42 protein-coding genes (1 of these 42 only partly in view) are annotated in these 40,737 nt (G+C 42.7%); 24 read left to right on the top strand and 18 right to left on the bottom strand.

Features of this window, described 5'->3' with window-relative positions; genetic code table 11:
- Positions 1-594 (top strand): orotate phosphoribosyltransferase (pyrE, locus tag R8269_RS11195; protein ID WP_318222538.1); only part of this gene is annotated, 594 nt, incomplete at its 5' end.
- Positions 595-678: 84 nt separating this feature from the next.
- On the opposite strand, the gene R8269_RS11190 is transcribed toward pyrE, so the two are convergent.
- The 3 genes from R8269_RS11190 to coaBC form a co-directional block, all read right to left on the bottom strand.
- Positions 679-1,629 (bottom strand): Kdo(2)-lipid IV(A) acyltransferase, encoded by a 951-nt coding sequence (locus R8269_RS11190; protein WP_033905948.1) that lies wholly within the window; start codon positions 1,627-1,629, stop codon positions 679-681.
- Between the two features lie 6 nt (positions 1,630-1,635).
- Positions 1,636-2,226: a nucleoid occlusion factor SlmA gene (gene slmA / locus R8269_RS11185; RefSeq protein WP_005379386.1), complete on the bottom strand. Its 591-nt coding sequence runs from the start codon at positions 2,224-2,226 to the stop codon at positions 1,636-1,638.
- A gap of 171 nt (positions 2,227-2,397) precedes the next feature.
- Positions 2,398-3,597: a bifunctional phosphopantothenoylcysteine decarboxylase/phosphopantothenate--cysteine ligase CoaBC gene (gene coaBC, locus R8269_RS11180; protein WP_005384780.1), complete on the bottom strand. Its 1,200-nt coding sequence runs from the start codon at positions 3,595-3,597 to the stop codon at positions 2,398-2,400.
- Positions 3,598-3,790: 193 nt separating this feature from the next.
- On the opposite strand from coaBC, the gene R8269_RS11175 reads away from it, so the two are divergent.
- From R8269_RS11175 to R8269_RS11140, 8 genes are all read left to right on the top strand, one after another.
- On the top strand, positions 3,791-5,464 hold the full coding sequence (locus R8269_RS11175) for a methyl-accepting chemotaxis protein (protein ID WP_318222537.1): 1,674 nt from the start codon (positions 3,791-3,793) through the stop codon (positions 5,462-5,464).
- 114 nt (positions 5,465-5,578) lie between these two features.
- A complete protein-coding gene (gene radC / locus R8269_RS11170; RefSeq protein WP_017820707.1) occupies positions 5,579-6,253 on the top strand; it encodes a RadC family protein in 675 nt (224 codons plus the stop codon).
- A 302-nt stretch (positions 6,254-6,555) separates the two neighbouring features.
- The gene (rpmB, locus tag R8269_RS11165; protein WP_005384783.1) at positions 6,556-6,792 is read left to right on the top strand and encodes a 50S ribosomal protein L28; all 237 of its coding nucleotides are present in this window, start codon (positions 6,556-6,558) and stop codon (positions 6,790-6,792) included.
- A gap of 13 nt (positions 6,793-6,805) precedes the next feature.
- Positions 6,806-6,976 carry a 50S ribosomal protein L33 gene (rpmG, locus tag R8269_RS11160; RefSeq protein ID WP_004410866.1) on the top strand — a complete coding sequence of 57 codons (171 nt, stop codon included), beginning with the start codon at positions 6,806-6,808 and terminating at the stop codon, positions 6,974-6,976.
- Between the two features lie 276 nt (positions 6,977-7,252).
- Positions 7,253-7,729 carry a hypothetical protein gene (locus R8269_RS11155; protein ID WP_031777180.1) on the top strand — a complete coding sequence of 159 codons (477 nt, stop codon included), beginning with the start codon at positions 7,253-7,255 and terminating at the stop codon, positions 7,727-7,729.
- A gap of 102 nt (positions 7,730-7,831) precedes the next feature.
- Entirely contained in the window at positions 7,832-8,641 is an 810-nt protein-coding gene (gene mutM, locus R8269_RS11150; protein ID WP_042522608.1) for a bifunctional DNA-formamidopyrimidine glycosylase/DNA-(apurinic or apyrimidinic site) lyase, read from the top strand.
- Positions 8,642-8,727: 86 nt separating this feature from the next.
- Positions 8,728-9,210, top strand: a complete 483-nt coding sequence (coaD, locus tag R8269_RS11145; protein ID WP_005379411.1) for a pantetheine-phosphate adenylyltransferase — start codon at positions 8,728-8,730, stop codon at positions 9,208-9,210.
- Positions 9,197-10,132: a glycosyl transferase family 90 gene (locus R8269_RS11140; protein WP_149192296.1), complete on the top strand. Its 936-nt coding sequence runs from the start codon at positions 9,197-9,199 to the stop codon at positions 10,130-10,132. The genes coaD and R8269_RS11140 overlap by 14 nt, the downstream gene beginning before the upstream one ends.
- A 31-nt stretch (positions 10,133-10,163) precedes the next feature.
- On the opposite strand, the gene R8269_RS11135 is transcribed toward R8269_RS11140, so the two are convergent.
- Genes R8269_RS11135 through R8269_RS11125 form a run of 3 tightly spaced genes read right to left on the bottom strand, consistent with a single transcriptional unit; the run spans position 10,164 to position 12,807 of the window.
- Positions 10,164-10,952: a glycosyltransferase family 2 protein gene (locus R8269_RS11135; protein WP_017634986.1), complete on the bottom strand. Its 789-nt coding sequence runs from the start codon at positions 10,950-10,952 to the stop codon at positions 10,164-10,166.
- Complete coding sequence (locus R8269_RS11130) at positions 10,949-11,716, bottom strand: glycosyltransferase family 2 protein (RefSeq protein WP_047103887.1); 768 nt, start codon at positions 11,714-11,716, stop codon at positions 10,949-10,951. The genes R8269_RS11135 and R8269_RS11130 overlap by 4 nt, the downstream gene beginning before the upstream one ends.
- Before the next feature lie 35 nt (positions 11,717-11,751).
- Positions 11,752-12,807 carry a glycosyltransferase family 9 protein gene (locus R8269_RS11125; RefSeq protein WP_005379423.1) on the bottom strand — a complete coding sequence of 352 codons (1,056 nt, stop codon included), beginning with the start codon at positions 12,805-12,807 and terminating at the stop codon, positions 11,752-11,754.
- Positions 12,808-12,914: 107 nt separating this feature from the next.
- Here R8269_RS11125 and R8269_RS11120 point away from each other — a divergent pair, with 107 nt between their 5' ends.
- The 9 genes from R8269_RS11120 to R8269_RS11080 all read left to right on the top strand — a co-directional run bounded on the left by R8269_RS11120 (position 12,915) and on the right by R8269_RS11080 (position 19,942).
- Positions 12,915-13,322 (top strand): diacylglycerol kinase, encoded by a 408-nt coding sequence (locus tag R8269_RS11120; protein ID WP_005379424.1) that lies wholly within the window; start codon positions 12,915-12,917, stop codon positions 13,320-13,322.
- A gap of 11 nt (positions 13,323-13,333) precedes the next feature.
- Entirely contained in the window at positions 13,334-14,044 is a 711-nt protein-coding gene (locus R8269_RS11115) for a 3-deoxy-D-manno-octulosonic acid kinase (protein ID WP_005379425.1), read from the top strand.
- 144 nt (positions 14,045-14,188) lie between these two features.
- Positions 14,189-15,253 (top strand): dTDP-glucose 4,6-dehydratase, encoded by a 1,065-nt coding sequence (gene rfbB / locus R8269_RS11110; protein WP_149192298.1) that lies wholly within the window; start codon positions 14,189-14,191, stop codon positions 15,251-15,253.
- Entirely contained in the window at positions 15,253-16,119 is an 867-nt protein-coding gene (rfbA, locus tag R8269_RS11105; protein ID WP_025520720.1) for a glucose-1-phosphate thymidylyltransferase RfbA, read from the top strand. Before rfbB ends, rfbA begins: the two co-directional genes overlap by 1 nt.
- Positions 16,120-16,533: a sugar 3,4-ketoisomerase gene (locus tag R8269_RS11100; RefSeq protein ID WP_005489486.1), complete on the top strand. Its 414-nt coding sequence runs from the start codon at positions 16,120-16,122 to the stop codon at positions 16,531-16,533.
- The gene (locus R8269_RS11095) at positions 16,520-17,041 is read left to right on the top strand and encodes a GNAT family N-acetyltransferase (RefSeq protein WP_017634982.1); all 522 of its coding nucleotides are present in this window, start codon (positions 16,520-16,522) and stop codon (positions 17,039-17,041) included. The genes R8269_RS11100 and R8269_RS11095 overlap by 14 nt, the downstream gene beginning before the upstream one ends.
- A complete protein-coding gene (locus R8269_RS11090) occupies positions 17,041-18,150 on the top strand; it encodes a DegT/DnrJ/EryC1/StrS family aminotransferase (RefSeq protein ID WP_017634981.1) in 1,110 nt (369 codons plus the stop codon). Before R8269_RS11095 ends, R8269_RS11090 begins: the two co-directional genes overlap by 1 nt.
- Complete coding sequence (locus R8269_RS11085; RefSeq protein ID WP_017820715.1) at positions 18,150-19,082, top strand: glycosyltransferase family 2 protein; 933 nt, start codon at positions 18,150-18,152, stop codon at positions 19,080-19,082. The genes R8269_RS11090 and R8269_RS11085 overlap by 1 nt, the downstream gene beginning before the upstream one ends.
- Positions 19,079-19,942 carry a hypothetical protein gene (locus R8269_RS11080; protein ID WP_149192299.1) on the top strand — a complete coding sequence of 288 codons (864 nt, stop codon included), beginning with the start codon at positions 19,079-19,081 and terminating at the stop codon, positions 19,940-19,942. The genes R8269_RS11085 and R8269_RS11080 overlap by 4 nt, the downstream gene beginning before the upstream one ends.
- 48 nt (positions 19,943-19,990) lie before the next feature.
- On the opposite strand, the gene R8269_RS11075 is transcribed toward R8269_RS11080, so the two are convergent.
- The 12 genes from R8269_RS11075 to R8269_RS11020 all read right to left on the bottom strand — a co-directional run bounded on the left by R8269_RS11075 (position 19,991) and on the right by R8269_RS11020 (position 32,161).
- The gene (locus R8269_RS11075) at positions 19,991-20,671 is read right to left on the bottom strand and encodes a cytidylyltransferase domain-containing protein (protein ID WP_017634976.1); all 681 of its coding nucleotides are present in this window, start codon (positions 20,669-20,671) and stop codon (positions 19,991-19,993) included.
- A 2-nt stretch (positions 20,672-20,673) separates the two neighbouring features.
- Positions 20,674-21,309, bottom strand: a complete 636-nt coding sequence (locus R8269_RS11070; protein ID WP_054701124.1) for an HAD family hydrolase — start codon at positions 21,307-21,309, stop codon at positions 20,674-20,676.
- Positions 21,293-22,903 carry an aldolase catalytic domain-containing protein gene (locus tag R8269_RS11065; protein WP_017634974.1) on the bottom strand — a complete coding sequence of 537 codons (1,611 nt, stop codon included), beginning with the start codon at positions 22,901-22,903 and terminating at the stop codon, positions 21,293-21,295. Before R8269_RS11065 ends, R8269_RS11070 begins: the two co-directional genes overlap by 17 nt.
- Positions 22,904-23,006: 103 nt before the next feature.
- On the bottom strand, positions 23,007-24,281 hold the full coding sequence (gene waaA / locus R8269_RS11060; RefSeq protein WP_149192301.1) for a lipid IV(A) 3-deoxy-D-manno-octulosonic acid transferase: 1,275 nt from the start codon (positions 24,279-24,281) through the stop codon (positions 23,007-23,009).
- Entirely contained in the window at positions 24,275-25,330 is a 1,056-nt protein-coding gene (waaF, locus tag R8269_RS11055; RefSeq protein WP_149192302.1) for a lipopolysaccharide heptosyltransferase II, read from the bottom strand. Before waaF ends, waaA begins: the two co-directional genes overlap by 7 nt.
- Positions 25,327-26,049, bottom strand: a complete 723-nt coding sequence (locus R8269_RS11050) for a glycosyltransferase family 25 protein (RefSeq protein WP_318222536.1) — start codon at positions 26,047-26,049, stop codon at positions 25,327-25,329. The genes waaF and R8269_RS11050 overlap by 4 nt, the downstream gene beginning before the upstream one ends.
- Entirely contained in the window at positions 26,046-27,032 is a 987-nt protein-coding gene (gene lpxM / locus R8269_RS11045; RefSeq protein WP_017634970.1) for a lauroyl-Kdo(2)-lipid IV(A) myristoyltransferase, read from the bottom strand. Before lpxM ends, R8269_RS11050 begins: the two co-directional genes overlap by 4 nt.
- A gap of 127 nt (positions 27,033-27,159) precedes the next feature.
- Positions 27,160-28,101 carry an ADP-glyceromanno-heptose 6-epimerase gene (gene rfaD / locus R8269_RS11040; protein WP_005379462.1) on the bottom strand — a complete coding sequence of 314 codons (942 nt, stop codon included), beginning with the start codon at positions 28,099-28,101 and terminating at the stop codon, positions 27,160-27,162.
- Between the two features lie 147 nt (positions 28,102-28,248).
- Positions 28,249-30,441: a YjbH domain-containing protein gene (locus R8269_RS11035; RefSeq protein ID WP_005379463.1), complete on the bottom strand. Its 2,193-nt coding sequence runs from the start codon at positions 30,439-30,441 to the stop codon at positions 28,249-28,251.
- Positions 30,438-31,196 carry a capsule biosynthesis GfcC family protein gene (locus R8269_RS11030; RefSeq protein ID WP_025768327.1) on the bottom strand — a complete coding sequence of 253 codons (759 nt, stop codon included), beginning with the start codon at positions 31,194-31,196 and terminating at the stop codon, positions 30,438-30,440. The genes R8269_RS11035 and R8269_RS11030 overlap by 4 nt, the downstream gene beginning before the upstream one ends.
- Positions 31,193-31,873: a YjbF family lipoprotein gene (locus tag R8269_RS11025; RefSeq protein WP_005379466.1), complete on the bottom strand. Its 681-nt coding sequence runs from the start codon at positions 31,871-31,873 to the stop codon at positions 31,193-31,195. Before R8269_RS11025 ends, R8269_RS11030 begins: the two co-directional genes overlap by 4 nt.
- A 69-nt stretch (positions 31,874-31,942) precedes the next feature.
- Positions 31,943-32,161 (bottom strand): hypothetical protein, encoded by a 219-nt coding sequence (locus tag R8269_RS11020; RefSeq protein ID WP_005379468.1) that lies wholly within the window; start codon positions 32,159-32,161, stop codon positions 31,943-31,945.
- 405 nt (positions 32,162-32,566) lie between these two features.
- Between R8269_RS11020 and R8269_RS11015 the strand changes: the two genes are divergently transcribed.
- The 6 genes from R8269_RS11015 to R8269_RS10990 all read left to right on the top strand — a co-directional run.
- On the top strand, positions 32,567-33,085 hold the full coding sequence (locus R8269_RS11015; protein WP_017820722.1) for an outer membrane beta-barrel protein: 519 nt from the start codon (positions 32,567-32,569) through the stop codon (positions 33,083-33,085).
- A 64-nt stretch (positions 33,086-33,149) separates the two neighbouring features.
- Entirely contained in the window at positions 33,150-35,852 is a 2,703-nt protein-coding gene (locus R8269_RS11010) for an SLBB domain-containing protein (RefSeq protein WP_005379474.1), read from the top strand.
- A gap of 182 nt (positions 35,853-36,034) precedes the next feature.
- Positions 36,035-37,012 (top strand): Wzz/FepE/Etk N-terminal domain-containing protein, encoded by a 978-nt coding sequence (locus R8269_RS11005; protein ID WP_005379476.1) that lies wholly within the window; start codon positions 36,035-36,037, stop codon positions 37,010-37,012.
- A gap of 81 nt (positions 37,013-37,093) precedes the next feature.
- A complete protein-coding gene (locus R8269_RS11000) occupies positions 37,094-38,371 on the top strand; it encodes a lipopolysaccharide biosynthesis protein (protein WP_318222535.1) in 1,278 nt (425 codons plus the stop codon).
- Between the two features lie 54 nt (positions 38,372-38,425).
- Positions 38,426-39,442 (top strand): ATP-grasp domain-containing protein, encoded by a 1,017-nt coding sequence (locus R8269_RS10995; protein WP_005379479.1) that lies wholly within the window; start codon positions 38,426-38,428, stop codon positions 39,440-39,442.
- A gap of 111 nt (positions 39,443-39,553) precedes the next feature.
- Positions 39,554-40,737: the 5' portion of an asparagine synthase-related protein gene (locus R8269_RS10990; RefSeq protein WP_005379482.1), read on the top strand. Its footprint extends 262 nt past the window's final position; 1,184 of the gene's 1,446 nt are visible here — the first part of the coding sequence; the start codon lies at positions 39,554-39,556; its stop codon lies off the right edge, out of view.

Below are 40,737 nucleotides of genomic sequence, written 5' to 3'. Positions count from 1 at the left end.
GTTCTTAAGTTTGGTGAGTTTACTTTGAAATCTGGCCGTAAAAGCCCGTACTTCTTTAACGCTGGTCTTTTCAATACTGGTCGTGACCTAGCGCGTCTTGGTCGTTTTTACGCAGCAGCGCTTGCTGATTCTGGCATTGAGTTTGATGTGCTGTTTGGCCCGGCGTACAAAGGTATCCCAATCGCGACGACAACAGCAGTCGCGCTGGCGGATCATCATGACGTCGACACGCCTTACTGCTTCAACCGTAAAGAAGCGAAAGATCACGGCGAAGGCGGTAACCTTGTAGGCTCTGCGCTTGAAGGTCGTATCATGCTAGTAGATGACGTAATCACAGCAGGTACTGCGATTCGTGAATCGATGGAAATCATTCAAGCAAATGGCGCAGACCTTGCTGGTGTGTTGGTTGCGATTGACCGCCAAGAAAAAGGCAAAGGTGAGTTGTCTGCGATTCAAGAAGTGGAGCGTGACTTTGGTTGTGCAATCATCTCGATCGTTAGCTTGACTGACCTTGTGACTTTCCTTGAAGAGAAAGGCACAGACAAAGAGCATCTAGAAGCAGTCAAAGCATACCGCGCAGAATACGGCATTTAATTGGTTACTTTTTCTGAAAAAGTAAAAAGGGCAGATGGATATTCATCTGCCCTTTTTTGTTTTTGGATTCATCGCCTTGACCACTTACTTATAGCGAATGCCTTTCTCGACATGCTCATCTTGCATGGTTTTATAGCGTTTATGGAGCCACATCCATTGCTCTGGAGCGCGTAGAATGACTTCTTCCACATACTTGTTCATATAAGCGGCAGCGGCGACTTCGTCTTTTTGTGGATAGTCGGCTTCAATGCACTTATCAGCGATGATGTCGTATTTTCCTTCGTCATTGCGAAACCCTGAGCCTGGGATGATCGCACATTTTGAGGTATACGCCAGAATGCTCGTGCCTGTTGTTGTACACGCATCGTCTACGGCAAAGAAGGGCACAAATACTGATTTTTTGCGACCGTAATCGTGATCCGGTAAATAGAACAGACGCTCACCGCTGCGTAAAACACGAATCATCTTTTTTACATCTTTACGATCAATCAGTTTATTGCCGTTATGTGTCCGTCCCCAATACTGGATAAAGTTATAAGCAGGATTATTATGCGGACGAAACGCGCCGTACCCGGCCACGCCTAACACGGCGAAAGCACGCGCAGTGATCTCTAGATTAAGAGCATGGACACAACAAAGTAGGACGCCTTTACCTTCTTTGGCTTTTTCACGCAGTGCGCCGAGATCTTTCTCGACGATCAGGTTTTTAAAGCGCCAAGTCGGCCAGAACCAAGTGATTCCGGTTTCTATCAGTGCCATACCGGTATTTTTGAAGTTCTCTTCAACAATATGTTGAATCTCTTCAGGTGTTTTGTCTGGAAAGGCCAATTCTAAGTTACGCTGAGCAACGTGGACACGCTTTTTACCGTAGCGCATGCCAAGTTTGCCGAGTGAACGACCTAATGAAAGCAGCAGCCGATAAGGAAGAATATTGACGAGGATGGCCAACAGACCAAAACCAAGCCATACGCCCCAGTTACGAGGGTGAAGAAGTGAAAGAGAAAACTCGGGCTGCGTGTATTTGTCTTTACTCATAGTCTTTTACTTTATTTGTGCACTCAAAAGCGCCCAGTACTCGTCAAAGTTTGCAGTCGGCTGGTATTTAAAGTCGCTACGCACAAAGCGGTTTAGGCTCCCCTCAACTTGTCCCAGAATTTGCGCGGCTAGGATGCGCTCTTCGACAGGGAAAGACTTCCCTTCACGAATCTTACGTTCACGCAGGATTTGGCGCAATTGTGTTTCTATACGCTCAAAGAGTTGATTGATGCGTTCACGTAGACGTTCATTTTCAAACATTAGAGCATGACCCGACAAAATGCGTGTCAGACCTGGGTTACGTTCAGAGAACGCCAAAATAAGGTGCATCACCATACGAATACGCTCTAGTGTATCTTTTTCGTCGTCTAGAATACGGTTGATACGTGTCATCAAGGCTTCTTCAATGAACTCAATCAACCCTTCGAACATGCGCGCTTTACTTGGGAAATGACGATACAGCGCGGCTTCTGAAACGCCGACTTGCTTGGCCAGTTTTGCCGTAGTAATGCGTGAAGCGCCATCTGTTGATTCAAGCATTTCTGCCAATGCTTGTAAGATTTCTTCACGACGGTTGGATTTTTTACTGCCGGCCATTAGTTACTTCCTTTCAAAATACAAAGTTGAGCGGAGGGGATTATAAGACGCTATTTCGCCTCAAACTAGACCACTAAGGGTGGAATGGGAGATTTAACACCCTTAGTTGTCATTTTTGTACCAAATTTATGCCAGCTTTTGTAAAAAATTGGCAGGGTTTTCAAACGTTAGTTACATCAATTGATGCATTTTTTCGAGAATTTTAAAGCTCAATGCTTCTTTTGATTCCAAAGCGAGCGCAAGTTCACCTTCAGGCCAGTAAAGGGTAATTGCGTTGTCGTTGCTGTTAAATCCTTGCCCTGCAACCGAAACGTCGTTTGCACAGATCATATCGAGGTTTTTCTTTGTTAACTTGCCTCGAGCATAGGTCTCTACATCATTGGTTTCAGCCGCAAAACCGACGGTAAACGGACGCTTCTCCGTCATTGCTGCCACAGATGCAACAATATCAGGATTTTTAACCATATTAATGACCATTTCGTCGTTGTCTTCTGTCTTTTTCAACTTTTGAGACGCGATCGTTTGTGGGCGGTAGTCGGCAACGGCAGCGCAGCTAATAAAGGCATCATGCTGGTTTGCATGTGTCATAACGGCTTCGTGCATCTCTTGTGCACTGGAAACATTTATGCGCTCAACACCTACGGGCGTATTTAAACTGACAGGACCGCTCACGAGGGTGACTTTTGCTCCCATCTGCGCTGCGGCGCTCGCCAATGCATAGCCCATTTTCCCGGAGCTATGGTTCGTAATGTAACGCACTGGATCAATCGCTTCGCGAGTTGGTCCGGCGGTAATGAGTATCGACCTACCTTCTAGCAATTTTGGTTGAAAGAACTGTTCACATAAATGTACTAGCTGCATTGGTTCCAGCATTCTACCTGGTCCCACATCACCACAGGCTTGCTCTCCTGCCGCAGGGCCCCAGATGTGCATACCACGACGCGCTAACGTAGCGATGTTCTCTTGGGTTGCGATATTGCGATACATCTGTTGATTCATCGCAGGAGAAACAGCAACAGGGGAATCCGTCGCGAGCACGAGCGTAGTAAGTAAATCGTTCCCCATGCCTGCGGACATGCGTGCGATTAAGTCCGCGGTCGCGGGCGCTAATAGCACTAAATCTGCCCATTTGGCCAATTCAATATGGCCCATAGAGGCTTCCGCTGCTGGGTCTAGTAAACTGTCCGAGACAGGACGGCCCGAAACGGCTTGCATGGTTAAAGGGGTAATGAACTCTTTTGCGGCTTTCGTCATTACAACTTGAACTTGCGCTCCTCTCTCTATGAGGCGACGGGTTAGCTCCGCACATTTATACGCGGCAATACCGCCACTGATGCCGAGTAGAATTTTCTTTCCTGCTAGTGTTTGCATGTGAGATCTCCAATTTGATGACCGGATTTTAACACAATTCAAAGTCTGACCGCCCGAGCATATATAACGAGAAGATAATTCACATCAAACTCCAGAGTATTAATCTGACTGAGGAAGGGAAAATTCTCGCCTACCTCACAGACAAGTTGCGCGGAGTTTGCAAGTCTGAAAAGAAAAAGAGGTAGTGGAAACCATGGTGTTGAAAAGTCGAAACAAATTGCTGCTGATAACCCTAATTCCGCTGTTGTTGATCACTACGTTGATCTCAGTGGTGTATTACATCAACAGCAGTAAAAGTTTGGAAGCGGAGCTGGCAAGAGACAGGCAAGAGCTCATCGAAACGAAAAAGAAAGAGTTACAAGCCTATATGATGATGGGCGTGACGGCGATAAAACCGTTATACGACACGGATGTAAATGGAAGTAATAAAGAGGCAGCAAAAGAAATTCTGAAAGCCATGCGCTTTGAAAGCGATGGTTACTTTTTTGCCTACGACTCTCAAGGTGTGAATACGTTGCACGCCATCAAACCTGCATTAGAGGGTAAAAACCTTTACGACTTAAAAGATGAAAATGGGGTCGCAGTTATTGCGGGCTTGATTGACGCTTCTCAAAAAGGGGATGGGTTCCTCTATTTCTCGTGGCACAAACCGACCATTGACGCACAAGCGCCTAAGTTGGGCTATGCAGAATATCTATCGAAATGGGACTGGGTTTTAGGTACTGGCGTTTATATTGATGACATCGACCAGCAAGTTGCGATGCACAGAGAGTTAAAGACTCAAGAGCTAAAAGAGCATACATTATCTGCCGTGTTGATTTCCGCTATTGGATTGATCATTACCAGTGTTCTCACCAGTATCGTGGTGTCTAAAGGCATTCAGCCATTACAACATGTCGCGGCTTCATTAAAAGATGTTGCCGCAGGCGGCGGTGACTTAACGGCTCGTTTAAAAGTCGAAAGTCAGGATGAAGTCGGTGAAGTGGCGGCGGCGTTTAATGAGTTTATGGATAAGCTGCACCCACTGATGCAGGACATTCATCGCTCTGCGACGACAGTACAGACCGTTTCTCAAAGCCTGAACACTCAGACCAGCCAAGCGAGCGGTCAAATGCAGGAACACTGTTTAGAGACGGACAAAGTCGTGACGGCAGTGACGCAAATGAGCATGACTGCCAAAGAAGTAGCCAGCAATACCAATGCGACCGCGCAGGCAATTGACGATGCCAACAGTCAAGTCACCGCTGCTCAGCATGAGGTCGAGCAAGCAATAGAAGGCATTACCGAACTCGTGACGGAGATAGACAGCACGTCAGATGCAATTTCTGAGTTGAGTTTACAGACTGAAAAAATAACCAAAGTGCTGGATGTGATTGGCGAGATAGCCGAGCAAACGAATTTGTTGGCCCTAAATGCGGCGATTGAAGCGGCTAGAGCCGGTGAGCAAGGTCGAGGGTTTGCCGTCGTTGCGGATGAAGTGCGCTCGTTAGCCAGTCGTACACAAAATAGTACTCATGAAATTGGTGACATGCTTAAGCAGCTACAAAATGGTGTATCAAGAGCGGTCAGTACGATGTCGGTGAGCCAAAAAAGAGGTGTCAAAACGGCGGAAGAATCGGCGCTCATTCAGCAATCTCTTTCTGGTGTTTATAATTCTATCGGTACGATTCGAGATATGGGGATTCAAACCGCGTCTGCCGCCGAAGAACAAAGTGCGGTTGCAGAAGACATCAACCAAAACTTAGTGGCTATTCAACAGATCGTGAACAACATTAATGAGACGTTGCAGCATGCCGAGTCAATCAGCACGCAGCTATCACAGTCTGGAACGGAAATTCACGGCTTGGTTGGCAACTTTAAACTCTGATGAACTGTTAAGTTGCATGGAAAGCACTGATGGTACGAAGAAAGCGAAAGTCATACTCGACTTTCGCTTTTTGTTTTGTGGAATAGGGACACTTTCCATATAAAGAGACATCAGATGATACTGAAAGCTTTGCCAAATGAGTCCATGCCCAGAGAGAAGCTACTGCAACGAGGGCCGCAAGCTTTGACCGATGCCGAACTGCTGGCCATCTTCTTGCGCACAGGCACCCGCGGAATGAACGTGATTGAGCTTGCAGACTTCCTTATTCAAGACTTTGGTTCGCTCAGACAACTATTTTCAGCATCAGAAGAAGAGTTTTGTCGTCACAAAGGATTAGGGCAAGCCAAGTATGTTCAATTGCAAGCTGTACTAGAAATGACACAACGTTACTTGGCGGAGACGCTAAAGCGTGGTGATGCCTTAACCAGCCCCGACCAAACTAAGTTATATCTGTCTTCTATTTTAAGGGATCGGCAAAGAGAGGCTTTTTATATTCTTTTTCTCGATAACCAGCACCGAGTGATAAAAGATGAAATTTTATTTGAAGGAACGTTGGATGCAGCGTCGGTGTATCCGAGAGAAGTTGTTAAGCGTGCTCTGCATCATAACGCGGCGGCTTTGATTTTGGCGCACAATCATCCTTCAGGGGTTGCTGAGCCGAGCCAAGCTGACAGAAGGATTACAAGGCGTCTCATTGACGCATTAGCATTGGTGGATATTCGTATTTTGGACCATTTCGTCATCGGAGATGGGGAAAGTGTCTCTTTTGCTGAAAGAGGCTGGATATAACTGTGCGTTTTTTAGGTTGTTAGTTGCTAAAAATCTGCTATCATCCACGCCACTAAATTTTTAACTGAATTCAGCTTGGACTGCTAAAAAAATCTGCTGTCTAAAAAAAGATCACGAAAACCTGTAAAAAGGATCTGTTCGGGTCTTGAGCAATGCATATCAAGTTAGTATAATGCGCGACCTTTGATAGCCTTGTATGGATTTTCCATAGCGGTTCTTAACCTCTAACTTCTTTTCGAGAGATAGAGAGGTTCGGCCACCAAGGTTGATATCGAGCTGAAACGATTTTGGAGAAGACATTCATGTCACGAGTATGCCAAGTAACTGGTAAGCGTCCAGTAACGGGTAACAACCGTTCACACGCACGAAATGCTACTAAGCGTCGTTTTCTGCCGAACCTACAAACTCATCGTTTCTGGGTAGAGAGCGAAAAACGTTTTGTTAAACTACGTCTATCTGCTAAAGGTATGCGCATCATCGACAAGAAAGGTATTGATACTGTTCTTGCAGACATGCGTGCACGTGGCGAAAACGTTTAAGAGGAAATAAGCAATGGCAAAGAAAGGCGTTCGTGAGAAAATCCGTCTAGTATCTTCTGCAGGTACAGGCCACTTCTACACAACTGATAAGAACAAGCGTAACATGCCAGGCAAATTTGAGATCAAAAAGTTTGATCCAGTAGTTCGCCAGCACGTTATGTACAAAGAAGCAAAAATCAAATAATTGGTTTCAGTCTCTTTGATGAATTGAAAAACCCAACTTTCGAGTTGGGTTTTTTATTACCTGAATAAAAGTGCTGAAGATAAAGTGTTCAGTACGTCATCGGATTATAAAGTACTGCTGAAGTTATTTTACTGGTCCGACTCTATACTCGAATTTTTGATTGATCGCTCTCTGCCGCTTCGTTACCACTTCCCTACACACTTGCACACCGTTGTTCTAGTCAAGCTCAATACTCTTTGGTAGTTTACTCATAACGATAAGAGAGTAGAGATGGTTATGCGTGTGAGTCCGGCTCGTCGCCGCCGATGGAACAATATTCTTATTCTGGGCATTATCGCGTTTATAGTGATCTTAAATGCGCCGATGTGGATCAAAACTTACCTATTAACAGACCAAGCAGACCCTTACCCAAATGTACTTCGCTCCGACTATACGGTGGAGTCTTTGTACTATAGTGGCTGGGAGTTTGAACTGCATGATGGACGATGGCAATCCAACATCAAAGTTGATGCACCGATCAGTGAACTTGTATCACGCTGGCAATCATTGGAAGGGACCGAGCTCACCTCAGAACAGTACGATCATTTAAAACCTAACCTGACGGTACCTGAAACGGTAGAAGTTTGGTATCAGGATCTCGAAGAGCCGCAGCGGGTGACTTTCTTTCGTTTACCTGATTTTTGGCTATTTAAAACCTGGCAAGACAAATGGGTCGCTATCTCCGTCGATGAAAACTACCTTATGCCAGAGTAGAGCCTTTTTGCGCCTATACCCCTAATAAGCTTCCCTATTTATCGTTTTTCTTTTCGATTATGCTAGCAGCGAGAACTATTAGCCGGTGAATTGGAGAATCTAATGCCTGAGTTGCCAGAAGTTGAAGTGAGCCGTATGGGGATTAGCCCCCACATGGTTGGACAAACGATCCAGTCGTTTACTTTTCGAACGCCTAAATTGCGCTGGGATATTCCTACAGAGCTTAAAAAATTGGAAGGGCAGGTGATCCGTGCGATTAGCCGTCGTGCGAAATACTTACTGATCGAGACAAACACAGGTACAGCCATTGTTCACTTGGGCATGTCTGGGTCTTTACGTGTCCTAGATGCCGACTTTCCGCCAGCAAAGCACGATCATGTGGATCTCAAACTAAGCAGTGGAAAAATACTGCGTTATAACGATCCGCGTCGTTTTGGGGCATGGCTGTGGTGTGCTCCTGGCGAGTCACATGCTGTGCTAGCAAACATGGGGCCTGAGCCTTTAACTGAAGAGTTCAATGCGGAATATGTAGCGGAGAAAGCTAAAAATAAGCGTGTCGCCGTCAAGCAGTTCATCATGGACAACAAAGTCGTGGTTGGTGTTGGGAACATCTACGCGAATGAGTCGTTGTTTAAATCTCGAATTCACCCTTCAAGGCCCGCAGGTAAGTTGACTTCTCAAGAGTGGAGGTTACTTGTTGAAAATATCAAAATGACACTTGAGATTGCCATTACGCAAGGTGGGACTACTCTGAAAGATTTTGCGCAAGCCGATGGAAAGCCGGGTTACTTTGCACAAGAGTTATTGGTTTACGGAAAACCCGGAGAGCCATGCCCAGAGTGTGGCGAACGACTTCAAGAGCTAAAGATTGGCCAACGTAATACCTTCTTTTGTAGTGAGTGTCAGAAGTAAGTCGAGCTATTATCGAGCTTAAGTTGTTGTAATCTTGCGTTCGAGCCTCAATAATTCAATCAGTTTCGAATAACTTAGTAAATTATATGAAAGTCATTTATCCGGGCACTTTTGATCCAGTGACTAATGGTCACCTCAATCTAATAGAACGTACTCACGAAATGTTTGATGAGGTTGTGATTGGCGTAGCCGCAAGCCCATCGAAGAACACTATGTTTTCATTGGAAGAGCGCGTTGCACTGATGCAGGACGTTGTAGCGCATTTACCTGGTGTGACGGTAAAGGGGTTCTCCGGGTTATTAGTGGATTTCGCGAGAGATGAGAAAGCTAAGGTTCTTATTCGTGGTTTACGAACAACGGTAGACTTTGAATACGAGTTTGGACTGACCAACATGTACCGAAAGCTATTACCAGGAATCGAGAGCGTATTTTTAACTCCTGAAGAAGAGTTTGCGTTTTTGTCGTCGACTATCGTGAGAGAAGTAGCGATTCATGGCGGAAGTATCGAACAATTCGTTCCCAAGCCAGTAGCCATCGCGATTGGGGAAAAACTGAATGAAAGACAGTAAGTTCCCTTATTATTTCTCAAACGCTCTCTCGATACTTATCCCTCGCTTTGTATATCGAGCACAAGCCAAGCGTTTACTTTCGAATCTGACCGAAGCAGAGCAGCACCGCTGTCTTGAGCGAGTGAACTATTACAATAAGTGTGAAACGCCGTTTTCAGTCGATAGCCGAGAACAAAATTACTCGACCATCGATACATTCAAAAAAACGAAAGGCTGGACGTATTTTTTCGATCTTCGCCAAGTTGTACGCTATTTCCCTTCCAGTTTTGCGTTTAACTACATCAACGGCGATGTTACACACATCCCCAATGTACCGAGCTTTATAAAAAGCCGCCCTATTTTTGGTAACAACCAAAATTCAGTGGTGTTGAAACTTAATCAAGTTCGTCATTTTAAATTTATTGATGATCCTGTTCGCTATCAAGATAAAAAGGACATGGTAGCGTGGCGCGGCGTGGGTTTTCAGCCGCATCGTAAAAAGGTGATTCATGCGTTTTACAACCATCCGCAATGCAATATTGGCCAGACCCGCCCGGTAGAAGGGAAACCATGGGAAAAGGGCTTTATGAGTATTGAAGAGCAACTGCAGTATAAGTTTTTGCTCTGTATAGAAGGCAATGATGTGGCCACCAACCTTAAGTGGGCTATGTCGTCTAACTCCTTGGTTATTATGTCAAAGCCAAAATATGAGACTTGGTTTATGGAAGGTAAGTTAGAGGCAGGCGTCCACTATGTTGAAGTGAAGGATGACTATTCGGATTTGCCCGAAAAGATGGATTATTACCTAGCGAATGAGCAAGAAGCATTAGCGATCATTGAAAATGCGCACCAGTGGGTTGAGCAGTTCAAAGATAAACGTAAAGAGCGTTTGATCTCATTGATGGTTGCCGATAAGTACTTCGCTTTATCTCAGCAACAATAAAAAAGGGGCGAAACGCCCCTTTTTTATCATCTTAAGCTTCTAGAAATTGATCAACACCATTCTCACAGCGTTTAAGCTTGTTTTTAATGGTGTTCTCTAAAATCTCGTCATTTTGTCCGAGTGACGCGCGAGAGTTTTCTACGTGGTACAAGTGGTAGCCTACACCTGCGAATTTTAGGTAAAGACGTGACTTACCCGCATTCAACATGCGATGAACAAACTCGCTGTCTTCGCGTCCCCATCCAACAAAATCTTGGTTGAAGCCATTCACCTCGATGACATCTTGTCGCCAAAACGCCATGTTGCAACCGCGAGTGGCTTTATCGTTATTGCGCTCGTAAGAGAACCATTTCGATAGCAAAGCGTTGGTGATACAGTTTTTACGATTGCGAATGCCTTTGCTGAAGATAGAAGGCACTAAGCCGTTTTCCATGATGGCCTTGCTGCAGCTTTCATCCGTTAACACACGTCCGCCCTGCACAAACCAATTTGGTTTTGCGACTTGCTTATGTGATTCAATAAACGTTTGGGACAGCACCATGTCGCCATCAATCATGATGAGGTAGTCACCTGATGCTTTGGCGATCGCACGGTTGCGGCTCATTGAAAGTTGAAAGCCATTATCTTCGTGCCAGCTATGAATAAGTGGTACTGGAAAGCCGTCACGCAGTTGGTCGATCATTGCTTTGGTATCGTCTCGAGAACCGTCATCTGCAACAATTACTTCGTCAGGCAAAACGGTTTGACGTTTCACGCTTTCTAACACCGCTTTTAATGCTTCTTTCCAGTTGTAAGTGGTGATAATTAAAGTCGTTTTCATGATTTTCTTGCCTGTTCACGTAAGTAGAGATCGATGTATTTTACAAAAGTAGAGTGCATGCTTAGCCAAGCTAGAATGAAGCCATGTTTGCCATCAAGGAAACCTCGTTTGAGCACATACATCTTCAAAAAGCTCGCAAGAGCGTGAACGATAGCGGTCGTTAACCCCGCTTTCTTTTTACCTTCCCGTTCATCTGTCCAGGCCTTGAGGTAACCAGTGGTTTTATTGATGTAATGATGAAGGTGCTCGTAAGTGTAGTGATGCAGTCGACCATCCAGCTTTTCAGTTTGATAGTTTTTCTCATCAACTTTTTCATGAACGAGCGAATCATTATATTGTGTATATTCGGTGCGATATAAGCGCACAATCCAGTCTGGAGACCAACCAGAATGGTAGATGAACTTACCAAACGCTGAGCTTAGTCGATTAAGTTTGTATAAAACGTTCGGCTTATTGGCTGATACCGCGTGTAAGATACTTTCTTTTAGCTCTGGAGTGACTTGTTCGTCTGCATCAAGCCACAAAACGTAGTCTGCTGTAACGTATTGCTGCGCCAGTTGGCGCTGTTTACCGAATCCTGGCCAATCTAGGTTGGTGTAAAACTTATCTGTGTATTGTCGGGCGATTTCTTCAGTGCGATCAGTGCTGCCCGAGTCTAGAAGGACAATTTCATCGACCCAATCTTTTACTGTGTCTAGACAAGCTTGTAAGTGCTTCTCTTCATTTTTTACAATTAAGGCAACGGCTAAGGTTGGTTTGGACAAGGTCATTTCCTTCTTAACAAATCAAGACAGTAAGTTTACTGGTATTGAGGATACAAATCTTCTAAGACTTGATCGAACATGCTCATTACTTGAGTGTTGGTAATGCGGTTCATTGCCGTTTCATCTTTAGCGCGAGTTCGCCAGCTTAACTCGTGACTGTTTTTGCCTGTTTCCGCAAAGATTGTTTCTTCATACACTGAGACAACGTACTTTAGATAACGGTAAGGTCCCACTCGCAGCGGATTATGGTGTGCATAGAGCCCGATGATTGGCGTTTTCATGGCATTCGCCATGTGTGCTGGTCCGGTATCGGGGGCGATGACCATTTCAACCTTATCTATTAACGCAAGCATTTGCAGAATTGAACTTTGTCCAACTAAATTTAGACACGGTTCTTCCAAGCGAGATTGAATGGCTTCTGCCAGATCCAATTCTACCTGAGCAGGGCTACCTGCCAGAATCACGTTCCAGCCTTTTGTTCTGGCGTGATGAATCACATCCACATAACCTTCCGCGTTCCAGTTTTTATAAGCTTTGCTCGCACCAGGCACAATCAGCAGGTTAGGTTTACTACGAGAAATATGAGACTCTGCCCAAGCTTGGTCGTGGTCTGAATAAGAAAGTACCCAGTCTAGTCCTGCCTTTGGTACCCCAATTTGATGGGCAAAGGCCATTAAGCCATCTGCGACATGCAGAGATTGCGGGGAAGGCACTTTGACATTGGTAAATAGTGTTTGAAAGTCCTGGCTTCTATCAGAAGAGAAACCAAGTTTGTATTTTGCTTTAATGCCCAACGTTGCGACACTCGCTCGAATCGCGTACTGCATATGCAATAGCGCATCAAACTCTCTGCCTTTCAGCTGTCGCCAAAGTGATTTGTAGCCATCAAGTCCCGCTTTTTTATCAAAAACAATCACTTCTACACCATCGATGGCGGCTAATAACTGGGCTTCAAGTTTACCCGTTATCCAAGTAATCTGGGTCGAAGGCCAGTGTTTCTGAATAGCTTGAATGGTGGCGATAGTATTGCAAACGTCTCCGATAGCGGACAAACGCAAGACGCATAGTGACGATGGGGCAGAAGTGAACATAATTATTGTCTGATTCGATGAATAGAGGCAGGTAAATTATGCAGACATCCCCAATAAATGTAAAATACACGGCTCGAATATAGCTAAGTACCGATAAGTGTTCTGCAATGTCAAAGACAACACCACATCAATCGCAAGAATCTGGCAAGCCGGGTAACACTGGGCTAAAGCGCATCGTTAAAGCGACGGGTTATTCGATCCAAGGATTAAAAGCGGCTTTTAAGTATGAAGCTGCCATTCGACAAGAGTTGGCTCTGTTGAGTATCGCCGTGATTTTGGCTTGGCTCGTGGATGTCGGCATGGTTGAGCGTATCTTAATGATCGGGGTCGTGGTGTTAGTCTTGATTGTAGAGCTTGTAAACTCAGCGATTGAGGCGGTAGTGGATCGTATCGGTATTGAACGGCATGAACTCAGTGGTCGAGCTAAAGATATAGGCTCTGCTGCCGTTATGGTTGCTTTGGCGTTTGCTGCATTTACTTGGTTGTATATATTAGCCAGCCGGTATTTAGGCTAGAGGGTGAGCGTATGACTCAACAGTATAAAAACAACAACCAAGTGATCTGGTTTGATGACGAGATCATTACAGACCCTAGCCAACCGATATTTGATGCGGAATACTGGCAGTCCTCCGACAAGGTGGTTGGCAGTGCGACGGGGCGAGGCACGACATGGTTTATCCAACTAGAGAACATGCAAGCGGCACTACGTCATTACCGTCGTGGCGGTTTGTTTGGGAAGTTAGTTAACGATCATTATTGGTTCTCTGGCTGGGATAACACCCGTTGTGCGCAAGAGTTTCAGCTTTTGTTGGCGCTAATTGAGGCTGGGGTACACGTTCCTCGTCCTATTGCAGCAAGAGCCGTAAAGTCAGGACTCTTCTATCAAGCTGATTTATTAAGTGAGCGAATCCCAAACGCCAGAGATCTGGTTAGTATCTTGCAAGAACAGTCTTTATCGGTAGAAATGTATCAGAAAATAGGGCAAGAAATTGCCAAGATGCATCAGGTTGGCGTTAACCATACCGATTTGAATATCCACAATATCTTGATCGACGACAAAGATAAGGTATGGATTATCGATTTTGATAAGTGTCGTTTTGAAACTTCTGGTGACTGGAAGCATCAAAATCTAAATAGACTTCTGCGTTCATTTAATAAAGAGCGTTTAAAGCGACAGATTATTTGGCAAGAGTCCGATTTTGAACATTTTCAGGACGGTTATGCTTCTCAATCTTAATTGAGTTTTTTATCATTTTATGTTGATTGCTCTAAGTAAGCCTTCTTGAGTCTAACGATGCTCGAGTGAGTCTATAAACTACAATAATCATAAAGTATTCATGTGTATCTGATGGCACAAAAATTAACGTAGGTAACATTTGTAATGAAAATATTAGTAACCGGTGGAGCAGGCTTCATTGGGTCAGCTGTTGTCCGACATATCATTCGTGACACCCAAGATACCGTCATCAATTTAGATAAACTGACCTACGCAGGGAATCTAGAATCACTGGTTGATGTCTCAGAGAGTGAACGTTACCACTTCGAGCAAGTGGATATCTGTGACCGAGCTGAACTAGATCGCGTGTTTTCAGAGCATCAACCCGATAGGGTGATGCATTTGGCCGCCGAGTCTCATGTCGATCGCTCTATTGATGGTCCTGCTGCTTTTATTGAGACCAACGTGATGGGCACTTACCATTTGCTTGAAGCGGCTCGTCAATATTGGTCGGGCTTAGATGAAGCGCGCCAATCGGCATTCCGTTTTCATCATATTTCTACGGATGAAGTGTATGGCGATTTAGAGGGTACGGACGATTTGTTCACCGAAACCACCTCATACGCGCCGAGCAGCCCATATTCTGCATCTAAAGCTTCGAGCGATCACCTGGTTCGCGCTTGGCAACGTACTTATGGCTTACCAACACTTATCACGAATTGCTCCAACAACTATGGCCCGTACCACTTCCCAGAGAAGTTGATCCCTCTGATGATTTTAAATGCCCTCGATGGCAAGCCGTTGCCTGTGTATGGTGATGGTATGCAGATCCGAGATTGGCTGTTTGTGGAAGACCATGCTCGCGCGCTGTACAAAGTGGTCAACGAAGGTGAAGTCGGTGAAACCTACAACATTGGTGGCCATAACGAAAAAGCCAACATCGAAGTGGTGAAAACCATTTGTGCTTTGCTTGAAGAGCTGCGACCAAACAAACCTGCAGGTGTTGAGTCTTATGAATCTTTGATCACGTATGTGAAAGATCGCCCAGGTCATGATGTGCGTTACGCAATTGATGCCACCAAGATTGCTCAAGAGCTTGGCTGGACGCCAGAAGAAACGTTTGAAAGCGGTATTCGCAAAACCGTCGAATGGTACCTAAACAACCCACAATGGTGGCAACGTGTGCTTGATGGTTCATACAGTTTAGAGCGATTAGGAGCGGGCGAATAATGAAAGGCATTATTTTAGCAGGTGGCTCGGGCACTCGCCTTTACCCTATTACACGCGGTGTTTCTAAGCAGTTACTGCCGGTTTATGACAAACCAATGATTTACTACCCGTTGTCGGTACTCATGCTAGCTGGTATTCGTGAAATCTTGATCATCACCACGCCAGAAGACCAGGAAGGATTTCAGCGCCTATTGGGTGATGGCTCAGAGTTTGGCATTGAGTTGCAATACGCGATTCAACCAAGCCCAGACGGCTTAGCTCAAGCGTTCATCATTGGCGAAGAATTCATTGGCGATGATTCAGTATGTTTAGTGCTGGGTGACAACATCTTTTATGGACAAGGGTTCACTCCGAAGTTGCAGCAAGCTGCTGCTTTGACGGAAGGTGCGACGGTCTTTGGCTATAAAGTGAAAGATCCTGAGCGCTTTGGTGTGGTGGAATTTGATGAAGAGATGAGAGCGCTATCGATTGAAGAGAAGCCATTCAAGCCAAAATCCAATTACGCCGTTACCGGACTGTATTTCTACGATAACCGCGTCGTGGACATTGCCAAAACTATTCAACCGTCTCATCGTGGCGAGTTAGAAATTACGAGTATTAACCAAGCTTACTTAGAGCAAGGGAAATTGACGGTTGACGTGCTAGGGCGCGGCTTTGCGTGGTTAGACACGGGGACACATGGCAGCTTGCTTGAAGCTGCTCACTTTGTCGAAACGATCGAGAAACGACAAGGTTATAAAGTGGCTTGCTTAGAAGAGATTGCTTATCGCCGAGGGTGGTTAACACGAGATCATATTCAAGCTGCAGGAAAAGCCTTATCTAAAAACGATTATGGCCGCTATCTTCTAGAGTTATTGGAAGAATAAATGTCAAATATACCGCTAATATCTTTTCAGAAAATGGGTGATGAGCGAGGTTCACTAATCTCGTTAGAGCAACACAAAAACATTCCGTTTGATATCAAACGTATTTACTACATTTTTGATACACAAAGCGGTTTAGCTAGGGGCTTTCATGCACACTACGACTTAGAGCAAGTCGCTATCTGTATGAAAGGTAGCGTGACTTTCGTCATTGATGATGGCACCACGAAAGAGAAAGTGACGCTTTCATCTCCCGATGTAGGACTGCATATCAAAGGCTTAAAATGGCGTGAGATGCACGACTTTTCTGAAGATTGTGTGCTAATGGTTGTCGCTAGTGAATTGTATGATGAAGCCGATTACATACGCGATTATGCTGAATTTTTGAATGTGGTAAACAAACATGCTGAAAAGTAAGACAATACAACTTCGCCTTGTTCAAGAAGATGATGCAGAGTTTATAACTCAGCTTCGAGGTGATGAAAAATACAATACACACTTGTCCAAATGCGATACGAGTGTTGAAGCACAAAGATTATGGATAAGAGCGTATAAAGAGGACGAGCAACAAAAGAAGCAGTTTTACTTCATTATAGAGAGGCTAGATGGAACCAAATGCGGAACAGTTAGACTTTACGACTTTAAAGGTGTTTCTTTTTGTTGGGGAAGTTGGATCCTGAATCATGAAAAAACACGTTACGCTGCCCTCGAAAGTGCTCTTTTAGTTTATCAATTTGGCTTTGATGTGTTGGGTTTTAAAAAATGCCACTTCGATGTTCGCAAAGATAACCATGCGGTAAACAAATTCCATGAAAAGTTCGGTGCTCGACTCGTTGGCGATACAGACTTGGATTATCTTTATGAAATATACCCGTCAGATATTGAGCCAATGAAATTGAAGTGTGAAAAAATCCTAGGTAGATAATGAACGTTAATTTTTTAGAGCTAAAGCGCTTAAATGCCGAGTACGAAGACGAATTGAAACAAGCCTGTGCACGCGTGATTGAATCTGGCTGGTATATCCTTGGCAAGGAAACGGAACAGTTTGAACAAGCATTTGCTGACTACTGTGGTGTTAAACATTGTATAGGCGTTGCGAATGGCTTAGATGCTTTAACACTGACGTTAAAGGCTTGGCGAGAGCTAGGAAAAATCAACAAAGGTGATGAAGTTATCGTACCGGGTAATACCTATATCGCATCGGTATTGGCGGTCACCGAAGCGGACTTGGTTCCGGTGTTTGTGGAGCCGGATGAGCAGACGCACAATATCAGTCCTGAAGCGATTGAAGCGGCGATTACAGAAAAGACGAAAGTCATTTTGCCGGTGCACCTGTACGGCCAGTTGGCCGATATGCCAGCGATTATGGCGTTGGCAACAAAACACAATCTTCTCGTGTTGGAAGACAGCGCCCAGTCTCATGGTGCGACACTTGATGGTAAGAAGTCTGGAGCATGGGGTGACGCCTCAGGCTTTAGCTTCTATCCGGGTAAAAACCTAGGTGCATTGGGTGATGGTGGCGCTATTACGACCAACGATGAAGAGCTTGCCGAAACCTTGCGTGCCCTTCGAAACTACGGTTCACATGTTAAATACCAGAATCTTTATCAAGGATTGAACAGTCGTTTGGATGAAATTCAGTCGGCGATGTTGTCAGTGAAACTGAACTACCTTCCAGCGCAGACGAAAGCGCGTCAGGAGCTGGCGGCATTTTACTTACGCGAAATCAACAACCCGAATATTATCTTGCCGGAAGTGACAGAGCCTGAGGCACATGTATGGCATTTGTTTGTGGTGCGAACTTCACACCGAGATGCATTGGTTAAGCATTTATCAGAGCATGGTATTCAAACACAAGTACATTACCCGATAGCGCCGCATAAACAGCAGGCTTATAAAGAGTTTGGTCATCTGTCATTAGCGTTGACTGAGCAGTTACAAAATGAGGTGCTGTCATTGCCAATGTCGTCCTACTTGAGTGAAGACGAGAGTCAAGAAGTAGTCGATGCAATCAACTCTTTTAAGGTTGAGTAATGACACAAGAGCATGTGCAAGTATTAGAAGACGTGGTTTATGTCTTCTTTTGTTATAAACAATCTCGTTATCTTGAGAAAACATTGCCAGCGGCATTGAACCAGACCGTGTGGCCAAGCCAATTATTGATCTTGGATGACTGTTCACCTGATGATAGTCATAAAATAATTCTATCGCTTTTAGAGTTTGCGCCTAAAGGATTAAATATTGAATATCGCCACAATAAGCAAAATGTTGGTTTAGTTAGCCAAATCAACTCCTTGCGGGGGCAATACCAAAATAAGCTTATTATTGTACAAGCTGGCGATGATATAGCGATGCCGAGCCGAGTTGAGGAAACTTATGAAGCCTGGTTGAAAAATGGCAAACCAAGCTTAATTATTGGTGGTTACGACAAAATTTCTGAGCAAGGCGATGTTATTGAGTCATTTGAATCGATTAAGCAAAATAAAAAGCCGTACACACTCGAAAATATTATTAATAGAAAGTGTGCAGTAGATGGTTGTTGCGCCGCTTTTACCTCTGATGTACTGAACGAGTTTGCTCCTTACAACAAAGACATCATCAATGAAGATCGCATCAATGTCCTTCGAGCCTTTTTGTTAAATGGTATTCATCATGAAAACAAAAAATGGATCCAATATCGATTGGGTGGCATATCAACGTTCGCAAAAGAAACACGTGAAGAAAGGTATGACAACACAGTAATTAATGCTCAGCGTGAACTGCAAGATCTTAAAATGAACTTGCGAGATGCAGAGAGTAAAAACGCCACTAAAGTTGTGAGTGCGATTAAAAAGCGTATGTGTACCGCTGAGTTTATGGCATCACTTTCACAATCAAAGTCTGCTTTGTACAGCGAAGCGATTTGTTATTTTGTTAAAACGCTGGATTATCGAACGGTTTTAAAAGTTTTGCGTAGGTTAAGATGAATAAAATTAAAAATATAAAGCAATCGATAAGTATGAAGAGGCATTTTTCTTCAACTTTCCGTTCATTCAAAAAGCGAAGCGATAAAAGCACTGATTCACCTAAAGACTTTTATCGTACACATGAGAAATGTACGGTTTTAGGTAATGGACCATCCTTAAAGTCAGATATTAATAGTATTGGTACAGATAGTGATGTGATTGCTGTTAATCATTTCTCAGAGTCTGAGCATTTTACGGCGTTGAAACCTAATAAATATATTTTAATTGATAGCTATTTCTGGGATGAAACCACCCATAGCTCTCTGGTGGAAAAAAGAGATAAATTGTTTAAAGATCTAAATGAACTTGTGTCTTGGGAAATGCAATTGATTATTCCTGACTTTGCTGACAGAGAGTTCATTCAAGGCAATATCAAAAACAGCAACATAGCGATAAAAGTGCTGCGAGCAATTCCTAGTAATGTAACTAATATTAAATATGGCCCAATGGCACTATCTTCTGGTATCGTCGCACCTCCAGCTGTCAATGTGCTTATCTTTGCTGTGTATGTAGCAATTCTATGTGAATATGATTCAGTGGAAATATTTGGAGCGGATATGAGCTTCCATAATGATGTCCATGTTGATCAAGAGAGCAACCGGCTTTATATGGTCTACAAGCATTTCTATGGAAAAGAAGAGAAGTTGCCGCTCCTAGAAAATCCTCAAAAGGTCAAACCTTTTAATATGACGGACTTGATGCGATTAACTTTCTTGACGTTTTATGCACATCAATTGTTAAATAAATGGGCCGATCTCAAAGGGGTAAAAATCGTGAATAGGTCTAGTTTCTCTATGATCGATGCTTATCCTAGACGATGAAATGACAGGTAAATAGACGCTACAATTGTAATGTCTATTTACCGATGATCATTTATTTTTCTGTAACCACATAGATTCAGCGAAAGTAAAGTCCTCTGGCCAATCTATATCAATTGAGCTCTCTGCATCCTGTATGTACATCGAAGGCTTTAGTCCAATTCGATCATTTAGCTTTTTGTAGTTTTCTACACTATTTAAAAAGACTGAGCTATCGATTTCATAAAGAGGTTCAATTGTCTGAGTTCTAGGCCATTTTTCTATATTACGATCGTAGCTAATTGGCTTATCTTTATTCCAAATAAACCCACGTAGTTCTTTGACCGTCATTAATGAATCATAACCTTCCGTGAGTGCTTGATTATACTGTTTGATAATAGCGCTATAACCTGACTCGTCTAAGAATGGTGAGGTTACATGAGTCCAAAGTACGTGACCCGTAGTAATAATCGAAGGAACATATCTAATAAGATCATCAGTGCTTGTTGAACTTGCCCCTAGGTGCTCTGGGCGTTCATCTATTCGTATGCGAGAATCTTTATATGTTGAAGCAAAATCCAGTACAAAGTCATCGTTTGAAGATACGACTATCGAATCTAGGTCAGTTATATTGATTAACTGATCCAGTTTGATTTTTAATAACCCACCTTTTACACCTGCAAAGTCTTTGGTATTTTTGTTTGGGATACGTTCACTGCCTTTCCGGCATGGTAGAAAAACATGGACACTCATGCTTACCAACTCCTTAGAATATTGAAACCTTCACTTTTTGATAAGCTTTCAAGCTCTTCTTTTACATTTGAAAAAGGAAGATAGCCAAGAAAATCAATATTATTCTCTTTGGCTGCGTGAAAGTCTGATAATGCGTCACCGATCATTAGAGCCGCGCCTGAAGACTCCTTTAGGATGGTTGCAACGTTATCTGCTTTCGCGGTAGGTGATCCTAGAATTAACGTAAAATATTGCGCCAGCTCTCTTTTAACAAATACTTCTCGTAATTCGTCTTGAGCAGATCCACTCGCTACATAGAGTTTGGCTGGGCAATCTGTAATTGCTGCAATAAAATTAGGCGTCAGTTGAGCTTCCATGTATAGCTCTTCACACTGCTTTGAGTAGCAGTTTAGTATACGTTCGTACAATGCTTCATCTGCATTTGTGATGAAATGTTCAACAAAGTAACTCACATGATGAAAACGCGATTTGCCAAAATTAGCTTTAAAATAAGTGCAACACTTATCTATTTCGAGCTCTGATACTTGGGCCATGCGTAAAGCATTACGCATGGCATCAATTTTGAGGTTATTTGAGTCTAGGATCACGCCATCGCAGTCAAAAATAACAGTATCATAGCCATTAAATAGCGGGTGCATAAATAGACCCTGCTTTTACTGGATAAGTGGTTGGGGTTAACGCTTGAATTGATGTACTTCCAAACTGCTGACTAACCATGCTAAAGATCTCATTCATTTCCATTTGGCGTCGGTCAGTCACATCATAACCATCAAAACCAACGAGAGATATCTTCTGCGCTTGACCTATAAAAGCGATACATAACGCATATGCAGCGGTATTATCATACGGTAGTGTACAGTAGTTTTTATGGGCGGTGAGAGTATCCTTCTCTATGGTGCTACTGTAATCAATCATAGAAATATTACTAAATTTACTTAGCTCGTCTTCGTCAAAGCGGTTCTTTGGCAAAAATACGGGTTTGGCTACCTCTGAGTAATGGCTGCTTTCTGACAAGTATTTAGAGTTATGAGATACAGCAAAGTAATCGAAAAGCTCAGTGTTAATCTCATGCTTTGTATTGATGCCAATTACGATAGGCTTTCGAGTCTTAATGTATGTCTCGATCGCGACTCTATGTGTTGCAGCATTAGGCGTATTAGTGACCAGTAAAATTTCTTTTCCTGAAAAGATCCCTGATAGGTCTGATTGGCTTTCAGTTGGTTGGCTTATTTTCCCTACAGTAAGCGCTTCTTCTAAGACATCACCATTATAGCTTGTCGTACCTTCTAGCTTTTTTAAATGCTCGATAGCACCAACAATTTCTTCTGTTCCGTAATTAGGATTAGAAAGCATATTCTGAATATAAGTTGGGTGAATATCGTTTTTGGCTCCCAAGTAATATAGAAGGCTTGAGCCCCAACCGTATCTTCTTTGCATTGGCTCAAAATGGCGAATAACTAGTTCATATATTGCTGTTGGCAAGTATTTATCTAGTCCATCAAGTTCGGCGAGCAGGTTTTCGGTCTGGGCGTTCCCAGCGCCTCGTCCCATTCCGGTAACGGTCACATCCAACCATGTAACACCATTCGAACGAGCTGTCATCGTATTAGACATTGCTTGACCCATGTTGTTATGGGTGTGGATGCCAATGTCGCCATCCCAGTTTTGCTTTACAATTTCGGCAATGCGAGTGACTTCTGCACTATCCATATTACCGAGAGAGTCAGCAAAATAGATGACGTCAGGGTTTGCTTTTGCTACCGCCTGTACTTTTTCCGCTATAACCACGGATGGTTTTCCGCCCGCTTGCATCAGATTTAAGCCAACGATATACCCCATTTCTTTGAAAGCTTTAATCATGCTTTCACACTGCTCTGCTTCATTGAAATGTGCCGCGATACGAACGAGATCAACTTTACTTTCTTGTGCTGGTACAAAAAGATCATTGATGGCAGCGACAACAGGTTTACCCGCATCTAGCAAAGTTTTTGCGTCAACCATTACGCCGTATGTCGGACCTTTCGGTAGGTGTAGCGTGTTTAGAAACTCTTCAGTCGTATAAGCAAATGGACCACTGTAAACAGACTTAGGATAGTTACGAAGCCCTAACTCAACATAATCAATTTTAGCTTTTGCAACTGCTGTGAGGTAAGCGTCAACGACTTCTGGTGAAAAGTCCCAGTGGTTATAGTAGCCACCATCGCGAAGAGTACAGTCTAAAATTTTTTGCATAATGGATATTCTTTTTAAGTTAAACAGGTAAAGTGCTTAGTACAGTAAAACATACAAGCTTAATAGTAAAAGTGAGGTATTTATCAAACTAATTATTAAGTTATTACTTATCACTTTGGGGGAGTAAGCTCATTGTTCGGTTTAGAGCGCCTTGATTGGATGAGGCCCATTTATTAGCATGCAAAGCTCGGAGTAAATATTTATCTTGTTGAGAAATGATCTCTGTAGTCCTTAGGGCAAGGGTCGTTGAGTCTGGCACAATTAAGATACCATCCACAGCTAGTAAGTTTTCAACAATCTCCTTAAAGTTGAAATAGCTAGGGCCAGTGATTATGACTTTTTCTAACATGGCAGGCTCTAGCACATTGTGCCCACCAACCTTATCTCCAATTAGGCTTCCACCCATAAAGCAGATGTCCGCTGCGCCCATCAACGTTAGCATCTCACCCATTGTATCGCCGAGATATACTTGAGTATTCGTCTCTACTGCATGCGTTGAAGTACGACGCACAGTTTTAAATCCTTGCTGTTGGCAAAGCGTGAATACATCATCAAATCGTTCTGGATGGCGAGGAACCAAAACGAGTAAAGCATTTGGATGAGATTTTAAAACTTGTCTATGTGCATCTAATACCTGTTCGTCCTCGCCTTTGTGGGTGCTAGCTGCAATCCAAATCGGACGATCGTTTCCAAGTTGGGCTCGAAGCTGCTGTCCTTGCTGTTTCACTTGCTCTGATATTTGAATATCGAACTTAATCGAGCCAGTAACGGATAGTTTCTTTTTCTCAACGCCTAAGCGTTCGAAGCGCTCTGCATCTGAATCCGTTTGGCAGAGTACTTGAGTTAGGCATGGATGAAGCTGGTTAAAAAGCCGCTGTATTTTGGCGTAGTTCTGACACGATTTTTCAGATAGGCGCGCATTCACGACAGTTATAGGGATACCCGCTTTGTGAACATTGTGAAGCGTGTTTGGCCACAGCTCAGTCTCAATGATCAACATCTGTTTTGGCTGCACTGCTTTAAGAAAACCTTTGATAGCGAACCCAAAGTCAATTGGCATATAGCGGTGTTCAATTAAATCACCCAACTTAGCAATCTGTTCAGCTCCCGTACTTGTTGTTGTTGTAACTAGAATAGATTGTTCGGGGTTTTGTTCCTTAAGGGCTTTAATTAAAGGTGTTGCTGCTATGCTTTCACCAACAGATACGGCATGTATCCAAATAGGTTTGTCGTTGCTTTTTAGCTTGGGAGTGATACCAAAGTGCTCTTTCCAGCGAGAGCCGAACTTAGGCTTATTTGGTTTGCTCTTGTACAAACCAAATAAAAGTAGCGGTGACGCTAGGGCGAGTAGTAAGGTATAAACAATACGAACTAACATGAGCTTATCGTAATGGCGTCAAATTTTTGGATGCTATCTAGCACTTGCTTAGGCGAAAGTTCTGTCAAGCACTTGAGGTGTTTGTATTGACATTCACGCTGGAAACAAGGGCGACAATCAATATCGGTATGAACAATCTCCACTTTTTCTGCGAGTGGGGGGGTGTACTTCGGTGAAGTTGAGCCATATACGGCAACAACATTACAACCAACCGCAGCTGCCACATGCATTAAGCCTGAGTCATTCGCGACAACAGTCTTGCATGCAGCAAGCAGATCGACTGCTTCAATTAAGCTAGTTTGGCCTGCTAGAACATGAATGTGCTCATGGAATTGTGTCGGAACAAGTGCGCGAATATTGTTACAAGTCTCTAAGTCCTTTTGAGAACCAAACAACCAGATTTGATGCCCAGATCGAGCCATTTGCGTCGCAACTTCAGCGTAGTGTGTTTCGGGCCATTTTTTGGCTGGACCAAACTCTGCTCCTGGGCACAGTCCAATAATTGGTTGGTCTTGCGTTAAGTTGAACTTTTTTATCGTGGCTTGTTGCTCTGCCGCGTTGATTGCAAGGCGTGGGCGAGGCAAGGTTTCAAGCCCGCCGAGAGAGTTAGAATCCACCATTTCTGCTTTTGGATAAGCTAACGCTACATAGCGCTCTACCATGTACTGAAAAGACTTCATGTTAGGGCGTAAGTCATTCAATAAACCATAGCGCATTTCGCCCTTCCAGCCAGTACGAAGAGGAATGTTTGCAAACCATGGGATCAGTGCTGATTTTGCTGATTTAGGCAAGATATAGGCGTGGTCATATTGCTTTTCACGTAATGATTTACCAATTTCCCTGCGGCCTAATAAGTTAAACTCACCATGACCGATAGGCATTTCAATCGCTTGATGGATTTCTGGCATACGCTCAAGAATCGGTTTACACCATCCTGGAGCGATAACGTCAATTTGGCTATCTGGATGGCGTTGCTTTAATACGATATATAACGATTGCGACATTACCATATCGCCGACCCATGCAGGGCCAATGACTAAAATCTTCATGCTTTGTTTTTCCAGTATAGGAATTTCAAAATTGACTCATAAGTTCTAAAAAGTTCAGCGTATATTTTATTCGCAAGAGTCATTTTGGATTTATCTTTTCTTTTACCACCAATCGTCGAAGCAATCTCTGCTCTAGTAAAGAGATCTGGAGACACGCTGTAAACTTGAACACCATGTCTCCATGGTTTTTCCATGTAGTCATCGACTGGTTCAATAAACTCTTGAGCATGCATAACAAACTTTGAGGCTGCTTTAGGTGTGACGATATAAGCGGTGGTACCACAAGTGCCTGCTGAGTATCCCCCTAACATATGATTATCATCAATAGGTACGATTGGGGTGAATACACGCTTCTGAGTGGCAGACAACTTGATGTAGTCATAATTAGAAGTCAATGGAAGGGTATGTTCGAGTACTTGCTTCAGCCCTTCGACGGGGTCGACGTTGTCTTCTAAGATGACGATCGGTTCATCAAGCTCAACACAGCGAACCCACAACTCGTAATGGCTTGCAAAACAGGCGACTTCACTGGTTTTTAATTGATACCCTTTGCGGCGTAGAGTAATGGTAGGACGACTTTTTTCTGAATGAAGAAAACGGTCAACAGAGCCATCTATTGCATCAAAAAATTCAAACGTAATGCCTTGTTGTTTTAACTTTTCTTCAACACGTTCTCGGCGATCTAGCGATCGAGCCAAGCTTACGACAAATACTTTCACTGCACTTTCCAGTCGCTGTTATATCTTGGTTTAAACAAATTGTAATAGTTATTGCCGTCTTCTTGAGAGTGCAGCAACTGTAGTACCCACATATATTGTTCGGGTTTATCACCGACAAAATATTCAATGGCTTCATTACAGGTACGAGCGTCTTGCTCTTCGCCTTTATCCAGCTCAAACGCTGGTAAAATCTCAATATCAAACGTACCATCTTCAGTGTTCATCGACGCAAATAGAGGCAGTACTTTTGAGCGTGATAGTTTCGCAATTTTGCCTAAACCAGGTAGCGTTGCTTTACGTGTTGCAAAAAAATCCACAAACACACTATGCTCTGGGCCGTGATCTTGATCGGGTAGGTAATACCCTACATAGCCATCTCGAATGGATTTCAGGAAAGGCTTAATGCCACCTGAGCGTTCATAAACACGGCCACCGTATTGGACTCTTTGCTTGTGCATTAGCCAGTCAGCAACATCATTCTTTTGTTTCTTCGCCATTGCAGAAACTGGCATTCCCATTGACGCGAGCAAGATAGCAGGCACATCAATTGCCCAAGAGTGGGGAACCATTAAAATCACATTTTCGTTGTTATCAATGTGCTGTCGTAAAATGTCTAGGCCGCGAATTTGGCAACGGTTCTGAAGCCATTTTGGTGAGCGTAAACTTAGTAACCCGAAGCGAAAAAAGAACATGGCTGCTGTGTAGAGTGTTTTTTCTATCAAAGCTTCACGTTCTTGGAACGACTTTTCCGGAAAACACAGCTCAAAGTTAACCCTCGCTCGGTGAGCTGGCCCCTTGTGGGATTTCGACAGTTTTTTGGCTATGGTTTTCGCCAACCACTTTTGTAAACCCAGTGGCATTAATGATAAAGGTAAAAATAAGATAACACCTAACCACGTGCCCCAGTACTTAGGCGACAGAAAGTGGCGCTTAAACTCAGGGTTATATGCTTTAGGGTCGAAGTCATCACGTTTTATGGTCATGGCGTGTCTAGTTACCTATTCGTGTACGGGCGAAGTGGTTTAAATGAGAAAAAAGATAGTTAGGAATGATACAGGCTATTGCATTTGAGTAAAGGTGGCAGGTTATGGTTCTACCACCTTGTGGTGCTTAACTGTTTTGGATAGTCAAGTATTCGGCAACGCCTTCTGCAACTGTCTTGAATTCAACATCACAGCCTGCGGTGCGCAGTTTGGTCAGATCCGCTTGTGTGAATTCTTGGTAAGCGCCTTTTAGGTGCTCAGGGAATGGGATGGTTTCAATTTGGCCTTTGCCATGATGCTTGATAACTGCTTTTGCTACCTCTTCAAAAGATTCAGCACGGCCAGTACCACAGTTAAAAATGCCTGATACGCCGTTTTCTAAGAACCACAGGTTTACTTTACATACATCACCAACGTAAACGAAGTCGCGTTTGAATGATTCGCTGCCCGCGAACAATTTAGGATTTTCACCTGCGTTAAGTTGGTTGTTTAGGTGGAATGCAACTGATGCCATGCTACCTTTGTGGTCTTCACGTGGGCCATATACGTTGAAGTAGCGGAAGCCGGTGATTTGAGAAAGGGTCTCACCATGTTCTTCAGCATCTTGCCATAGGCGACGAACGTAGTTATCAAACTGCTGTTTCGAGTAACCGTATACATTCAGTGCGCCTTCGTATTCGCGTTCTTCAACGAAAGTCTCTGTATCGCCGTAAGTGGCTGCTGAAGAAGCGTATAGGAATGGAATCTCGCGATCTAAACAGTAATGCAGCAGCTCTTTAGAGTACTCATAATTGTTTAGCATCATGTACTTACCATCCCACTCAGTCGTTGCAGAACAAGCACCTTCGTGGAAAATTGCCTCAATCGGACCAAAATCATCGCCCGCCATAATTTGGGTCAGAAAGTCGTCACGATCCATGTAATCTGTGATGTCCAGATCAACTAAGTTCTTAAACTTTTTGCCATTTTTTAGGTTGTCGACAACCAGGATATCGTTAATACCAGCTTCGTTTAGTGCTTTAACAATGTTGCTGCCGATCATGCCAGCGCCACCAGTTACGATGATCATAGAACTTCCACCATAGATTAAAATTTTCTCAGGAATTCTAGCAAGAAACGAAAAGTAGCGCTATTGGAAGCAGGAAGATAGGTTTGAGTCTTCTATACTCAGTATCTAGATATGAAAAAGGGAGCCGCAGCTCCCTTGATTACTTTATTATTCCACATCCGAACGGTTAGGCCTTTGATACCAAGGATTTCGCTCGTCGGTCAACTCAATCAAGCTGTATTTACGTCCGAGTTTCTGTCCTCCGTCACGAGTAAGAGGCTGCCAACTAAAGTTCGCACGATTGTTGCTTGGCTTAACGGTCATGATGTCAAATGGAATCGACAAGTAGAAACCTTTGGTAAAGCTACCTTCACCAAATTCATCCGCAGACAAGTCTGTAAATGACGCAAAGGCACCAGCAATTACGCCACTCTTGAACTGCTTAGAAACATTAATTTGTGTACCAACATCACCAGCTAGGAACTGACCAACATCGACTTGGATCATCAAATCTTGTAGGAATTCCCATTGAGGGTAGTAGTAACCAGATACAAAACCAGTGAAGCCTTTATCAATAACTTGGAACGGACGTCCATATTCTGGCACGTTTTGCCATTTATCATCGTAAACACCGAAGTAACTTTGTGGATCACGTTGAGAAATTAAGTTGACGTCAGCGCCAATCGCCCAGTTAGCTCCTTGTGGACGGTAAAGAAACTCGGTACCGACTCCAGCAAACATACTCTCCAGATAGCCCGCGTAGAATTGCTGATCCATCGTATCGGAATACTCTTGGAACCAAGTCAATTGTAAGTTTGACATGGTTACAGCATGTTCATTTTGGTAAGCGCGGAACATGGTGCGAACACGAGGAACAGTAGTGCCATCAGGTGGAGTGACATAAATAAACTTATCGTAGTTGTTATACCAATCCCAGTATAACGAACCGCCAATTTCAAGGTTGTCCGTCAGCCAATATGAGGCATTACCGCTTAGCCCTACACTAAAGAGATAGAAATCTTCAGCGTTTCCGAGAGTTTGAACTAGTTTAGGTGCAAAGCCCCAATCAAAACGTTCAAAACCATCGTAGATAGATTCTCCCGTAGGCTTAGTAGTAGCCCTTGAGGTTGCATCTTCTATTTTCGGATTGATGTAATTAACTTGGGCAAAGTCGCGATATTTCTCTTTGGAAATAATCGTTTGTTCACCGACTAAGCCTCGGCTACGTTCATTGATCGCATAGGTATCAATATCGTCAGGCATTTCATTATGGAGTACAGCTGCCGCTTTTTCGTGTGCCTCTGTACGGTCACGATATTTTTTCTGCTCACCAACGACAGTTACGGTATTGTTATCAACATAAACACGCGTGTTTCGATAGCCAGCAATTTTGTCTAAATCTTCTGTTACACGTTCCCAATCAACATCAGACAGTTCTTTGGGTTGGTTATCTTCCACTTCTGGGGTTGGTGTGTCTCGCCAGAATGATGGCATGTCATTGAAATTAGTGTTTAGCGTTAAGCCTGCTACTAAAGTATCGCCGCGTTCATAACTTAAACGAAAATCGGCCATGCCTAGACGGTAGAGAACACCAAAGTTCCATGGTGTGTGGGGAGACATATCTATACCGGCCTGAACAACTGGATAGTCTGTGCTGTAATCGTTACCGTCATATTCAAGCTTGAAGCGAAGAGGCTTATGAAGAGTTTGATATTCAATACCACCAAAAAGGGCAGCAGGGCCTTTAAAGGCTCTATCGAAGTTAGTTGTTCCGCCAGTAGATAGAAATTCTGAAGGTCTATCGCAGAATTTGTCTGATGCTTTACAAAAAGGGTTTGTGACCGTATCTCTAGTTCCTAGGTAGCCCCAGCCCATACCTAAAGTAAAATCAAAAGTACCTAATTTCGAATTAGAATATCGTTTTGTCGCCGCAAGAAACTCAGCATCAAAAAGACCAGTACCAGCAAAGTCTCGTACCCCTAGGGCGATTTCTGGCATGTATTCAGATTCTTCCCATAATCTAAATTTAAAATCTATCCCCTTGTCTGTATATTCATTGTCAACATCGGGGAAGGATGACGAATAAGGCAGATCGTGAACTCGAGTGTACCGGATAGTTGTTTCTAACCACGGCATGAGTTGCAGAGTCACATTGTAAAAAAGGTACTCATCACTACCTGTTACAGAAAAGTTGAACTCCCCTTCATGAGCCATACGTCCGGTTGGCATCTGCATTAAGCCAACACCACCAAAGTCAGATTGAGAAGGCTGTAAAGAGGGAGCCTCAAAGGGCATGTCTTGAGCCCAAACCAATGCAGGGCCCATTAAAGAAAGGGCTAAGCTTTTTCTAATTGGCATCATTGTGGTCTCTTTGTGGAATTTGGTATCAATTGAGTGAGTAGACGGACAATATCTTGGTCCATTTCGGAGTATTCAAGATCACCAAACGGAATATATACCAATGTCAGAGGTGGTAAGTAATATTGTGTCGTTAACCAAGCTCCGTGATGCGGCTTAACTATGTGACCATCTGGATAGATCAACACTGGCGGTGTTGATAACGCACCAATATTAGTTTTCAAATTCTCTATCTGTCTCTGCAAAGGGATGCCAGCTTGCTCCGTAATGGAATACACGCTATTTAGGTTTCCCAAGAAGTACACTTTCTCTTCGCGCAGAGGGCTTGCGAGCAGGAAATTGCCGCGCAACAGTGGGTTGTCGAATTTATTTAGTCGAATTTTATCAACATCGATCGCAGACAGTAAGCGCGGTGCAAAGCTTTGCTTCTGAATGAACCTGTAGAATGGATGTGCGACCAAATTGTGTTGAATCATTTGATTGAGCACCGAGTTCTTTAAAGCGGTTGAGGTTTTCTCGGCGCGTTCCGATTTATCAAACAAAGTGGTACCAAGAGAGTATTGCAGAGAGACGCCTTGCTCCCTAGCAAGTGCTAACACACTTTCTAAACGAGCCGTCCCTTGAAATTGTAGCCGTTTGCCTGCTTCTAGCAATTCAACATTTAATGGTTGCAATGCAGAGGTTTCTGTTTGAGCGAAGCTAGACATGCTCAAAAGCGGCATGACCAAACCGAATACTGTGAGTAGTTGCTTGCTCATGATTTGCTGTATCCCTTCAAAATGGTTAACTCGACCGGAATCATATTTGGCCCTAGATGTTGTATGGTTTTAACAACTTGACCTTGTTCATTGACCCAATAGTAGTTTTCGACCGATTGAGAAAGACTGCTAAACTCAACAACTTCTTTATATACGTTGGTCATAGTGCTAGAAATAGGTGTTGTTAACGTTTCTTGGCCTGAGTAAGAACGCGTTATATTTGCAGGAAAGCCATAACGGTATTGTGTTGCCCAATCGTATGAAAGTGCGTAGTTGACAGAGGTTGAGTGTAAAGAAAAATCTGGAACGTCACCGTAAACACCCGCTAAGTCACCACTCTGTAGTCCAATCGTTTTGACGATGTGCCCATTTTCTGTAACGATCATGGCTTTATCGGCGCTTACCCATTTCAATTGTATTTTTCCATTTTGCGGATTTCGTTCCGCGAAAGCTAAAACGACAAACACCTGCTTCTGATTTCCAAGTTTCAAATAGGCACTGGCATATGGAATAGCATTGATTTCTTCTGGTGTCATCTCTACATCGATGTAGTTACCGTAGGCTTCTTGGACGGTTGCTGAAACATCGTTGAATTTCTGTGTACAGCCAAAGAGTACAAGGAGTAATGGAAGAATGAGGAGTTGGCGTATCCATTTAGGTATTCGGAAGATATTCATTGATCCCTCTTACAAATAAAATCGCCCTGACTTAATCAGGGCGATTGGCTTCTGTTCTACAAAACGAAATTAGTTAGAAGTAGAAGTAGAAGTAGATGTCGAAGTAGATGTTGAGTCGCTATCTGACGCTGCAACTGCTACTACAGTTACTGCTGCTGCTGCACCTACACCTACAGCTGTAGTGCCAGTTGCTGACGCAGAAGCTGCGCCTGTTGAGCCTGCTTCTTCTGCTGCAAATGCAGTTGTTGCGCTTAGAGCCATAAGAATAGCTAGAGCTGTATTCTTCATTATTAATCCTTGTGTATCCGGTATAAAAACATCGATGTTTGGTAGCATAAAAAATGCTCCAAATTATATTCTAGATAAAAAAGCCTTAGCATGTAAATAGTTTCTTATTTTGCTATGGCTTTCGATCTCATTTCTAACACCAGCGTGACATTGCACGGTTATCTTGCTCCCTTGCTTGCTGATAAACTATCAAGAGTGCATAATTTGTCTGCCTATTTCCTTCAGCACTAGAGGTTTGAAGTCAATAGGTCGTTTTTACTTAGACCATATAGAAAGCGATACAGTGGCTTACGCTCCATGCCTCAGGGCGGTAGCGTGCCAGCTCTTCAGTATTTAATGATCTGCATAGCAAAATTTAACTTTGCCTTGTCAGTCAATATTATTACCAGTACTAGGAACTTTTACGTGATAAGAAAGCAGCATTGTTTGGGAATACTTGGTGCACTGGGCTTGAGCCTGAGTTCTTTTTCAGCGTCAGCCGATTTTTACGCAGGCGCTCTAGTGAGCTACTCAAATGCAGAACTGAAAAGCTCATCTTCTGAGTCCGTGAAAGAGGGAAGCCCCTTTCTTCTTAGTGCTCAAGCAGGATACTTCTTTAATGACTACATTGGTTTAGAAGGTCGTTACGGGACATCAGTTCAACGTGACAGTGGTCTTGCCGTTGATAGCGCTTTGAGCGGCTTTGTTAAGTTGAATATGCCGGTTTCAGAGCGAGTTGCACTTTACGGTTTAGCTGGGTATTCAAGCGTTCAGCTTGATCTACAAAATGTAGGTTCTCACAAAGAACAAGGATTTAGTTTTGGGTTAGGTATGCACTACGCTTTAAATAACCAAAGCGCGGTGATATTTGAGTTCGTTGATAACGTCTCTGAAGACCAAGTTCGCCTTAACTCGATTACACTGGGTTTTCAGCACCGATTCTAATTTAAATACCTAGAGCTCAAACTTGGGGCTAGGGTCTTTTATTCAATTATTATAGTGACATACCATGTTTAAAGGATATTTCTCTATTGCCGCTTTTATATTGGCAAGTACGTTTGCGTCTTATTCAATGGCACAAACACCCACTCCAGAACAAATGAAAATGTTTCAAAATCTACCCGCCGACCAACAAAAGGCCTTGGCGAGTAAGTATGGTTTCTCCATTCCTTCTAGTTCATCTTCAAACAAGTCTCCTTACGAAAATCCTCAAGTAATCCAACCTAGAACTGAAGCTAGTGGCGCTGCATCTTCCAATATCGAAGAACAATGGCTCAAAAAAGGTGAGCAGGAAGAGATTAAACGCTTTGGTTTAGATCTTTTTGCTGGTTCTCCAAGCACCTTTGCTCCGATCAGTGATGTTCCTGTGCCAGCAAATTACACCGTGGGTGCAGGTGATGAAATCATTGTGCAGTTATTTGGTAAAGATAATGAAACGCATCGTTTACGCGTAAATCGTGCGGGCACAATCAACTTCCCTTCACTTGGGCCAGTAAATGTTGCAGGCATGCACTTTTCTGATGTTCGAGACTCTCTGACGCAACGTGTAAAAGAGCAAATGATTGGTGTGCGCAGTGATATCTCATTGGGTGAATTACGCACCATGCAAGTGTTTGTAATGGGGGATGCATATAAACCTGGTGCCTACACGGTTAGCGCATTAACGACAATTTCACAAGCTATCTATTACAGTGGCGGTTTTGGTGAAAGTGGGGCGCTGAGAGATATCCAGCTAAAGCGTGATGGTAAAATCATTCGTAAGTTGGATATGTATGACCTTTTACTAAAAGGTGATGCAAGTAATGATGTGCGCTTACTACCGGATGATGTTGTTTTAATTGGTTCTGTTAAGGATACAGTGTCTATAGAAGGGGAGATCAACCGTCCGGCAATTTATGAAGTCAAGGCCGGTGAAACTTACCAACAACTTATTCAGATGGCAGGTGGTTTTACTGCGAATGCTCATGTCGAGCAGTTGGAGATAAAACGCTACGCTTCACATGACGCTCGTGAGGCTTTGACGCTTGATTTCAATAAAACGCAAGATCGAAAGAGTAAAGTTAAAAATGGCGACGCCATCAAGATCTTGAAAAAAAGCGAAGAGCTTACTCGTTACGTGCAGATAGAGGGGGATGTTCGTCATCCTGGCTATGTGGAATGGCGCAATGGGCTTCGTGTTGCTGATCTTTTCAAGTCTGTTGACTCAGCTTTTAATTCTACAGCTGATGTTAACTATGCTGTTGTGGTAAGAGAGATTAATCCGCAACGTGATATTGAAGTGTTCCAACTAAGCTTAGCCAACGCAATTCTATCACCAGGTAGCCAAGACAACCTCCAGTTACAATCACGAGATCGCATATTGGTTTTCAACCGCTTTAATAACGAAGACTTGGATACATTCGCAACACAAGAGTCTGTTTCAAAAGCAAAAACGCTAGAACAAGCGCAAGAGCAAGCTGAGCTAGAACAACAGAAAGAACAAGAAGTGATGAGTTCTTCTGTTGCCGTTTCGCATTCAGTAAACGGTACGTTGAACAACCAGAGCACCACAGAGCAAGCGAAACCAGCTAAAATCATTTTCCGTGGTAAAGAGATTACAGAGGAAGACTTTGAAAAGCTGAAGCAAAACACTCGTCGCACTTTGCTTGCACCAGTATTGTTACAACTCCAACAACAGTCTCGTTTGGGGTTAGCCCCTCAAATTGCTGAAGTCTTTGGTGAAGTGAAGCACCCAGGACGCTACCCGATTACTCCAAGAATGACGGTATCAACGCTTATTGAAGCAGCTGGTGGTTTGACTTACAACGCATTCACAATTAATGCAGAATTAGCACGAACCGCGATTAATAGTGCGGATGAGCGTGCGTATATTGATGTTGAGCGTATTGATTTGCGTAAAGCAATCCAAGGCAGTGCTTCGGACGATGCAATTATCGTAGGCCGAGATCGTTTGAACATCCTAGAAAAGCCAAATGTGAAGCTACAAAGCACAGTCACTTTACAGGGTGAAGTTCGCTTCCCTGGAACCTATACCGTGCGCCAAGGTGAAACCTTAAGTGAGCTATTGGATCGAGCGGGTGGTCTCACAGAGTTCGCTCACCCCCAAGGAGCGATATTTACGCGTGAAGCATTGCGTTTACAAGAGCAGAAGCTTTTAAACCAATACGCCGCAGATATGCGAAAAGAAACAGCGAAGAAGACGTTCCGAGCCGATAGTAATATAGGTTCTGTAATTTCAGACCCAGAAAAAACACTAGCATTTGTTGAGGAAGCAAGTCGCAGCAAAGCACTTGGCCGTATGGTGGTACAGCTAAACCGTATTTTAAAAGGCGAGCGTTCAGCAGACTTTATGCTCGAGGACGGTGACTTCCTCTTTGTTCCTACTTTCCGAAACACAGTATCAATCATGGGTGAAGTTCAGGTTCCAATTACTTACTTGTTGGACAACAAACTTGATGTCGATGACTATCTTAACAAAGCGGGTGGTGCTAAAAAACAAGCGGACGAAGACCGCATTTTTGTAGTGCGTGCAGATGGTTCTGTTTATAAGCCTTCATCTGGTTATTGGTTCGGAAATAGCAAAGAAGAACTAAAAGCTGGTGATACTATTGTTGTACCAATTGATACCGACTACCGTGATGCATTAAGCACATGGACTGCAGCAACGCAGATTCTTTATCAGACGGGTGTTGCGATTAATGCTCTGAAGTAAATGACTCCACCCTAGTTCTAGTTTGAATTAGGGTGGGAATTATTCATTGATAGCAATAGGTTCAGGCTCAGATATCTGAGTATACCTAATGGCTATAGCTATTGATTTATTGGCTGGAGCTCAGCCTCATCAAAGTCATTCTATTAGCGAAGATTTCGCTATAGCGAAGGAAATTTGATTAAATGGAACCACAACAAGAAAAGCAGGCTCAACAATTGGTTAGATATCCACATTCCAATGAGTTATACGACGCGCCTATTGATTTGCGCGAATTATTCAAGTCCTTGTGGCGAGGCAAATGGGTTGTAATTGCAACAACTTTTACTTTTGCTGTTGGCTCTGTGATCTATGCATTGAGCCTGCCAAATGTTTATAAAGCGGATGCGCTGTTATCTCCAGCGGAAAGTGCTGGCGGTGGTGGGCTCTCGAAAATGGCAGGCCAATTGGGTGGGTTGGCTGCTCTTGCAGGAGTAAATCTTGGTGGAGGAGGTGCGTCTCAGACAGACCTTGCTGTCCAAGTTATGAAATCTCGTCAATTTGCTGAAGCGTTCATTGAGAAGTACGATCTATTGGTTCCTTTAATGGCGGCAAAAGACTGGGACCTAAGCAAGAATCAGCTTGTTTTAGATGACGAAATATATAACTCTAAGACTGGCATGTGGGTGCGAGAACCAGATGGTTTAAGAGGACCTAAACCAACACCACAAGAGGCTTATGAGGTATTTAGTAAAAATGTCTTAAGCGTAAATAAAGATGATGAAACTGGTTTGTACACAGTATCTGTACAACACTTTTCTCCTTATTTAACAAAGCAGTGGGTAAACTGGTTGATTGAAGATATTAATAAGGTTATGAGAGAGAGAACTATTTCAGAGGTATCTCAAAACCTTACCTACTTAAATACTCAATTACAAAAAACTTCAGTTGCTGAGATGCAAAGCACTTTTTATAGTCTAATTGAGGAACAAACAAAAAGCTTAATGTTAGCTGAAGTTCAAGATGAGTTTATATTTAAAACAGTAGATCCTGCTGTTGTTCCTGAGCTTAAGAGTTCGCCAAATCGTGCATTAATTTGCGTAATAGGAACTCTTTTAGGGGGGATATTAGGTATGATAATTATACTTGTAAATTATTCTTTTAAAGAAGATGAGATAAGTTAGAGCTATAAATTTAAATAGGCTTAACAGATCTTTTATTATTAACTATATAATAACGAATTATATTTTATTAAGATAAGATAATTGAATATTTTTAAGAGCAATAAGAACTCCGAAGTTGCAAGTGTATTCAAAGGAATGCTTACTCTGGCAAAAGGTGCTGTGTTTGCCAGAATTATAGGTTTAGTTAGTATTCCAGTTTTAACCCGAATCTATTCTCCAGAAGATTACGGTGTTTTAGCTCTTTACACGTCACTGATAGCTATATTAGCGCCTATTTTTACCTTTCGGTATGTGCAAGCAATTCCTTTACCCAAAACTGATAAGATGGCAATAAATCTTTTTTCGGTATGTCTAGCTCTGATATTGATGAGTTCTCTTTTTATTGCAGTAATACTATTTTTCTTCAGTGAAACTATCCTGAACTGGTTTGATATGAGAGCGCTTGCTCCATGGTGGCCTGTAATTGTACTTGGTGCAGCAGGAACTGCCTTATATGAACTATTTAGTCTTTGGGCTACTAGGAAAAAGCAATATAAAATAATAGCCAAAACACAAGTAACTCAATCTTTTTTTGGCAATCTTACAAAAATTTTAATGGGTTTGTTCAGTTTTAAGCCTGCAGGTCTACTGATCGGTCAGTTTATTGCTCAAAGCGGTGGTGTGGGAAGTTTTATTAAACAATCATTGCCAGATTTTATAAAGCTAAAAAGTCAGGTTACTAAGAGTCGTTCTACTTTTATATCTAGTTATTATCGTGGCTTTCCAGTATTTCGATTGCCATCTCAAATTCTGATGTCTTTGTCATTACAAGCTCCAACCTTAATGATGGCAGCATTATTTAGTAAAGAAAGTACAGGACAACTTAGTCTAGCTATGGTTGCACTAAATCTACCTATAACCCTTATAGTTAGGGCTGTATCTAAGGCTTATTATGCTGAAATATCGTCAATAGGAAAGAATAATATTGAAAAAATCCGCAGAATTACATTCTCTGTACAAAAGAAATTATTTTTAATTGGATTCCCTTTGACGATAGTGACGATGTTTGTGGCTGAGTATGCGTTTGTTGTCATTTTTGGTAATGAGTGGTTAAAAGCTGGACAAATGGCGGTAGTGTTAGCTCCTTTTATGTTGTTACAATTTACTTCCTTACCTTTGATTGAAGCAATAAATGTTGTTGGTTCTCAAATTCATTTTCTTATTTTAAGCATTATCAGAGTGTTAGGTCTAATAATTATGTTTGTAGGTTCGATTTATTTTCATGTTCAAGAATCTACTTTTTTGATTATGTTAAGCGCTTATCTTACTTTATTTTACCTGTTCACATCTTTTTTTGTTGTCTTTTCTATGAGAAAGTAAGTTAGTCTCAGTATTTATTAAAAGCACAAGAACGAAATATTAATTGGAGAAAAAATGTTAGCTATTCACTCTCGTTCGGGTAGCTTCAGTGACAAATGGATTGATTATTGTCAGCTGAATGATATTAACTATAAAATAGTGGATTGCTACTCCGACGATATTATTGAACAACTAGAAGGTTGCTATGGTGTTATGTGGCATTGGGGACACAATGATCACAGGGCCGTATTGTTTGCGCGTCAATTAAGCTACTCATTGGCGGCAGCTGGTAAGCGAGTATTCCCAGATCCTGCAACAGCTTGGCACTTTGACGATAAAGTAGGTCAGAAGTATTTATTAGAAGCTATAAAAGCTCCATTAGTTCCTAGCCACGTCTTTTATGATAAAGATGTGGCTTTAAATTGGGCTTCAACAACAACCTTCCCTACGGTATTTAAACTTAGAGGAGGAGCTGGAGCTGAAAATGTGCATATTGTAAGGTCCGAAAGTGAAGCTCAAAAATTCATAAGAAAAGCCTTTGGAAAAGGGTATAAAGTAAAAAATAGGATCAACTTTTTAAAGGAGCGCTATTGGCACTTTAAACGCGATAAAACTCTAAGCAGCTTTTTAAATATTAGTAAGGGCTTTGCTAGGTTAGTTATTCCGAAAGAGGCTGAAAAAAACTTTCCAGTAGAAAGAAATTACGCATATTTTCAAGAGTTTATTCCTAACAACGATCATGATATTAGAATCATTGTTATAGGTAAACGAGCGTTTGCGATCAAGCGAATGGTAAGGGAAGGAGACTTTCGAGCTTCTGGTAGTGGTAATATTATTTACGACCCGCATCAAATACCCAAAGAATGTTTGAAAATTGCTTTTGATGTAACAAAGAAGTTGAACTCCCAGTGTCTTGCTTTTGACTTTGTTACGTTGGATGACAAACCTCTCATTGTTGAGTTGAGTTACTCTTTTGCGCGAAAAGGATATCTTGACTGCCCCGGGTATTGGAACAATGAACTAGAGTGGATTGAGGGAGCATTTTCTCCTGAATTCTTCATGATCGAAGACTTCATAAGCAAGAAGCTTTAAGCGTTTATATTCTTCTCTCAAATTAGTATAAATATTTAGAGTGGTAATTATTTTCAGGGCGGAATAAATTAAAAAACTTCGCCTATAGCAGTTTATTAAGGTTTTAGTAGCATGAGTAAGCTAGGTCTGGGAACTCGAACTTTCTACTCAGAGGGTGAGAATTGTATCAACTATAAAAAGCATATTTCTAAGTTTGATCTTCAAGGGCGTTTAGTAGATCCTATTTCGGTTATGGAGTTTTTGATGAAAAACTACATATTCTCGAACCGAACTATGGTTCAAGGAATTGAACGAACACCTTGGATGGCAAAGCGTGCGTCAAAAGATAGTGAGTCTTGGAGTTATTTAGATTTGCCTCCTCATCTTAAAGATAAAAAAAGTTCTCCAGAAGTAGCAAAAAAGTTAAAACAGTTACTAGAAATTGAAGCCCTTGAATTCCTTAACGGAAAAAGGAATATAGGTATTCTACTATCTGGTGGTATGGACAGCCGAATTGTTGCTGCTATCGTGAGGGAGCTACAGGTTACAGGTAAATATACTGGCGATGTTACCGCTTTAACATGGGGTTTAAAGGACTCTCGTGATGTAGTATATGCGCAGCGAATTGCACAAAGCTTTGGCTGGGAATTCAGCTATAAGCCTTTGACTGAAGAGGTGCTTTACAACAATATTTTTCTCACAGCTGAACGAGGCGCAGAATATTCTCCCGTGCATTTGCATGCAATGGCAGATGTTTCAAAAACTATTGGTATCGATGGAATTTTGGCTGGTAGTTATGGTGACAGTATTGGTAGAGGCGAATATTCTGGCAGAAAAACTTCTGAGCTGCCTCATATACTTGACCGACATATGAATCATTTTGCTTTTCTTCGAGCTTCTGTTGAAAAGGCGGCTATTCATGGTGTTCGAGCAGACTTAGAACGTGAGCGGTCTCGATTCCCTGGGCGAAGTGAGATGTCTTATCGAGAGATAGAAATGCAACAGCATTATATGCGCCGCCAGTTGAACGCTTGCATGGAAGTTATTGATGACAGAATTCCTTTGTACCAGATGTTTACTTCACCGGATGTATTTGGGTTTATGTGGTCGTTAGATCCTAGTTGTCGTACAGACGATAACTATGAACACTTACTTGAGTTGTTGCCTGGAAACTTATTGGATATTCCTTGGGCTAGGACAGGGCGTCGTTACAACAAAGCTAACAGTATCGTAGAAGATACGCTCACTAGTCGTAACAATTGTTATGGGAAATGGTTGAGACACGACCTAAGGAGCACCGTTTTGAATGAGATTAA

The sequence above is a fragment of the Vibrio sp. Vb0667 genome (genome assembly GCF_033391095.1).
The sequence above is the reverse complement of the archived record's forward strand: the minus strand, read 5'-3'. Positions and strand labels throughout refer to the sequence as shown.

Bases quoted from the DNA above. Each gene is read 5' to 3' on its own strand.
- R8269_RS11140 (WP_149192296.1), top strand. From the start codon at position 9,197: ATGAAAGACAGTAAGTTCCCTTATTATTTCTCAAACGCTCTCTCGATA.
- R8269_RS11090 (WP_017634981.1), top strand. From the start codon at position 17,041: ATGAACGTTAATTTTTTAGAGCTAAAGCGCTTAAATGCCGAGTACGAA.
- rpmG (WP_004410866.1), top strand. From the start codon at position 6,806: ATGGCAAAGAAAGGCGTTCGTGAGAAAATCCGTCTAGTATCTTCTGCA.
- R8269_RS11135 (WP_017634986.1), bottom strand. From the start codon at position 10,952: ATGAAAACGACTTTAATTATCACCACTTACAACTGGAAAGAAGCATTA.
- coaBC (WP_005384780.1), bottom strand. From the start codon at position 3,597: ATGCAAACACTAGCAGGAAAGAAAATTCTACTCGGCATCAGTGGCGGT.
- R8269_RS11120 (WP_005379424.1), top strand. From the start codon at position 12,915: ATGTCAAAGACAACACCACATCAATCGCAAGAATCTGGCAAGCCGGGT.
- mutM (WP_042522608.1), top strand. From the start codon at position 7,832: ATGCCTGAGTTGCCAGAAGTTGAAGTGAGCCGTATGGGGATTAGCCCC.
- R8269_RS11095 (WP_017634982.1), top strand. From the start codon at position 16,520: ATGCTGAAAAGTAAGACAATACAACTTCGCCTTGTTCAAGAAGATGAT.
- R8269_RS11005 (WP_005379476.1), top strand. From the start codon at position 36,035: ATGGAACCACAACAAGAAAAGCAGGCTCAACAATTGGTTAGATATCCA.
- lpxM (WP_017634970.1), bottom strand. From the start codon at position 27,032: ATGACCATAAAACGTGATGACTTCGACCCTAAAGCATATAACCCTGAG.
- R8269_RS11065 (WP_017634974.1), bottom strand. From the start codon at position 22,903: ATGCAAAAAATTTTAGACTGTACTCTTCGCGATGGTGGCTACTATAAC.
- coaD (WP_005379411.1), top strand. From the start codon at position 8,728: ATGAAAGTCATTTATCCGGGCACTTTTGATCCAGTGACTAATGGTCAC.
- R8269_RS11075 (WP_017634976.1), bottom strand. From the start codon at position 20,671: ATGAGTGTCCATGTTTTTCTACCATGCCGGAAAGGCAGTGAACGTATC.
- R8269_RS11010 (WP_005379474.1), top strand. From the start codon at position 33,150: ATGTTTAAAGGATATTTCTCTATTGCCGCTTTTATATTGGCAAGTACG.
- R8269_RS11035 (WP_005379463.1), bottom strand. From the start codon at position 30,441: ATGATGCCAATTAGAAAAAGCTTAGCCCTTTCTTTAATGGGCCCTGCA.
- R8269_RS11085 (WP_017820715.1), top strand. From the start codon at position 18,150: ATGACACAAGAGCATGTGCAAGTATTAGAAGACGTGGTTTATGTCTTC.
- waaF (WP_149192302.1), bottom strand. From the start codon at position 25,330: ATGAAGATTTTAGTCATTGGCCCTGCATGGGTCGGCGATATGGTAATG.
- R8269_RS11070 (WP_054701124.1), bottom strand. From the start codon at position 21,309: ATGCACCCGCTATTTAATGGCTATGATACTGTTATTTTTGACTGCGAT.
- waaA (WP_149192301.1), bottom strand. From the start codon at position 24,281: ATGTTAGTTCGTATTGTTTATACCTTACTACTCGCCCTAGCGTCACCG.
- R8269_RS11080 (WP_149192299.1), top strand. From the start codon at position 19,079: ATGAATAAAATTAAAAATATAAAGCAATCGATAAGTATGAAGAGGCAT.
- R8269_RS10995 (WP_005379479.1), top strand. From the start codon at position 38,426: ATGTTAGCTATTCACTCTCGTTCGGGTAGCTTCAGTGACAAATGGATT.
- R8269_RS11030 (WP_025768327.1), bottom strand. From the start codon at position 31,196: ATGAGCAAGCAACTACTCACAGTATTCGGTTTGGTCATGCCGCTTTTG.
- R8269_RS11155 (WP_031777180.1), top strand. From the start codon at position 7,253: ATGCGTGTGAGTCCGGCTCGTCGCCGCCGATGGAACAATATTCTTATT.
- R8269_RS11025 (WP_005379466.1), bottom strand. From the start codon at position 31,873: ATGAATATCTTCCGAATACCTAAATGGATACGCCAACTCCTCATTCTT.
- R8269_RS11100 (WP_005489486.1), top strand. From the start codon at position 16,120: ATGTCAAATATACCGCTAATATCTTTTCAGAAAATGGGTGATGAGCGA.
- rfaD (WP_005379462.1), bottom strand. From the start codon at position 28,101: ATGATCATCGTAACTGGTGGCGCTGGCATGATCGGCAGCAACATTGTT.
- R8269_RS11115 (WP_005379425.1), top strand. From the start codon at position 13,334: ATGACTCAACAGTATAAAAACAACAACCAAGTGATCTGGTTTGATGAC.
- rfbA (WP_025520720.1), top strand. From the start codon at position 15,253: ATGAAAGGCATTATTTTAGCAGGTGGCTCGGGCACTCGCCTTTACCCT.
- R8269_RS11125 (WP_005379423.1), bottom strand. From the start codon at position 12,807: ATGTTCACTTCTGCCCCATCGTCACTATGCGTCTTGCGTTTGTCCGCT.
- R8269_RS11020 (WP_005379468.1), bottom strand. From the start codon at position 32,161: ATGAAGAATACAGCTCTAGCTATTCTTATGGCTCTAAGCGCAACAACT.
- radC (WP_017820707.1), top strand. From the start codon at position 5,579: ATGATACTGAAAGCTTTGCCAAATGAGTCCATGCCCAGAGAGAAGCTA.
- R8269_RS11190 (WP_033905948.1), bottom strand. From the start codon at position 1,629: ATGAGTAAAGACAAATACACGCAGCCCGAGTTTTCTCTTTCACTTCTT.
- rpmB (WP_005384783.1), top strand. From the start codon at position 6,556: ATGTCACGAGTATGCCAAGTAACTGGTAAGCGTCCAGTAACGGGTAAC.
- slmA (WP_005379386.1), bottom strand. From the start codon at position 2,226: ATGGCCGGCAGTAAAAAATCCAACCGTCGTGAAGAAATCTTACAAGCA.
- rfbB (WP_149192298.1), top strand. From the start codon at position 14,189: ATGAAAATATTAGTAACCGGTGGAGCAGGCTTCATTGGGTCAGCTGTT.
- R8269_RS11175 (WP_318222537.1), top strand. From the start codon at position 3,791: ATGGTGTTGAAAAGTCGAAACAAATTGCTGCTGATAACCCTAATTCCG.